The organism is Agrobacterium sp. K11 (genome assembly GCF_059429395.1).
The window spans coordinates 1-56,729 of record NZ_JCAHRB010000008.1 but is presented as its reverse complement, the minus strand read 5'-3'; the positions used below and the strand labels follow the sequence as shown (position 1 = coordinate 56,729).

Genomic DNA, 56,729 nt, shown 5'->3' with positions numbered 1-56,729 from the left:
GGATCGCAGAGCAGCCCCGACGGCCGCGATTCCCTTCGAGGGACGCAGCGCGAGAACCGTCTCGTCAAAAGCGTCGATCTGGCAGCCTGCTGCTTCAAGCGTCAGCGCCGCTATGGCATCGGCCCAATCTAGCAGGTGATTGGCCCGCGCGAGTGCCATGCAGGAAAGACCGGTCGCACAGGCTGTACCATTGACGAGGCTCAGCCCTTCCTTGGCACCCAGCACGATGGGTTGAAGTCCCATTGCCGCCAGGGCATCCCGTCCACTCATAACGCGCCCGCCGAGCCGGGCCTGGCCCTCTCCGATCAGAACAAGCGCAACATGCGCGTTGTGCACCAGATAGCCCGCCGATCCGCGGGACGGCACGTCGGGGATACAATCCTGTTCAAGAAACGTCGACAGATGCGAGACGATCTCGCGTCGGACCCCGGAGTGCCCATGGGCGAAATTGGCGATCTGCGCCGCCATGATTGCCCGAACTTCGCGAGGATCCAACAACGGGCCGACACCGCAGGCATGGCTGAGAATAATGGAGCGCGAAAGCCGACCCTGCGCGGTGCGATCCACCACAGTGTCCGACAGTGCACCGACCCCGGTATTGATGCCATAGGCACGCACACCGCTTTCGACGATGCTGTCAACGATCTGGCTCGCCCGGTCAATCCGCTGATAGGCCGCGTCTGACACACGCAATGCCTCGCCCTTGCCGATATGGGCAACATCGCGCCAACTCAATCCATCATCCAGTAGAACAGTCATGACGTTTTCCTATGATGCAGAAACGGCTGCGAGGAGCGGGAATTTTCCATCTTGAATACTGCCGCGTTGGCCCGTGTCTCAATTACTGCTGTAAAGACGATAGCGGCTGCCGGGATAAAGGAGGCGGACAGAAGACACGATCCCCTTTGTCGACCATGTGCGACGACGCACGAGCAGGCATGGTTCCGTCTTGGAAATCGCCAGCAGCTTGCACTCCCAGGGCTGTGCGCTGACCGCCTCGATATGCTGCTCGGCTTTCACGATCGGTGCCACTCGCGTGAGATAACCGTTGGGTGTTACGAGGTTGAAATCCTGTTTGATGTAATCGGGCGCGCATTCCGAATTGACGAAACGATCCTCGATTTGCATCGGCACGCCGTCTTCCGCATGCACAATGATCGAGTGCGCAGCAAGGCTGCCAGCCGGAACAGCGAGAGCTTCGGCAAGATCTGGATCGCAGGTTTCGATTTGAAGAAGTATGACCCGCGCGCTGTGAACACCGCCGTTGCGTGTTATTTCTTCGGCAATGTTGGGTACGCTCTGGAACTGCGATGTGCGCTTCTTGGACGCAACGAACGAACCTTTGCCGCGTACACGCACCACAAGCCCTTCGTCGGCCAGCTCACGCAAAGCGCGGTTGGCCGTCATACGGCTGACACCGAGAATATCGACCAGTTCGTTTTCCGATGGAACACGTTGACCGATCTTCCACTCACCCGCCTCGACGCGACTGCGGACATAGTCTTTCAGCTTTACATAGAGCGGTGAACTCTGGTCTTCGGTGCCCTGCGCGTCACGAGCGTCCTCAGATATCGGCGGCATCACTTCCCGGAAAATCTTTCTGTCGTGATCCATAGCTATGACGTCACCAATACGCAGGGTTGTCGGCAAAGGGCGGGGCAATGCCACGCCCTTTGCCGATGGATTCAGTTCAATTTGTGTTCGGCCAGCCAGTCGCCCGCCACGACATCGAAACTGTCGTGATTGGCCAGACGACCGTTCATAACGACGAGATCTTTCGTCGTCAGGGCGGCAGAAACAGCATCGAGAGTGCTTGTCACAACGTCGCTAACTTTCGGTGTGGCAATCACTGGTACGATGTTCTGGGCGGGAAAGAGGTTCTTGACGTCTTCAAGCACGATGAGATCGTTTGCAGCGATGGCCGGATCGGTCGAGAACAGGTTTGCAGCATGGACCTGACCGTTGATGAGTGCCGAAAGGGTCAGCGGGCCACCGACGTCAAGCGATTTGAACGACTGGAACTCGAGGCCATAAAGTTCCTTCAGACCGATAATGCCTTCCTTGCGCGTTTTCCATTCCGGTGGACCGCCAAGTACGAGCTGCGAGGCTACGGGTGCGAGATCGGCAATCGTCTTCAGCTTGTATTTGTCAGCGGTCGCGCGCGTCACAGCCACGCTATCGGAATCCTGTGCTGCGGAGGGTGTCAACATAGAGACACCTTTCGGCAGAGCCGCCTTGAGCGCTGCGGCCACATCGCTTGGCGAATGGGCCGTGGCGTTCTTGTCGAGATAGCTCAGCGTCGCACCAGCATACTCCGGCAACAGATCGATTGATCCGTCGAGCAACGCAGGGATATAGACTTCGCGGCTACCGATGCTCAACTTCGTTTCGACGGCAACACCCTTGGCGGCAAGGGCCTTGGCGTAGATCGTCGCCAGAAGCTGGCTTTCGGGGAAGTCGGCGGAACCGACGATGATTGTCGTCGTATCGGTTCGCGGAGTGGCTGGCGCGGCCAGCGGATTGCTTTGCGCCAATGCCGAAGCAGCGGAAAGTGCCATGAGCGCAAATGCGCTGGCGGCAGTGATGATCCTGAATGCCATGCGAGCTTCTCCTTTATGTTGAAACAGTCGTGGAATAGAAAACCGCGTTATTTTAGAACCTCTACCGCTTCGCTCGACGCGTCAGGCCTGGTGATACGGTGACCCTCGATATGACGCCGATGATCAGATCCACGGTCAGGGCCAACGCACCGACGAGAACGGCACCTGCGGCCATCTGATAATAATCGTTCTGCGCCCGCCCATCGATGATCAGGCGACCGAGACCACCAAGAGAAACATAAGCGGCGATGGTTGCAGTCGAGATGATCTGAAGCGTGGCGCTGCGCAGACCGGAAAAGATCAATGGCAGAGCGCAGGGCAGTTCCACATCGAACAGAATATCGAGCGGACGTTTCCCCATGCCTCTTGCAGCGTCCACCGCAGCGGGATCCACCGCCGCGATACCGGCGTAACTGCCAGTCATGATCGGCGGCACGGCCAGAAGCACGAGCACGATAAGGCTGGGTACGATAAAAGCCATATCGGATGCGAAAACGGGGCCAAAAACAATCACAAGAAGTGCGATCAGGCCGAGGCTTGGAAGGGAGCGCAGCGCATTTGCAAGACCCGCGATGAAGACGACACCGCGTCCCGTGTGTCCCACATAAAGCCCAACCGGCAAGCAAATCAGACAGGCGAGAAAAAGGGCCGCAAAGCTATAAGCCAGATGCTGACCGACGAGAACGATGACACCATCACTCCCTGTCCAGTGAGCTGGATCGCTAAACCATTCTATCATCGCGCCGCACTCCCAGGCTGCCACGGCGTCAGGCGGCGTGAAATGAGCAGAACAAGCCCGTCCAGCAAGGCTGCGAGAAGCACGCAGAGTACGATGCCTGCTATGATCGGCGTCAGGAACCGCAGCTGAAGCCCCTGCGTGAAGAGCAGACCAAGTTGCGGCGTTCCAACCAGTGCCGCTACGGAAACGATGCTGACATTGGAAACCACGGCCACACGCAATCCGGCGGCAATCACGGGAACGGCGAGCGGTAGCTCCACCATCACCAGACGCGCAACCTGTCTATAGCCCATGGCATTGGCCGCCTGGAGGACGTCTGGCGAAACCGATTCCAAACCATCGTTCACTGTTCGCACCAGAAGCGCCAACGCGTAGATCGTCAGCGCGACGACGACGTTTAGCGGATCGAGTATACGGGTGCCGAGCACCAGCGGCAGCAGGACGAACAGCGCAAGCGACGGAATTGTGTAAAGAAGTCCGGCAACCCCCAGCAGGGTCGACCGGAATAAACCGGCCCGCTGCGCAATCCAACCGAGCGGCAGGGCAAGAAGCAGGCCGATCACCACCGGGATGACCGAAAGGCCTAGATGCCAGATGAAAAGCTCGAAAATCCGCCCGGATTCCCGGTAGAGCCAATCAAACCTCATGGCTGACCTCCGAAGCGACCGACCCGCGCGGCTTCGATGGCTTTGGCGACATCAGAGAGTGTGACGGTGCCGACAAGCTGGCCCGTTGACCCTACGATGACCCCGCGGCCGGAGGGCGAACTCAACGCTGCATCGAGCACATGGCGCAAACTGCTGCCTTCCGGCGCCAGCGTACCACTGAGATTGAGATCTCCCTCACGCAGTGGTTGCCTGAGACCCTGCGCATCGGCCCATCCAATGGGACGATGTTCGGCGTCAGTCACCAGAACCCAGCGATCCGTTGCAACGCCACGAAGGCTGTCCGGTGTTGCGCCGAGCAAGGCTGTCGGCTCCGCACCGAGAGGGACTGCTCCGTCAAATTCTGCAAAACTCAGGAAGCGATACCCTCTGTCCCGGCCGATAAAGTCCGCCACGAAGGCATCTGCCGGGCGCGCCAGCAATTCCTCTGGAGTGGCGATCTGCGCAAGCGTTCCGCCGGCACGCAAAACAGCAACCTGATCGCCAAGCTTCAACGCTTCGTCAATATCATGGGTCACCATGATGATGGTCTTGCCAATCTCACGCTGCAAGCGAAGAAATTCGTCCTGCAACTGTGTGCGAACGACGGGATCGACAGCACTGAAGGGTTCGTCCATCAGCATGAACTTGGGATCGGAAGCGAGTGCACGTGCAACGCCGACGCGTTGCTGCTGGCCACCCGAAAGCTGCCATGGATAACGATCGGCAAAGGCGGCGGTCAGCCCTACACGCTCAAGCAACTCATGCGCCGTGCGCAGTGCTTTTTCCTTCGGCGCTCCGTTTAGCCGCGCAGTGGTCGCTATGTTCTGAACAACGGTGCGATGGGGGAAAAGCCCGGCATGCTGGATGACATAACCGATACGACGACGCAGCAGTGCCACGTCCATGCCATCTGTCGGTTCGCCGTCAAGAAGGATCGAACCGGACGATTGTACGATCAACCTGTTGATCATCCGCAAGGATGTGGTTTTGCCGCAACCCGAAGGGCCGACGAACACGGTCAGCTTGCCGTTTGGCGCCGTCAGGGACAAACCGTTTACGGCAGTAGCCGCGCCCGCATATTGCTTGGTGACGTTGTCGAAGACGATCATGCAAATCTCTCCTGCGCTCTGTCTGCGCCTTCAGGCTCGGCAACTGTGATGACTGCCTAGGTTGTCTATACAAGCACGCAAATAGCGTATCCGCAAGATAGATCGATGAAAATATCCGCAACCCTGGAAATGACTAAACTTTAAGCATTTTGACCGTTATAGAGACGCTGTATGCACATAGAGCAAGCGATCTCGGCGGCCGCAACTCTCTACGCCTTCAAACTGCGCTGCTTTGCCGATCAAGATCAGGCCCGCTCAACGCGACAAATTTGTTCATAAGCAACTCGTTGCTTCGATTTTTGTGCGCGGGAGCAGAATGGAAATACGAATTAATTCGTGCTGAAATTCAACAGATCGCGTGCTGATCGTGACTGAGACCGCAAAACAGGCGTTTTTGAAAAGCACTCATCCACGGCGACTTGGCTCGAGAAGGCCATAAAGCCTTGTGGCCACCGCCATCGAACAATAGTATTACCGCGTCGTATTCAATTAACGAGGATAACATGGCAACAGGTACCGTCAAATTTTTCGCACAGGACAAGGGCTTCGGCTTCATCACACCGGACAACGGCGGCCCGGACGTCTTCGTCCACATCTCCGCCGTAGGGTTTGGTGGTTCTCTTCAGGATGGCCAGAAGGTCAGCTACGATGTGGGACAGGACCGCAAGACTGGAAAGTCCAAGGCCGAGAACGTCAGCCTCATCTGATCAGCGTCTCTTGGCTCCGCGATTACTCGCGGGGCCAAATCGGTCCTTACTCCCGCTGACCTTAGGCTGTTTCCACCCCGTCGCTCTCAATCCGTGCCAAGCTGGCTGCAAAAACTTCGGCGTCGATGGGACGGCCGAAAAGGTAGCCTTGGCCGACCGGACAGCCCATTTCGCGAAGCATTTTGCGCTGGGCCTCGGTCTCCACGCCTTCTGCAACCACAGTTAACCCAAGGGCGCGTCCAAGATCGATAACGGCCTGGACGATCACCCTTCTGGACGGCCTCGTTGCGAGTTCGCTGATAAAGGTGCGGTCTATCTTGATCTCGGTAACCGGAAAGGTTTCGAGCGAGCGCAGGTTCGAATAGCCTGTGCCGAAGTCATCGACGGAAAGGCCGACGCCGCTCTGTCGCAGCCGCTGAAATGCGTCCATCACGCCGGGTGTATCGCTGAGGAACATGCTTTCGGTGATCTCAAGCGTCAACCATGCCGGGTCGGCCTTGGTCAGGCACAGGACCCGATCCAGCATTTCGGCCATGTCATGCTGCAGGAACTCCCCGGCGGATACATTCACCGCAAAGCGCAAAGCCTTGTCGCGATGCGCGTTAATGCGCCGTGCATAAGCCGCGACGGTCGTCAGACTTCGTTCGGTCAGATCAAGCAGCAGACCTGATCGCTCGGCAGTCTCAACGAAACTTCCGGGGAGCTGGCTGCCAAACAGAGGATGATTCCAGCGTATCAGAGCTTCCGCACCCACCCACTCGCCGGTTGGAAGGTCTACCTGGGGTTGGAAGTGATACACAAATTCGTCATTCGCGACCGCGACCTTCAATTCGCGAGTCATTCGCACGCGTCGGCTTGCCTGTTCGTGATCCGAGTCTCGAAACCGTCGCGGACCACCCAGAGGGGCGGACTTGGCGGCCCACAGGGCGATGCCGGCATTGCGGATCAGCGAAATGGGTCTCGCCCGAGGCTGCCCCACCGCATAGCCGATGGCGAAACGCAGTGAGACACTTGCACCTGGCACGACGAAGTCAGCGGCAAGCGAAGCGGATACCGCTGCCACGATAGTATCCGCACTTGATCCATCCGTGAGCTCAAAAGCCAAAGCGAACTCATTGGCGCCCATGCGTCCCACTTGGGCAGCGCCCACGTCCCGCAGCCGCCGCCCGGTTTCATAAAGCAGGGCATCCCCGACTTCGAAACCGTATCCCGTGTTGAAATCGTGAAAACCGATCACATCCAGCTTCACGACCAAGGGCGTCGCTTTGGCATTGGTTGCGAAACGCTCCTCGGTAGCCAGGATAAATGCTTGACGGTTCAGGCAACCCGTGGTCGCGTCGAGGTTCGCGACACGATCCAGCGCGGTGTGCGCCTGGCGAATCGCCGAGACGTCGCGCAGTATGCCGACGTAGAATAGTTCTTCGCCCACCCAGGCAGGCCGGAGACTGAGACTGTTCCAGAACGCCGACCCGTCCTTTCGATAGTTACGCAGCGTTGAGTCCAGAGGCTCCGCCGCCTCGATCGCAGCGCGAATGTGGACGACCTCTTGTTGGTCGCGCTCGTTGCCCTGCAAATAGCGGCAATCTTTCCCGACGACCTCGTTCCGAGCGTAGCCAGTCAGATGCTCGAAGGCCTTATTGACATAGAGCAAAGGCGAATTGGCGCCCAAACGCTGTGCGATCGCAATCCCATCGGTTAGTTCTTCGACGAGCGTCGCAAGAATTGGCCTGATAGCGTCGGAGCTGAGAAGCGCATTGTCCGACATGACCGGCGCGGGCTGCATGGGGTGCGACTGCATGCGTTTTTCGAATTCTTCCATGACAGGAACCATGGACGGCGAACACGGACGGGGCAACCCGCAGCCGAGGCGGTTCCAGGACAAGCGTCAGCCGTTTTCGGACAAACTGATTCTCGCGCCATCGCCAGACGTCCGAAAGCGATCACGGTAGTCGGACGGCGTCACTCCAGCGTGCGAAACAAAGGCACGGCGCATCGCGCGTGTCGATCCAAAACCACTTCTCGCGGCCACCAAAGCGATTGGCAGGCGGCTCCCTTCCAAAAGGAAGCGCGCAACGTCGATACGGGTCCGGTCGACATAGTCTGATGGCGATATACCGACCTCCTGCGAAAAAACACGCGTAAAGTTCCGCACACTCATGGCCGCGATCTTCGCCAAGGCGCTGACAGAGAGGTCCGCCGCCGGATGGTTCAGAACATATTGCTGGACGTTGTGTAGACGGCTGCGGTCGATAGCCTGTGCCGCCAGATGCACGCTGAACTGTGACTGATCGCCTGGCCGCTTCAGAAACACGACGAGTCGGCGAGCAACGTAGAGCGCAATCTCCCGGCCCAAGTCCTCCTCGACGAGGGAAAGGCCGAGATCTATAGCCGCGCTGGAACCGGCCGACGTGATCATCGCGCCATCACGCACAAAAACCCGGTCGCTTTCCACCCGCGTCTCGGGGAAGCGCTCGGCCAACAGTGACGCGAACTGCCAGTGCGTCGTAACACGCCGGTCTTTTAGTAGACCTGCCTCGCCAAGCACGAATGCCCCTGTGCAGACGGAGCCATAGCGCCGCGCCTGAGCCGCGATTTTAACAATCCAGTCGACAACACGCCCGCCCGGACTTTGCGGAACTCCGACGCTCCCGGCCACAAGCAATGTATCGGGGCTACCAAGGTACGCATCGTAAGCGCAGTCGGTCAGGATTTTTAGCCCCGATGCACAGCGGATCGTGCCCTCGTGCCCTGCCAAGACAGCAACTTCGTAGAATAACTTTTCAACACGGGCATTTGCTTCGGCAAACACGTCCATTAGCCCTGCAAGCTCCAGAGAATGCACGTCCTTTGGAACGAAGATCACGATCCGCATGAGAGTATCTTTCCCAGCACAAAGGACTCAAAGCTCTCGACGAGGATCTACGCGCCGACGCCGGTCTATGTGGCGACGGTTGCACAATGCTGAAGGTCCGTCAAAGTCAAAGGTACTAGCTCGAAGCGACGGAAGAACTCTGCACGCGCTGACTTTGTTCGAACTGCCGACCACTAACGGATGTTTTTATGATTGCTACAGCAACCCCAGCCGCCCGCCATTGGTGAACGAGATATTATCTCATTTTGTTGCCGATTTGAGCCCATCTGTTCGACATTATGAGGGCCGAATAGTCTGGGCTATGAACGCTTTTCGGCGAGGATAGACAGCATGTGTATCTGCGGCGGCTTGGCGAACAGGTCCCCTGCCTCTGCCTTCGCCATCAAGGCTGCAGCGACTTGGCCATTTAAGTGCGCATCCCTACCGTCCTCATCGTCGAACGTATCGAAGATTGCAAACGAACTTGGGCCTCCCTGTATCGCATACCAGGAAATCGTGCCGGGCTCTGCATTGACCAGCGGTAAGGCTGATCGCAGAAACTCGGCGACCTCCTGTTCCTTGCCGGGCATTGCCTCGAGCGGAACGTAAAGCGCGAATTTGGTCATGACCACCTCCATGGGCACATCATTGTGCCGCAACTGAAGGAACGCGTTAAGCACGACAAATGTTCGGTGATGGACAATAAAAAGGGGTGTCGATGTAAAAATGCGATCCACGCCTCTGCACACATGAGGTTTCGATGATCAGTCGATTTCTGGATGGCCGCCTAAAGCAACGAGCTGCTCTGTGTTGTCTATGTCCACCTTGGCGCTTTCGCCGATCTCTATGTCGATGACGTCGAGACCAGATTGGGTGATTATCTTGCGCGCGCCGCTGTCGCCTATAAGCTCCATGAGCTGCGGGAATGCGGCGCGAGGAAAGACAACCGGGTTTCCCGGATTTCCTTCGCACACCGCGCGGATAATCGCCTCTCCGTTTCTCTCCGCAAAAGCGCCGGTGAGTGCGTCAATATCCGCAGGTTCAAGCAGCGGCATATCCGCAAGCATGATCATAATCCCACCGGGATCTTGCGAGGCGGCACGCTGGACGCCGAGCACGATCGAGCTTGCCATTCCGTCACTGAAGTTGGAGTTTCTCGCGATGATCAGGTCGAGCCCTGCAATTTCGGCCTCGACGTCCGAGCTTCGGTATCCGGTCACAACAACCACAGAACGATTGCCGGCCCCAAGCGCTGCCAATGCGGCCCGACGAACGAGGCTGGTTTCCCGAAAACGCGCAAGAAGCTTGTGCCCGGCACCCGCCATCCTGCTCGATCGTCCAGCGGCCAGGACAACAACGGCAACTGAAACTCGTCTATCTCCTGCCGCTTCCACACCGAACCTCACGCATAGAGGGACAAGCGGCTCGCCGCGATGTCGGCAAGGATGGACAGGGCAAGGGAGTTCGCATCGCGGGTTGGCCCGAAAAGTCCGATCGGTGCCCTTATCCGATCAGTATCTGCCCGGGAGAAACCGGAGCTTACAAGGAAATCGACCCGTCTACGGTGTGTACGGGTGCTCCCCAAGGCGCCGATGTAGAATGCGGGTGACCGTAACGCGGCTTGCAGAACGGCCTGCTCCGCATCAAGGTCGTGGTGGAGAAGAACAACAGCGGTGTACTGATCGATATCGGGCACAACTTTTTCGTTCGCTGTGCAGGCCACCACGTCGTAGCCGGAGGATTTGGCTATATCAGCGGCCCTCTCGGCCTCTATACTTTGACCGGAAATCACGACGCGCGTGCGCGGCCGATAGACCGTGAAAAAGCGGTCGTCGGCGTAACCGGCCCGCGATGGCGGCTCGACGATCTCGAGCTGTTGGGTCTGCCTCGTGTAGCACAGGCCCGTGGTCCGGCGCTGATAAAGCTGCTCAAGAACGCCGCTCAACATCTCGGTATTTTGCAGCACGTGGATCGACACTGTAATCCCACCACCGCACGGCAGGGCAATGTCGAAAAAGGGGGAGCCTAATCCGAACTTCACCTCCCTATCTCTGTTCTCGCCCATTGCGTCGAGCGCCTCGGAAGCGACCGCTGCCTCGATGCAGCCCCCAGACGCATAACCACAAAAACGACCATCGGCCGCAACGGCGACATGGGAGCCAAGCGCGCGAGCCGCTCCCCCGCGAATTTCGACAAGGGTGGCAAGTGCCACCCTGCCCTTTGCAAGCTCCCTTATCGCAAAGCCAAATATTTCTTCCGTATCATCGGTGAGCAACGACCTGACTGGCGTCGGCTTTGTCGCAGCTTGGATATCCTCCTGAGGACAGATATCCGTGAGGGCGGCGATGTCGTCATGCAACATCCGGCAGCCCGCCTATGATCTTGTCGAGCGTCACAGGGTAGTGACGCACCCTCACCCCGGTGGCATTGTAGATTGCGTTGGCGACAGCTGCAGAAACCCCGCAGAGACCAAGCTCGCCAACGCCCTTGGCCTTCATCGGCGACGACATGGGGTCTGCTTCGTCCATGAAAATCACCTCCTGATGGGGAATGTCGGCATGCACCGGAACTTCGTAGCCAGCCAGATCGTGGTTGACGAAAAAGCCTTGCTTCGTATCGACCGCCAACTCCTCGGACAGGGCTCCACCCACACCCATTGTCATGGCACCAATAACCTGGCTGCGCGCTGTTATCGGGTTCAGGATTCGTCCGGCCGCACAGACGGCCAGCATGCGTCGAATGCGCGTTTCACCCGTGGCCACGTCAACACCGACTTCCACGAAGTGGGCACCGAACGTTGACTGTTGATGGGCTTCGGAAAGATCGCCCCATTCCATTCCATCTTCGCCAACAAGGCCGTTTGGCGCAGCCGCCTCCGTAAGCGCTACCGAACGGTTTCCTGATCGAACCTGTCCGTTCTCGAACACGACGTCATCAGTGTTAAAGCCGAGTTTCTGCGCCACCGCCTCACGAAGCTTTACGCAGGCCGCGTAGACCCCGGAGGTAGAACAGTTCGCGCCGAACTGCCCGCCCGACCCCGCCGAAACCGGAAAGCGGGAATCGCCCAACTGGACGGCTACTCGATCGACCGGCAGGCCCAGCATCTCAGCTGCTGTTTGTGCGATGATGGTATAGCTGCCGGTCCCGATATCGGTCATATCGGTTTCAACCGTTGCAATGCCGTCAGCGCCGAGCCGAACCCTTGCTGCGGATGGGAGGAGAAGATTGTTTCGCAAAGCGGCTGCAACACCCGATCCGATCAGCCAGTTTCCTTCTCGTCGGGACCCAGGCTTGCCGCGCTGGTTCCAGCCAAACCGTTCCGCCCCGAGCTTGAGACAGCCGACCAGGTTCCTTTGGGTAAAAGCGCGCTCGGGCTTCTCAGGGTCGACCTGAGTGTCGTTGAGTATCCGAAACTCGACCGGATCGACGCCCACCTTTTCGGCTATCTCGTCTATGGCGATCTCGAGGGCCATCAACCCCGGCGCTTCGCCGGGCGCCCGCATCGCATTGCCTTCGGGCAAGTGAAGCGTGGCCAGTCTCATGGCAGTCATCCGGTTCTCACCCGCGTAGAGCAGTCGTGTCTGATTGACAGCCGTTTCCAGCTGGCCCCCAGGCTGGTCACCCGACCAGCTTTCGTGAGCAATCGCGGTGATTTTGCCGTCCTTTGTCGCTCCAATGCGAATACGCTGGATCGTCGCCGGCCGATGCGTCGTGTTGTTGGCTATGAACGGACGGGGAAGCGCGACCTTGACCGGACGTCCAGTAGCCTTTGCTGCAAAGGCAGCAAGCACCGCGTCGGCCCGCAAGAAAAGCTTACCCCCGAACCCCCCGCCTATGAATGGCGACATCAAATGGATATTGTCCTTGTCGATACCAAGTGTAGTCGCCAGATCGGATCGCCACCAATCAATCATCTGGCTGGACGTCCAAACGGTCAGTTTATCGCCATGCCACGCAGCGATGGACGCATGGGGCTCCATCATGGAATGTGACTGATCTGGAGTGGTATAACTTTCGTCGAGAGTGACCGGTGCGCTCTTGAAGGCTCCCTCGAAGTCACCGACTGCCGTGTCGGGCTGCTGCTTCTCGTCGGGCTTGACCGCACTGTCCTTGGCCTTCTTGAGATCGAAGCTCCCGGGCGCAGTTTCATATTCTACTGTCACAAGCGAAGCTGCGGCGCGCGCCTGCTCGAAGGTTTCCGCGACGACCACTGCCAAAGCCTGGTGATAGTGCTGGACTTCATCGCCACCAAAAAGATTGGCTGTGTTGAATTTACCCTTCTCGCGCTTGCCCACGTCCAAGGTGGTGACAACCGTCAAAACGCCGGGGGACCGCTTTGCGGCGTCGGTCGATATCGACCGGATACGGCCCTTCGCAATCGCGGCACCGACCGGATACCCGTAGGCGTAAGGAATATTCGGATCATGCCATTCGTAGGCATACATTGCTCGGCCCGTCGTTTTCTCTTGGCCGTCAATGCGGGGGATAGGCTGACCGACGACTTTCATCCGGTCGATGGGATTGTTGATTGCAGGTGTGTCGAATTTCATGGTCGTTATCCCCTTGCCTCTGCGATCACCGCACCGATCGTTCGTTCCACGAGGGTTATCTTGAAGCGATTTTGCTCCGTCGGGCGAGCGTCGCCGAGAAGTGCCGCACTTGCGGCTTTTGCACTGCTCTTCAGCTCCTGGTCACCTGAGCCTGTTCGCCAGGGCTTGTGAGCTACGCCACCGACAGCCACGCGGCCGGTGCCATCCGGCTGGATCACCGCAGCGACGGATACGAGCGCAAACGCGTAGGAGGCCCGATCGCGCACCTTGCGATAGATATGCTTGCCCCCAATTGGCTTCGGCAGCGTGACCGCAGTTATGAACTCGCCCGGCTCCAGGACCGTCTCGATGTGTGGGGTATCGCCGGGAAGCCTGTGAAAGTCTGCGATCGGGATTGCGCGGCTACGGCCGTCGCCATTGACCGTTTCGACGGTTGCGTCGAGCGCCCTCATCGCAACAGCCATGTCGCTGGGATGGGTGGCGATACAGGATTCGCTGCTTCCGACGACTGCATGCTGTCGCGAAAAACCGCCAAGGGCCGAACATCCGCTTCCCGGCTGCCGCTTGTTGCACGGTTGGTTGGTGTCATAGAAATACGGACAGCGCGTGCGCTGGAGGAGATTGCCCGCGGTGGTGGCCTTGTTTCGCAGTTGACCAGACGCCCCGGCGACCAGGGCGCGGGTAAGCAAACCATAGTCGCGACGGACAGTCTCGTCGCTTGCCAGATCGGTATTGCGGACCAGAGCCCCTATGCGCAGACCGCCATCAGAGGTGGTTTCGATCTTGTCGAGACCAACTCCGTTGATGTCGATGAGATGCGCCGGGTGCTCGATCTCCAGCTTCATCAAGTCCAGGATATTTGTCCCGCCGGCGATGAATTTGGCTTCCGGATTGGCTGCTGCCGCTTTCGCTGCCGCCTGAGCCGTTGTGGCTCGCTCGTATGTGAAGGCTCTCATGCTTCGATCCCCCCGACTTCGGCAATTGCATCGAGAATGTTCGAGTAGGCGCCGCATCGACAGATGTTGCCGCTCATTCGTTCCCGAACTTCTGCCGCGGTGACTTCCACCTTTGCGGAAATGTCTGCAGTGGCGTGGCTTGGGATATTCGACTTGATTTCCTCCAAGACCGCCACGGAGGAACAGATTTGTCCGGGAGTACAGTAACCACACTGAAAACCGTCGTGTTTTATGAATGCGGCTTGCATGGGATGCAGGTTTCCAGGTTGTCCGAGGCCCTCGATGGTGGTGACCTCGTCACCGTCGTGCATCACAGCCAACGTCAGGCACGAATTGATCCGGCGTCCATCCACCATCACGGTACAAGCGCCGCACTGTCCGTGATCGCAGCCTTTCTTTGTGCCGGTTAGATGAAGGTGCTCGCGCAAGGCGTCGAGCAAGCTCGTGCGATTGTCGAGTTCGAGATCATGCATCTCGCCGTTCACTTTGAAGGAAACACTTGTCTTGAAATTCATTTCTTCCCCCGAGGACTGTGCTGCGGCTCCTTTTGCCGCAACTCCCGTGACAGCAATTGCCGCCGCCGAGGAAACAAGTAAGTCCCGCCGCGAAAGTTCCAAATGTGAGTGATCTCTCATCTCCAGCTCCATTCGTTATTGATGGCCTGGCGCATTCGGAGAAACGCCATATCTCAACATAGGGAAGCAAAAGAAGATGATTAGATGCGCCTTTTCGCTAACACTTATTAGCGAGGCTCATAAATCGGCATAAGCGATCCACGGGGCAGCCACAGTAAGCCGCCCACTGTCACCCAGGCTCTCTTTCGAGAGATGGAGTAGACCACGCGCTCATAAAACTAACGCATCTGGCAGAGTTGCGACAATTGCGACCCCGTCCAGCGCCTCGCGAGTTCGCTGGCATCCATCGTGCCGGGCAGGAGGCTTCCCAGCTCACCGCCGATCTGAATTTGAGCATCGGTGATTTTGCATGCTCTTTCGTTGACTGAAACGATCACCGCAATCTCCGACTGCATCGGTGGCATCTCGAAAAGCGCGTCGGGAGGGCTTTCGCAAGTAACTATGGCCGTAGCTCTGAGAGTGGAGTTTTGATCCACGCCACGGCAAAGTTCTGCGGATTGCACGCGGAAACTGCGAGTTTGGTTGGGTCCGGCTGGGAGCTGCTCACAAACCTGTGCTGAGGAAACTGCCCCTGCAATGAGCGGCCATTCAGGCCGCCCAACCAGAGAAAAGCAATTTGCGAAAACGGGGGCGGCTGAGGCGACGAGCGACGCCATACATACAAACAGCGCTGGGATAGGATGTTTCACGGTACCACGCTCCTCCACGTCTTTCAGACAGTTGTAAAGCTGGATTGCGGCTTTTTCGCTTCGAATGCAGCAGGAGCCGGTTAATCGATCCGTATATGCGCCGTTTGGTCAGGCTTTTCTGGCGGGGAGGATGGCCCACATCCATCTGGTACCTTCTCACGACAACGGATGAATGAGAAAAGTTTAGTCGGCTCCAAGTTTCCTGTGTCAAATGGCATAAAAAAAGAGCGGCCAGAGCCGCCCTTTTTATGGAATATTTACGCCGCCCCTGGCCGATTGATCGTCAGGAAGTGACGAACGACGGGTTTGTCCGGACCAACATGGTAGGTCAGAACCTTTCCCTGCACGTCTGCATCGGCGTTGGAAACCCGCTTGTGCTGGCGGAGGTGCTCAGCCCAGGATTCCACCATGAACCACTCGACGATCTTTTCCGGATCGGCGGAATCTTCCGTCACACCCCACCCATAGGCACCATCGCGGCGGCGTTCTTGAGACAGGTGGTCGAGAGCACGCAGGAAGGCTGAACGATGCTGTTTCTCGACCTTGTACTCGATGAGGATCAGGACAGGACCACGGTCATGAGCAACAGGCTCGGCGACCAGCGGTTCCGGCCAGTGGTTGGACGGCACCATGTCGGCGTCACCAGCCGGGAGCTTTACGCGGTGCATAATGAACCCCGCAACGAGCAAGCCAGCTGCACCGATAAGCAATGTCGTCTGAATTCCAACGGCTTCGCCCACAGCACCCCAGCCGAGGCTGCCCGCCGTCATGGCTCCGTTGAATACGGTCAGATAGACAGCAAGGCCACGCCCACGCACCCAGTTGGGCAGAACAGCCTGGGCTGCCCCGTTCAGGGTCGTCAGGGCGGTGATCCAAGCACCACCGAGGAACAGAAGAGCGATAATGGCGACGATCTTCGGCGGGGCTAGCGAAAGGACACCCATGACAACTGCGGTGATCACCGCTGCGCCAAGAAGCAAACCATCCGAGCTCAGGCGTTCGCGTAGCCTCGGCATGACCAATGCTCCACCGATCGCACCGGCGCCGACCGCACCAAGCAGAATACCGTAGAAGCTGGCATCACCACCCAGCAGTTGACGGGCAACCAGCGGAAGAAGTGCCCAGACGGCACTGGCGAATGCGAAGAAGATGGCGGCACGAAGAAGGACGACATGCAGGGGGCGGCTTGAGCGAGTGTAACGTAGGCCAGCCCTGAACGCGCCGAAGAAGTTCTCTTGTAGAGCGTCGTTGGCGTTTTTGGCACGTGGCCACCACACCAGAGCCGCGATAACGAAGATGTAGCTTGCAACGTCTGCGCCGTAGGTGATCCCCGCCCCGAACGCTGCCAGAAGCAAACCGCCAGCAGCTGGGCCGATGGAACGAGCGATATTGATGCCGAGGGAGTTGAGAGCGACAGCGCTCTTCACGTCCTCGCGTTTCACCAGTTCAGGAACAATCGCCTGCCAGGTCGGGCCCATCAATGCGGCACCAATGCCGCCGAGAAAGGTCAGGCCGATCAGTGCGCTCACGGAAAGCATGCCTGTCTGCGAGAGGACCATCAGCGAGATACTTACGGAGGCCAGCAGGAGCTGGACCGCAATCAGGAACTTGCGGCGATCCAGAATGTCGGTGAGAACGCCTGCCGGAATGGCAAGCAGGAAGATCGGCAATGTTCCGGCCGCCTGAACCATGGCGACTGCAGCAGGCGATGCCGAGAGGTCCGTCATCAGCCATGAGCTTGCGACATCGCGCATGAAGCTTCCGGTATTGCCGAGAACCGTTGCAATCCACAGGACCGCGAAGACGGGCTGTGCGAGAGGAGCAAAGGTGCCCCCGGATGTTTTCGTGGCGCTCATTTACCCGCTCCCTTTGCAAGATCGGCCGCTGCAACGAAGATGAATGCACCGGCCAGACCGATGTGTTCGAAGAAGGCGTTCGTTGCCATCATGCGGTCCATGCCGGGCGCCATTTCCCAGAAGCGAAGAGCAATGAACGTTGCGAGAAGCGTAAAGCCTGCAAGTGCGAGTGCGCCTGCCCAGCGCAGGAAGCCCGAGACCACCATCGCGGAGGCCGTAAGCTCGAACACGATGACGACGACGGCAAAGAGAGCGGCAGGGTGCAGACCGAAATGATTCATCTCAGCAAGCGCGCCATTGAAATCGAAAATCTTGGTGAGTGGACCCTGGATGTAGGCAGCGCAGAGAGCAAGCAGCGATACAGTTCTCGTAATGGGAGAGCCGACGACGCGTGCAAGTCCGCTCAAGGCCGAATTCGATATAGGGGATTGGTAGGTCATATCCTGCTCCTTTTTGGTCGCTGACGTGATCGAGCGGCCGCGTTTGATGGAGCGATATTGGCCGGTGATCGCTCTGCCAACAATTGCAGCAATAGTTTCGATTTAATTGCTAATATTGCAATTATGGGGTCGGATCGCTTGGGCGAACAGAAGTCGCCCAAGCGAGGGCACGATCAGACTGCCCAGCAAGAGCAGCCAAGAGCGCCGAAGAAACCCTTGAGGTCGGCGATCGGAAGTTTCGAGGTCCAGGCTCCCGCATGGTCGTGACGATGCACGCCGCAATCACTGGCGCAGCCACAGGTCGAGATAGCCGTGCGCCTTAGAGACCGCGCGCCAGCACCTTCCGGCTCGCCCCATGCCGCATATCCGCCGAACTTGCGGACTGGAGACCAGTCGGGCATTGCAGGCGGCACGTCGTTCTCGTCGAGCGTTTTGAAGTCACCCGCTCCATAGACGATTTTGCCGCCAACCATGGTCAGCTCCGATACCAGGAACGAGATCTCGTCTTCGGCGCAGGAGAAGAAGTCCTTGTCGGGAACGACAAGGTCGGCGAACTGGCCTTTCTCGATACGGCCTTTCTTGCCTTCTTCATTCGAAAACCATGTGACTTTTTCAGTCCACATCCGCAGAGCCGTCTCGCGATCGAGGCAGTTGGCACGCGGATAGAGTTGCATGCCACCAACCGTCTTGCCGGTCACCATCCAGGACAACGAGACCCAGGGGTTGTAGGAGGCGACGCGGGTCGCATCCGTGCCGGCGGAAACGTTGACGCCCTTGTCGAGCATCTTTCGGATCGGTGGGGTCGCTTCGGCAACGCCTTGGCCATATCGCTCGACAAAATATTCGCCCTGATAGGCCATGCGATGCTGGGTTGCGATGCCGCCACCAAGGGCCGCAATGCGGTCGATGGACCGGTCCGAGATGGTTTCGGCATGGTCGAAGAACCAGTTCAGACCTTCAAGCGGAATGTCCTTGTTGACCTTCTCGAAGACATCAAGCGAACGGGAAATTGTCTCGTCATACGTGGCGTGCATGCGCCATGGCCAACGGTTCTCGGCCAGAACGCGCACCACTTCTTCGAGTTCGCCTTCCATTTCCGGCGCCATTTCCGGACGTGGCTGGCGAAAGTCCTCGAAGTCCGCCGCGGAGAAGACCAGCATTTCGCCGGCACCGTTATGACGGAAATAGTCGTTGCCCTGCTTGTATTTGACTGAAGACGTCCAGTTGAGAAAGTCTTGCTTTTCTTCCTTGGGCTTCTGGGTGAAGAGATTGTAGGCCAGACGCACCGTCATCTGGTTCTCGTCAGAGAGTTTTTGAATGACCTCGTAGTCATCAGGGTAGTTCTGGAAGCCACCGCCTGCATCAATCACACCCGTTACGCCAAGACGATTGAGCTCACGCATGAAATGGCGGGTGGAGTTGACCTGATAGTCGAGAGGCAGTTTGGGTCCCTTGGCAAGGGTGGAGTAGAGAATGCCGGCATTAGGCTTGGCCAGCAACAGGCCAGTCGGATTGCCGTTGGCATCACGGGTGATTTCGCCACCGGGTGGATTGGGCGTATCGCGGGTGTAACCGACGGCGCGCAGTGCAGCGCCGTTCAAGAGCGCGCGGTCATAAAGGTGCAGAAGAAATACTGGGGTATCTGGCGCGACCGCGTTGATCTCCTCGATCGTCGGCAGACGCTTCTCCGCAAACTGGTGTTCGGTGAACCCGCCGACAACACGCACCCATTGCGGGGCTGGCGTTATCGCCACCTGGCGCTTGAGCATGTCCATTGCATCTGCCAGCGAGCGCACGCCGTCCCAGCGCAATTCCATATTGTAGTTTAGCCCGCCACGCACAACGTGGGTGTGGTTATCGATGAGGCCGGGCAGAACGCGCTTGCCCTTGAGATCGACGATCCTGGTGTTGGAACCAGCAAGGGACATGACCTCGCTGTCTGAACCGACTTCAAGAAACAGTCCATCCTTGATGGCGACCGCGGTCGCGTTTGGATTGGTGCGGTCAAGGGTCGTGAAACGACCGTTATGGAGGATCAAGTCTGGGTGCATGGTATCTATTCCGGTCTGGTTGGGATCGGCGGCATTGGCCTTTGAGAAGAGGTTCGAAAACGCCAGGCTCGAGGCCGCTCCAAGGAAGGTTCGGCGCGTCGTCATCAGCTCCGCTCCTCCAAATTGGTTTGCGAACGATGGGCAATCTCCGGAGAATTTCCGCCCTTCGGCATGTGACCGAACATGTGCGGCTTCACCTGCTGGAGCCAGGAAACCGCTGCCGGCTCCTTGCTCCAGAGCGATTTGGCAAGCGGGATGATCTGCTCACCGACGAGAATGCCGAGCAGGCCGACAAGCGCGATAACCGGCGGAGCAGGCGAACGCACGTTGAGCAGGCTGTAGACGATGCCGACCAGCAGACCCGCGCCAAGAGACAGAAGATAGATTTTCATGAGAGTCATCCTCGTTAAAACGGACAACCGCTCCGATGCGTCACCGGAGCGGTTGATCTGGCTTACTTCGCGGGGTTCGGCCCGATGCGCTTGCCATGGCTGACCCGTTCGGCACCGCCGTGGACGTGGGTGACTGCGTAATCGATGCCCATGCCGTAAGCGCCGGAATGCTCCTTCACCAGTGTGGTGACCGCATCGTAGGTTTCCTTGCGAGCCCAGTCGCGCTGCCATTCGAGCAAGACCTGCTGCCAGGTGACGGGTATGACGCCAGCCTGCACCATGCGGTCCATTGCATATTTGTGCGCATCGGAAGAGGTGCCGCCGGAAGCATCGGCGACCATGTAGATTTCGTACTCCGGAACGTCATGCAAAGCAGAGAGTGCAAAGGTCGTGTTGCAGACTTCGGTCCACAGACCGGAGACGACAATCTTCTTGCGGCCGTTGGCAGCATTCTTTGCCAGCGCATCGCGTACGTTCTGATCATCCCAGGAGTTCATCGAGGTGCGTTCAAGGATGTCATTCTGCGGATAGACGGCCAAAAGTTCGGGGAAGGTGTTGCCGGAGAAGCTCTCGGTCTCAACCGTGGTAATCGTGGTTGGCACGTTGAAAATCTTGGCAGCCTTGGCCAAGCCAACAACGTTGTTCTTCAGGGTCTGGCGGTCGATAGACTGAACGCCGAATGCCATCTGCGGCTGCTGATCGATGAAAATGAGCTGGCTGTTGGCGGGGGTAAGAACTTCAAGCTTGGACATGTCAATTCCTCTTCGGTTGTTTTGGACCGCGAATGCGGCCGGTTATGAAATGAGCAGGACCTTTCGGTCGGATGCCGTGCCCAGGGCCACAGCTTCCAAGACCGTCGGGAGGTTGAAACCGATGCTTTCTTTCGCTTGCTGCCTCGGCTGCTGAAAGAAAAGGTAGCGCGACTTGCGACTCCGTAGAATTGCAATATTAATTGCGAATGAATTGCTTTTATCGCAATAATAATCTCTCGATCCGGCTGAGCTGCGGACTTCGCACGGGGCTGCGATACGCGGCCACTCTTTCCGAAAACTTCTGAAGGAAATTTGATGCGCAGAGTCGGCCTTGAAGACCTCTGCAGCGTCCTTGGTTTCGCTGTTCGGTGGGAAGCGATTTGGCTGAATTTGCTCTGCGCGGCACTGCCAGTGAACAACGGTTGCGCGGTGTGTGAGCCGCGTAATCCTTGGCAGTCTGCCGTTGAGTATTGACGCGACAAGATGGCGGGTCACCGTTGGCATTGACGCCCCATATCGCGATCACGTCGCCTTATACTTGATCTGAACAACCGTTATTCCAAATTGCAGGTGGGTTCGTGCGACCAAGGAGCCAAGCCTGTCAAAGCATACTCCCATTCGGGATAGAGCCACGGGCTCACATCAGCCGTGGGATATCGTCAAAGGAGAACGTGGAGAAGCCCGCCGTTGTGGAGTAACTATCCATGGATATGGATAAAGCTATCAGGACGTGGCGGTACCCTCGTCGTAGGCAGAAAACACGCCCGCAACCCAGTCTGCAAATACCCGATACTTCACGCTCGGAAACCGGCCCGCTGGCCTAACTATGTGAACAGGATAACGTGGTGGCGCCCAATCTTGCAGGATGGGGACCAGTGCGCCGCGAGCGATATGGGCGCGTGCCAAGAATTCAAATGTCTGTCCAATACCCAGCCCCGCCAATATTCCATGCAAATGCGCAGTCGCATCACTGGTGGAGAGCTTGATGGGGCTATAGATTTCTATTTTCTCGTCACCATTCATCAATCGCACTGGTGCGGCCTTCAGGCTGCGCGCGAAAAAGTACTGAACGAAAACATGATCACGCTGCAGATCCGATGGCGAAGCTGGCACGCCGTATTTTTCGAGGTACGCCGGGGTGGCGCAGGTTACTATCTCGACGCTGCATAGTTTCTTCGCAACAAGAGATGCGCTGGGCAGATCTCCGGCACGAATGACGCAATCTATTCCCTCTTCAACGATGTCGGCCTGACGTTCTGTCACACCAAGGTGCAACTCGATCTCTGGATAGAGCGCGTAAAACTCTGGCAACCGAGGGATCAGAATCGTATTGGCGAAGGTCCCTCCAACGTCAACACGAAGTTTTCCCCTGGTGGCAAGGCGCCCGCGGGTCGCCTCGTTGTTCATTTCATCGAAATCGGCGATCAGCCGGAGGGCGCGCTCGTAATAAGCAACGCCCTCGGGTGTCACCGTGAGTGAACGTGTCGTTCGTTCCAGCAATTTGAGGCTCAAGCTGGCCTCAAGATCCTGAACAAGCTTGCTCACGGTGGACCGTGGCGCACCCATCGTGCTGGCAGCCTTTGCAAAGGATCCGGCCTCGACGACGCGAACAAAGGCTCTGATTGCTCCCAATTGATCCATTGGCATTTCTCCATAGAAGCCCGATCAGTTGCCACAGACACCAGTGAGCGGGGGTTGTTAGGCAGTCAGCGGCTCGAGATTTGCCTGGATCTGGTCACGGAACGCTTCATACCGGCTCGGCAACTTAAGCGCCTCGCCCAGATGTGCCGTGTCCTCGTCCCGGTCAAACCCCGGCTCGTTCGTGGCAATCTCGAACAACACGCCGCCTGGTGTGCGGAAGTAGATTGCCCAGAAATAATCGCGGTCAATGACGGGCGTAACCTGATAACCGGTGTCCATCAGTGCCTTGCGAACTTCGAGTTGCTTTTCGCGGTTTTCGACGGCAAAGGCGATATGGTGAACCGAACCGGCGCCCTGACGGGCAAACGACGTTTTCGGCAGTGCTGCGACATCAATCGTATCGGCGCCGTTTCCATTGGGAATGATAAAGCGGGTCACGTCACCTTCCTTCTCGGCGCGTTGATACCCCATGAAACCCAGAAGCTCTTCTGTCGCGGCAGTATCGTGCAGGCTGAACCGGGCGCCGGCAAAACCGCGGATAGCTGCATCGCCCGGAATGCCGTCCGCCAGCCACGGAGCGCGGTTGTCATCGGCAGATTCTATCAGCGCCAGACTGTCACCGTCCGGACCCATGAATTGAAGTCTATTGGCGCCAAAGACGGTGTCAGTTTTCAAGCCATCGACACCGTGCGCGGTAAACCGATCCTGCCAGAATTTCAATGCGCCCTTTGGCACAGAGAACTGGGTTTCCCCGACCTCACCAACACCGGGACGACCCAGCATCATGTTCGGGAACGGGAAGTAGGTCATGACGGTGCCTGCGGAGCCGTTCTCGTCACCATAATAAAGGTGGTAGACGTTCGGGTCGTCGAAGTTAACGGTCTGCTTGACGCGACGCAGGCCCAGTGTGTCGGTGAAGAAGCGATTGTTCTGACGCGCATCCGAAGCCATTGAGGTTACGTGATGCAGTCCCTTGATATCCTTGATCATGTCCTTGCCTTTCAATGTCGCCGTTAGTGTTTGGCTGTTGACGAATATCTAGGCCGATTGATCACGCCAGAGAATTGCAATATTCATTTCGACTGCGTTGCTCTTTTTGAAACAATCCCAATGAACGATTACAAAGCTCTGCGAACCTTCCTCCTTGCGGCCGAAAAGCGAAATTTCGCCCAGGTTGCCCGCGAACTCGACATGACGCCGGCTGCAGTCACAAGGGCTATTGCGGCACTTGAAGCCGAACTCGGCGTTCAGCTGTTTGTCCGTACGACCCGGCAAGTGTCGCTGACAACAGACGGTGCGATCTTCGCCGCCCAGATTCAGCCGGCGGTGAAGACGCTTGAAGAAGCGCGCCGCGACGTGATGAACGCTCACAAAGCCGACGAAGGGCGTCTCAGGATCAGTGCGCCGACGTGGTTTGGCAAGGCGGTGCTCCCACCGATCCTCTCCGGCTTCAAAGAGCGGTACCCGAAGATGGGCTTCGAGATATCACTGTCCGACGGACTGGTGAATATCGTTGATGATGACTACGATCTGGCGATCCGCATCTCGTCTCAGCCATCGGACAAGTTCACGATATGGAGGAAAATCCGCGTCGTGCCGCGCATTCTGGTTGCGGCACCGGGAAGCCGGTTTGTCGAGATGCAGCATCCGAACGAGCTGACGCCAGACGATTGCCTCGCCTATAGCGGCGAAAGCCGGCGAGAGAACTGGGTGCTCTCGGACGGCGGCTCGAGCATGACGATATCGGCAGGGCGCGCCTTCAGCGCCAATAATGGTGAGGTTCTGGCCGACATGGCCGCAGATGGAGCAGGCGTTGCCATGCTGCCGAACTTTCATGTCTCGGAACACCTCAAGAGTGGGCGCCTCGTGCACGTCTTCAAGGGCTGGGCTCCACCCGATCTGTGGTTGACCCTCTACTACCCGCCCTATCAGGCTCTGCCTCCCCGCATTGCATCCTTCTCCAAATTCTTCGAGGAGCAGGTTGCGGCGCAGATGGTCATGCTTGATTGATATCCCGGACTGTCCCGCCACAGCGTCCTTGCTGTGCGGAGATCTCGGCCGCGACCCGCGCCTGTAACTGCCAGAGGTTTCGATCGCGAATGCCCTCTGCCTGAAGATCGACGATCGTGTTGTGCAGATACTGGGCGCAGGAACCGCCCTCTCCGCAGGCGCTGGCGATCAGTTTTGCGGTCGTTTCCACCGGTAGCGGCGCCGTGAGACCCGCGCGCTTTGTGCTCGCCCAGAATGTCAGAGCCTTCTGGATGCCGTCAGGCGTTTTGACCTTTACCCAGCGCACCATGTCGATGACTTCCCGATACCTGATTTCGCGGGCGACGAGAGCTCGAAGGTCGTCACGCCGCCGCTCGGACGAGAGTTGCAGGATGACGCCGTCGCACTGTCCACCACGCTCAAGCGCCATCATCAGACCTGGCTGCGCGCTCGTTGCCCGCCAGCGCTCGATTTTCAGGGAAAACGAACGATGCCAGCCATGGGCGGTGGCACGTCGCCTGCCGGCTGGCTTGAACTCAGGATTCCAGATGAGGGAACCGTATGCAAACACCCAGATCGGATCGCTATCGGCTTCACGCTCGATAGCGGCAACCAGAGCGTCAAGTTCTGTTTCAGATAACGGCGTCCAGCCCGGCTCCGGGCCGTCGTCACGGACGTCTCTGATGGTCAGGGCTACAAGCTCGGGCGTCAACTGCATCGTCGTCTCGATCGGTAGTACGGCAAGGATTGCATCAGTGGCCGTGGCAGGTTCCGCCACGGCCACCTCTTATCGTCAGGATCGAATGAATGCCAGAAGATCGGCGTTCAGCACATCGGCATTCACGGTCAGCATGCCATGCGAGAAGCCGGGATAGGTCTTCAGCGAACCATTCTTCAGCAGCTTGGCGGACTTCAGTGCAGAATCCGCGATTGGAACGATCTGATCGTCTTCGCCGTGGAGAACGAGCGTCGGCACCGTGATTGCCTTCAGATCTTCCGTCTGGTCGGTTTCGGAGAAGGCCTTGATGCCATCATAGTGCGCCTTTGCACCGCCCATCATGCCCTGGCGCCACCAATTCTGGATTACGCCTTCCTGAACCTTGGCGCCATCGCGGTTAAAACCGTAGAACGGGCCGGCCGGGACATCGCGGAAGAATTGCGCCCGATTGGCCGCCAGCGCCGAACGGAAGCCGTCGAACACTTCGATCGGCAGGCCTTCGGGATTGGCTGAGGTCTTCAGCATCAGCGGTGGGACTGCCGATACCAGAACGGCCTTGGCTACACGACCGGCCGGCTGACCAAACTTCGCCACATAGCGCGCCACTTCGCCACCGCCGGTGGAATGGCCGATATGCACGGCATTTTTCAGATCCAGCGCTTCGACGACAGCGAAAGCGTCGGCGGCATAGTGGTCCATATCATGCCCTTCGGAAACCTGGGCAGAGCGTCCGTGGCCACGGCGATCATGGGCAACGACCCGGTAACCGTTGGCGAGGAAGAACAGCATCTGGGCATCCCAGTCGTCAGACGATAACGGCCAGCCGTGATGAAATACGATGGGCTGAGCATCCTTGGAGCCCCAATCCTTGTAGAATATTTCGACGCCGTCCTTAGTGGTGATAGTACCCATGGTCTTGTTTCCTTCGATTGATGTGTTGGTGGGGGCAGCGTTTGCTGCGAAGGTGAATACGGGTGAAATGGCCATCGCCGCTGCGGCTGCACCAACTGAAAGCAGTGCGCCACGGCGCGTTATGGAAAAGTCGTTCTGGGTCATTTCACGTCCTGCAAGTGTATGGTTTCGTGTTTCAGGCGACGCCGTTGCTCGTCTGATGCGTGGATATTGCTACCAAGTCGCGGGCACAACAATTGAACTAATAATTCATAGTTTGTTGTGAAATTCGAAATAATACGTTCCGGTCGTTATCGGGACAGTGCGGATTGTCCCGATAACGCGGAATCTATCATTTCTGCTTTGCCGAGACGGCCTTGGCGGCAGCATCGATGGTATCAGCGACGACCGTCGGCTGCGTCATGAACAGGGCGTGGCTTGCTGAGACCTTGGTGATCTTGGCTTTGATGCGTTCGGCCATATGGATCAGCATTGCCTGGTCGAATGCCTTGTCCTCGGTAGCGATCACAGCCCAGCTGGGCTTGGTGCGCCAGGCAGCATGTTCGAGCTTCGTGCCGAACGCCGACATGTTGATCGGGACCTGAGCGTCCCTCATGAACGCAACATCGGCATCGCTAACGTCATGAGCAAAACCAGCCTTGAACTTTGCCGGGCTTACATATCCAAAACCATCCTTCGTGGTTTCGATGACGAATTCCGATGCGGGAGCAAACCCCTGATATTGCTGGGCTGTCGTTTCACCGGCATCTGGTGAGAGCGCAGAGACATAGACAAGGCCAGCAACCTTTTCATCAACGCCCGCTTCTGTAATGACCGTGCCGCCCCAGGAATGTCCGACCAGAATGACCGGACCATCCTGCCGCTCGAGAGCACGCTTTGTGGCGGCAACGTCGTCTCCGAGAGAAGTCAGGGGATTCTGGACGATGGTCACGCGGTAACCACGCTTTGTGAGATTGTCGTAGACACCCTTCCAGCCAGAGCCGTCAGCAAAAGCGCCATGGACGAGCACGACGTTTTTTACGGACTGGTTCTGGGAAATGGTGTCGGCAGCGTTTGCCGGCAGTGCGGCAGACAATGCGGCGGCGGCAATTGCAGAAAGGGCGGTTGCGGAGTTGCGTGTCATGGCTTCTTCCTTTTTTGTTTTGCGATAACTGTTATCGCGATATACATAAGCTGACAGATGCCGATGCTTCCGTCAAGATAATTCTTATCGCGATATTTATTTTTGCCGTATGATTGGCTATATGTGTGTGTGAAGGAGCCTAGAATGACCATACGTCACAACAATCCACCGCCCTTGCACGACCAGCTGTGCTACGCAATTTATACTGCCGGCATTGCCATCCAGCGCGCTTACAAGCCCCTTCTGGATGAGCTGGGGCTGACGTACCCGCAATATCTCGTGCTAAACGTGCTTTGGAGCGGAGATGAGCAAACCGTTGGCGCCATTGCAAACGCCCTCGCATTGGAATCGAGCACACTGACGCCGCTCTTGAAGCGCCTTGAGACAGCCGGCTTGTTGCGCAGGACCAGAAACCTCAGCAATGAGCGGCAGGTGGTGATCGCGTTGACCGAGGAAGGCCGCGCATTGCAGCACAGGGCGGGCTGCCTCAGCGACACCTTGCTTGCAGCTTCAATGCAAACTCCAAAGGAGCTGGCCGATCTGAACCACGACGTCCGCCATCTCCGCGACGCGATCTATTCACAGATCGGCGGGTGGGACGCGCCCGCCTGATCTGCAGGCGCATCTCGGAACCTACGCTGTCGGCACCGTCCCCCCATCAATTGTGTATTCGGTACCAGTAATCGAAGCCGCGCGGTCGGAAGCGAGGAAGGCGATCAGGTTTGCGACCTCTTCCGGTTTTGCCGGGCGGCCGAGCGGAATGCCGCCCAGTCCATCCATGATGATCTTCTTGCCACCCTCAAGGTCAGTTCCGGCCTGCTTCGCCAGGCGCTCTGCAAGGTGGACGGAGGCTTCCGTTTCGATCCAGCCCGGCGAAACCCGAACGACGCGCACGCCTTTGGGCGACACTTCCTTCGACATCGCCTTGCTATAGGTCGAAAGTGCCGCTTTCGCTGCGGCATAGGCTGTTGTCGATTCCGGAAGCGGCAGGACTCTCTGGATGGATGTCACATGCACGACGACGCCGCTTCCCCGGGCGACCATATCCGGGACCAGTTGCCGATCCAGTCGGACAGCCGGATAAAGGTTTAGCGACATTTCCTTGTGCCAGTCATCCTCCGACAGGGCAGAAAAGCCGCCCCCCGATGCTGAGGAGCCACCCAGCATATGGACGATGACATCGACGCCGCCAAGGCGCCGCCGCGTGGCCTCTGCGACGATTTCACATCCCTCTTCGGTGCTCAGGTCCGCATCGACGAACAATTCTTCCGGCATGTTTTCCGGACGGGCACGCGCTGTCGTCAGCACCTTTGCGCCGAGTTCGCGAAACAGGCTGACGGTCGCAGCGCCAGCACCCTTGGTTCCAGCCGTAATGAGTGCGCGTTTGCCTTTCAGATTGAGAAAGTCGGTCATGACCGGATCTCCAGCCTGACGATCCTGTCGTCCTTGATCGTGAAGGCATGGATTAGCATCACCGGACTACCGGGAAACTTGCCCCTCACCCTCGCCCGCACGAGTACCTTGTCACCGTCAACCGTGGTTTCCACAGGTTCGGCAACGTATTGAGCCGACCTCTTGGCGGCCATCCACCATTGACGGATGGCGGCAGTGCCCTGATAGCGGGCATTCTCGTCCTCGACCACCGCATCGACATCAAGCGTTTGCAACAGCCCGTCGGCATCGTTGCGGGTGTCGGCGTCAAAATACATATTCACAACTTGGGGCATATCCATCTTATTTCTCCTTGTGAGGTGCCCCTAAGTTAGTGCTCTACCATTGCATGGATAAGTGGGATAAATAAGCACGTGATGTTGAACAGATCGGGATAATGGAACAGTTAAACATTAGGGAACTCGAAGCAGTCATCGCGATCGCCAGGCGCGGGACGTTTCGCGCAGCGGCTATCGATCTCGGTATGTCCACAACTGCGCTCAGCCACACCATCGGCAGGCTTGAGGCGGGGCTCGGCGTACGATTGTTCAATCGCACCACGCGCAGCGTCTCGCTGACAGATGCCGGCAGGCTCTTTGTACAGCAGGTTGCGCCTTCGCTTCAGGACCTTCATGCCGCTCTGGAAACGGTGCGCTCTCAACGCGAGACACCGTCTGGAACGATACGCATCAATGCGGCACCGTTTGCAGCACGCGCCATCATCTCACCGCTCGTGCTTGAGTTCCTGCGTCGCTATCCCGAGATGAATGTCGATCTGGTCACGGAAGGAAAAATGGTTGATATCGTCAATGACGGTTTTGATCTGGGCGTCAGGGTGGCAGGTCTCGTTCCCAGCGACATGATTGCCGTTTCGCTCGGCCGGCCACAGCGACACGCTGTTGTCGGTTCTCCGGACTATTTCGCACAACATCCCAAACCCGTGGTTCCTCCGGATCTTCTCAATCACAGATGCATTCGCGTTCGCTTGCCGGACGGCTCACTGTTTCGATGGCGGTTTGAAAAAGACGACGAGCCGGTGCAAATCGATGTGCGAGGCCCGATCACACTCGATGAAGCGGGCCTTGTGAGGACTTCGGTGCTGGAAGGTACCGGCCTGGGCTATACCATGGAAGAGGAAGTGCTTCCCGACATCAAAGCGGGGCGCCTTGTCCGGGTGCTGGAGGACTGGACACCACCGTATCCGGGGCTCTGCCTGTATTATCCCGGGCGCCGCAATCTGTCGGCTGGAGTGAAAGCGTTTCTTGATCTGGCCCGCGAGCTTTCGCGACGAGCGGCTGACTAACCCGCTGACCTCGCATTTGTAGTGGCGGCCCTTTGGGGAGCCGCCACAAACGTCTTGGGATAGGGAAACAATCAAGCCTTGATGAAGGCCAACAGGTCTGGATTGATCACGTCGGCATGCGTGGTCAGCATCCCGTGCGGGAAGCCCTTGTAGATCTTCATCGTGCTGTTCTTGATCAGCTTGGCCTGAAGCTCTACGGCGGCCTTGTAGGGAACGACCTGGTCGTCATCACCCTGGGTCACCAGCGTGGGAACGGTAATCGCCTTCAAGTCTTCGGTCTGATCTGTCTCCGAAAACGCCTTGATACCTTCATAGTGCGCCACGGCGCTGCCCATCATCCCCTGGCGCCACCAATTGTCGATCACACCCTGCGAAACTTTCGCATCCGGCCGGTTGAAACCATAAAATGGGCCCGACGCAACATCGAGGAAGAACTGCGCGCGATTGGCTGCCAGGGCGCTACGGAACCCATCGAAGACTTCCATCGGCGTGCCATCAGGATTGGCTGCGGTTTTCAGCATCAGCGGCGGAACGGCGCTGACGAGGATAGCCTTTGCCACGCGGCCCTGTGGCTGACCATGCCGTGCGACGTACCGAGCGACTTCGCCGCCGCCTGTGGAGTGACCGATATGAACGGCATTGCGCAGGTCAAGATATTCGGCGACGGCGGAGGCATCGGCAGCGTAATGATCCATGTCGTGACCATTGCTCACCTGGCTGGAGCGTCCATGGCCGCGGCGGTCGTGGGCCACAACACGATATCCCTTGCTGAGTAAGAACAGCATCTGGGCATCCCAGTCGTCTGACGACAGCGGCCACCCATGGTGGAAGACGATCGGCTGTGCATCCTTCGGACCCCAGTCCTTGAAGAATATCTCTACGCCGTCTTTGGTGGTGACGAAATTCGTGGTCATCGATGCAATTCCTTCTGGGTTACGGGAAATTTTCTTTTCGGAAGCCATCGCCGGCATGGCCAAGGCCAGAGAAACCGTGGTGCCGGCCAACAGGACCTGCCGACGGGACAGTGAAAGTTCGTTGATCATGGGCCTCTCCGAAATTTCGCGCGCTCATTCGGCGCCGCGGGTGCTTTCGAACAGGAACCAGGCACGGCGCTCTGCCTCATCCACCCAGTTTTCGATCAGGCTGGCGGTTGCGATGTCGCCATGGTCTTCACAAAGATTGTGTGTCGCCTTCATCAGCGAGACGAGTGTGAGGTTATCGTCGCGAAGCTCGGCCAGCATATCCGCCGGGGTCACGAAATCGGCGTCGTTGTCGAGAAGCCGCTGCAACCTGGAAATATGGCTGATCGAACGAAGTGTGGTGCCGCCGATCTTGCGGGCTCGCTCGGCAATGTCGTCCGTCATGGCGAAGATCTGCTCGCCCTGCTCGTCCAGCATCAGGTGGTAGTCGCGAAAATGCGGACCGCTCATATGCCAGTGAAAATTCTTCGTCTTGAGATAAAGCGCGAAGACATCGGCCAGCAGCGCCGTCAACGCGCCGGAAATATCGGCGGTTGCGTTCGTGCCAAGGGCAGTCGGTGTTGCAAGAGGCGACTTGCGATGTTTTTCAGCGAGGGTGCGGTTCATGGTAATCTCCATTGGGTTTGGGTTTCAGGGTTTCAGGGATTCAGAGCCGTGCAACGATCAGCGGATCGTCGATATCGACAGGAAGAGGCAGGAGGGCTTGCTCGGAAAGGCCCAACTGGCTAGCGATCACATTGGGTGAATAACCGGCCGCCGCTGCTCGGTAACCGATATCTTGTGGCGCGCTGCGACTGAAGAAAATCAGGATATGCAGCGTGCCACTGCCGGTGTTTTCGATGTGATGCGGGTAAGCCGGCGGCACGAAATAGGCGTCACCCGGATGGATCGAATAAGTGTCAGCGCTTCCATCGGGATCAAGGACTGTCATCTGACCGGTCCCTTCGAGCACATAGCCCATTTCGGCGGTCTCGGGGTGCCAGTGCGGTTCGCGCAGGCCAATCTCGCTGATGCGGACAGAAAACATCGAAAGACCATCGAGAACAGACCAAGCCGGAGCCTGCGCGGTCCTTGCAGAGCCCGCCGGCGACGATACGTGCGGCGCTGACTCCTCGACACGGAATTTGAGCCTGTTTGGATGAAGCGCCTGCTTTTCAACGGCTGGCTGGGCCTGCAGGTCGAATATCTCTGTGTTCGCGTTCAGCCTGCCAAAACTCGGCGGCTTTTGCGGTTGCCACTCGAATGTGCTCAGCAGCACGGCGTCGGACATCACGTCGAAGGCGCCAGACAGGCTGAAATCTTCCGGATTCTCGTTCGAAAAGGCAAGGATGAACTCCGCCTCCGTCTCACCGGTATTTTCAATTGCGTGAACCGTGCCTGACGGAACGAAGAACATTTCGCCAATGCCGATAAGAAATACGTCGCGGCTGCCATGATTGCCGACGACAGTCACCAGTGCCTGGCCGCGGACACAGTAGCCCAGTTCATTGGCATTCGCATGCCAGTGAGGCTCCCTGATCGCGTGTGCCGTGAGCACCAGCCTGCGTATTGAAAGGCCTTTGAGGATTGGCAGTTGATTGCGACCAAGGCGCATGATCGATCCCGCCGGGCCTTCGAAGGCTGCAGGCCGGTCCTTGAGAGAAAGAACATGTTTTGAAATCTGCATCTTCAGCTCCTGCCCACATCGTTTGTTTGACGAGACGGTTGTAGGCGAGGATCTGGTTGCGCGGTATCCAATGCTTGGTTAGTCGGACTGACACCTAAGTATAGTGGCTCGCCTGCCGAACCGAGGCTACAAATTCAGGCCCTCCACTGAAGAGACGCTGGATGCCAATGCACCCTGAATGTTCAAGCGCGCCCTTTCACATGGATGTCGCGATCCATCTGAGGCCATCCCAGTCCTGGAATGGCCTTTCTTTTTTGCGCGGTTATGAGATTGAGTTTGCATAGGAATATTGGAATTGCCATTTGCGTTTTGGCAGCAGGGATGGCTTGATAATGCGGTCGATCTCAACGTGGGAAATCTCCTTGCATTCGCTGGTCCTGGTAAACCCGGAAAGACGGCTGCCGGCGCGCTTTGAACTTGGCGTGCTCGTCTGCGCATTTTTGCTCGCAGCGCTGATCTTCTATCTCGATACCTATACCGACATTCACAGCGCGCTTGCCACGCTCTATGTCATCACCTTGCTTCTGTCGGCAGAAACCCTGACAGAAAAAGGAACGATGCTGGTGACCGGTATCTGTATCAGTCTGGCGGCAGTCTCGTATCTTGCAGCTCATGGGCTGCAAACCGACCTCGCCGCAACCCTACGCCTGGCGGTTGCGGTTGCTGCAATGTTGATCACCTGCGCCTTGATCATCCGCAATCAGCGCGCGCGCCTCAATCTTGTGAAATTCAATGCCGCCCTGCAGAGCAGCGAAGAGCGCTACCGGACGATTTTTGAGCAAAGCCGCGTTGCACTTTGGGAGCGCGACTATTCGCAGGTCCGCGCAATGCTGATGGCGTTGAAAGCAGATGGTGTCAAAGACCTTGGTGCTCACGCTCGGGAGAACCCGGATTTTCTGGAGCGATGCATCGTCAGCGTCCCTACCGTTGCCGCCAACGCGGCGGCACTTGAATTGCTGGGCCATGTGGGCAACAACAATCCCGGCTCCATGCGCCGCTATATTGCCCAGGACGACGCCACCTTTCTCGATCTCATCGCGGCAATTTTCAACAACGAGACGCATTTCGAAGGCAAGGGCAGCATCATCACCAGCGATGGCACCAGCAAATTTGTGCTGCTGACCGTTGGCTTTCCTGAAGATCCTGCCAATTTCAACCGTGTCATTGTCGGTATGTTCGACATTACGGAACGGGAACTCGCCCAGAAAGCACTGTTCGAGGCCCAGGCGGAATTGGCATTGGCGTCGCGCGCGGCAACCGTCGGGGCGTTATCTGCCTCGCTCGCGCACGAACTCAATCAGCCGCTCGGCGCCTTGGTGGTCAACGCCCAGACCCTGCAACGCTGGCTGGATCGCGACCCGCCGGATCTGGCAGCCGTTTCCCGCTCAGCTGAGCGCATCGCTCGTGACAGCCAGCGTGCCAGCGACATCATTCAGAGCGCACGATCAATGCTTGGTAACCGCCCGCCCGATATCGAGCCGGTTTCGCTGGCCGATCTCGTCACGGAGACACGCGCGCTGATGGAGAGCGAGCTGGTCAGAAACGGGGTCATTGTTGAAATAGCTGAAGCAAGCGATGTGCCCACCGTCAACGCTGTGCGGATAGAGCTGCAGCAAGTCTTGATCAACCTGATCACCAATTCGCTTCACGCCATGGCCGAAACCCCGGAAGCGATGCGGCGGATATCGGTAACGATCGAGCCTGGGGATGATCAAAGCGTGATCATCAAGGTTCTCGACACAGGTCCCGGGCTCAGTCCGGACGTTCTCAAAAACCTGTTCAAACCATTCTGCACGACCAAACCAACCGGGCTTGGCATGGGCCTTGCCATCTGCCGCAGCATGCTCGAAGCCCGCGGCGGCACGCTGTCTGCCGGCAATCACACCGATGGTGGCGCATTGTTCGAAATGATCGTCCCGATGGAAGCAACCCATGAATGATGCGAGAAAGTCCGCCAAACCGCCGAACGGCGATACGCCGGTTGTCTACGTCGTCGATGACGATACTGCGATACGCGAGGCTTTGGTCGATCTGTTCCTGTCAATTCGAACAGAAGCAAAATCCTTTGAAAGCGCCCAGGACCTGCTCGAAAATGCCGATCTGGACCGACCTGGCTGCATTCTTCTCGACGTTCGCCTGCCCGGTGCGAACGGCCTTGATTTTCAGCTCCACCTGGAAAAACTCGGCAACCGAATGCCGATCATCTTCATGACCGGTCACGGTGATATACCAATGACAGTCCGTGCCATGAAAGCAGGTGCCATCGACTTCCTGACCAAACCTTTTCGGGACCAGGACATCCTCGACGCCGTCTCGGTTGCTTTTCAGAAAGATCGGGAAATGCGCCAGCAATCTGCTGCAAATGGCGCCGTCGTGGAGCTGGCCAAGACATTGACCCGCCGCGAGCATGAGGTCATGACGGCTGTCGTGCAAGGCCTGATGAACAAGCAGATTGCGTTCAACCTCGGGATCAGTGAGATCACGGTCAAGCTGCATCGCGGCAATGTCATGCGCAAAATGGAGGCGCGCTCCGTAGCCGAACTGGTGCGCAAGGCGGAACTGCTGGGCCTTTGAGGCCAAAACCTAGACCCTTGTATGGTGCAATGTTGTGTCTCGATGGCGCATATAGAAGCCAGTTGATTTTAAGAGGCAAGGCCCAATCAAATTGTCCAGAACACCTGTCATAGCCATCGTTGACGACGATCGGTCGATCCGCGAAGCCCTTGACGATCTCGTTTTGTCCTGCGGTTACGAGAGCCGGCTGTTTTCGTCTGCGGAAGACTTTCTGGCCTGCGGTGATCGCGTCGCGATCGACTGCATGCTGGTCGACGTTAAAATGCCAGGCTTGAGCGGCATCCAGATGCAGGACGTGTTAAACTCGCGTGGTGATCAAAAGCCGCCGATGATTTTCATGACATCCTATTGCGACGAGCGAACGAGAGCAGCGGCAATGGATGGCGGTGCATTCGCATTCCTTGGGAAACCAGTCGATTTCAACCAGCTTATACTGTGTCTTGAAGAAGCACTGAAGCACTGAAATTTCCAACACGTTCAGGAGTGGAACCATGTCTGATCAATGCTCGCACCTGCCGACGATCCGATCGGTCAAGCCCATGACGCTTGGCTGCGAGGAATGTCTCGAAACTGGCCAGATATGGCTTCATTTGAGGCTCTGCCGCGAATGTGGTCATGTCGGCTGCTGCGATCAGTCCCCCGGCCGCCACGCGACCGCGCATTTCCACACCACCCGCCACCCCATCATCGAGGGCTATGACCCGCCGGAAGGCTGGGGCTGGTGTTATGTGGACGAAACCATGGTGGACCTGCCTGATCAGACACCGCAACGCGGGCCGATACCGCGATATTACTGAACTTCGCCGAAAGATCGGCGGTGACCTGCGGACGACATTTCCAGCTGGAGGTAACAGATGGCAGATCTCAGCGCGCGCCTGGACCAGATGTTTCCGGTGCTCACCCCCCATCAGGTCGAGACGGCCAAGCGTTTTGCCAGCGGCGAGCCAAAAGATTTCGCCCGTGGTGACTTCGTCTACAAGGTAGGAGACCACGCAGCGCCCGCCTGGCTGGTGCTGAAGGGATCGATGGACGTGTTTCGCCACGAAGGTCTTTCCGGCGAGGCGCCGATCACGACGCATGGAGCAGGCCAGTTGTCTGGCGAAGTCAACCAGCTGTCGGGTCGACCGACACTTGCCGGGGCCCGCGCCGGGTCCGAGGGCTGCACGGCCATTCCCTTTGATGCCGCCCATTTGCGGGCCTTGGTGATCGGATCGGCCGATGTCGGCGAAATCATCATGCGCGCCTTCATCCTGCGCCGCGTCGGTCTGATCGATGCAGGCGCAGGTTCTGTTCTGATTGGAACCGCTGGCAATGCCGCGCTCTCGCGCCTGCAAGGATTTCTAGCCCGCAATGCCTTTCCCCACATCGTGCTTGATGCTGCCATGGAGGGTGAAGGTAAGGCGCTGATCGAACGTCTGGGTATTCTCGCCTCCGACCTTCCGCTAATGGTCTGCCCCAACGGCACCGTGCTCAAGAAACCGACCGATGCGGAGGCCGCAGCATGTCTCGGCATGACGCCGGACCTCAAGCCCGGAAAGCTCTATGACGTCGCTGTTGTCGGCGCTGGACCGGCGGGCCTTGCCACCGCCGTCTATGCCGCTTCGGAAGGGCTCGACGTCCTTGTCATCGATGAACACTCGATTGGGGGGCAGGCCGGCGCTTCGTCCCGGATCGAAAACTATCTCGGCTTCCCGACGGGCATATCCGGACAGGCGCTGGCGGGACGTGCCTACAATCAGGCTCTCAAGTTCGGGGCGGAAATGGTTCTTCCCGTCGCTGTCAAAAATCTGATCCCTCCGAAAGATGACGCCGGTGTGCTGGCGCTCGAACTCGACGGTGGAAAATCGGTGACGGCCCGCAGTGTCGTCATCGCATCCGGCGCTCGCTACAGGCGGCCGGACATCACCAACATTGACGGTTTCGAGGGCAACGGCGTTTCCTATTGGGCCTCGCCGATCGAGGCAAAACTTTGCGCCGGCGAAGAGATCGTCCTGGTTGGCGGCGGCAATTCGGCAGGCCAGGCCATCGTTTTTCTGGCGCCTCAGGTCAAGACACTTCATCTGGTCGTGCGGCGCGCACTCGAAGATACGATGTCGCAATATCTGATCGACCGTATCAAGGCCCTGCCGAACGTCCAACTGCACATGCATTGCGAAGTGGACGCGATCAATGGCGATAACGCCACTGGCATCTCCTCCGCAAGACTGCGCAACCGCCTGGATGGAAGCGTGAACACCTTGCCGCTTCATCATCTCTTCCTTTTTATCGGCGCGGATCCGAACGCTGGCTGGATCAGCAGCCGGGTGCAAACCGATGACAAGGGCTTCATCGTCACTGGGCAATCCTTCGATGAGCATTGTCGTTTTTCCCGCAAGCCATTGCCTCTCGAAACCAGCCTGCCGAATGTCTTTGCCATCGGGGATGTCCGTGCCGGATCGACCAAGCGGGTCGCGGCAGCAGTTGGGGAAGGTGCCGCCGTCGTCTCGCAAATCCACGCCGCACTAAGCCTTATAAAGCCCCCAAACTGAAGCATCCGACCTTTCTCAAAATCAAAAACCCGCTGGCAGAAGCCAGCGGGTTAAAAATATCGTTCTTGAGTACCGTGACAGACAGCCGGTCGATACTCAGATAGCCGACGCACCGAGTTGCCGGCCATAAGCAACGATTTCCCGGCCAACCGCGATGCGATCATCCTCGAACCGCTGCAAGGCACTGGGAAGGTCAACCTCGGACTCCAGGCAGTTGCTCAACGCCATGACATCGCCCGCTGCTTTCGACACGCCCATCGCGGTGTGCGGACGCGCGACAAAGGCGGCGTCGCCGATGAGGACGACCGAACGGCCCGTCATGCGGGGCGACTCGTAGTCGAAAATGCCCTGGATAGAGGGGCTTGGCTCCGCCTCGACCGCCTGGGCGAATTGCGGCGGAAGCATCTGCAGCGCATCGACGCGCAACGCCTCCAGACGGTCGCTCGACAAGCCACCACGCGGCAGCGAAAATGCATGCGTTCGCCCATCCAGATCGGTGAACGTGTGGGCAAGTTCGCTTGCTGGCACTTTGCGATACCAGACCCAGTTATATCGGCGATTGCCGATGTCCATTTCGCCCTTTGAGCCCGGGACAAGATAACCGAGCGCATGTACGCCCGGCCTGACATGAAAGGCAAACCGGTCGAGAAGCAGATTAGCTGCCGTTGGAAGCCTCGTTTCCGGTATCAATCCACGCCATGCGACATAGCCGGAATAGCGGTTTTGAGTGTCTCCGGGATTGACCGCTGCGCGCACCACCGAACCAAGGCCATCGGCACCGATAACCAGATCGGCATTCACCCGCGTGCCGTCACCAAAAATCAGCTCCGCGCCACTCTCGCCATCCAGCACTTTGACGACATCCCGACCCAACACATAGCTTCCTGAAGCGATGCGGGAAGCGACAGTTTCGAATAGGTAATCCCAGGAGATCTGGGTCTGGGGCGCCTTAACGGTCTGGGCGATACGGCCGTCCTGATCGAGATAGATGCGTTCCTTAGCCACCACGCCGATACGGGCGACATGCTCGCAGCCAATCAGCCGGAGAATGTGCAGCAGGTCCCTCTGACCGACGAGGCCAGCTCCCCGACCTGCAAGACCGCTCTTCGATCGCTCGTAAATGCGAACATCGTGGCCAGCCTGTTGTAACATGATGCCAGCGAAGAGGCCGGCAAGCGAACCGCCGACGATTCCTATACGTAGCTTTTCCATCGTTCCGCCCTCAGTTTCCGACAACCGTCGGCGAATGCCGGCGATGATGAAATATTTTCACCGCGAAGGCTGCGAGGCCAAACGCCGCGCCGAGAAGGCTGACGACGAGCCAGCCGCCCTGCCCCCAGGCCAGTGTCGCCATCGCCGAACCTGTGGCACCCCCCAGAAACATGCCAGTCATGAAGACCGTGTTGAGACGGCTACGCGCATCGGCATCCAGGGCATAAATGATGTGCTGGTTAGAAATCAGCGCGCTCTGTATGCCGAAATCAAGTACGATGACGCCTACAACCAAGGAAGCGATCGATGCCCAGAGGCCGAAGATAAGCCAGGCGGCGATCGTCAATCCGGCGCCCATCCAGACCACGAAATGCGGTCCCCGTCTGTCGGCAACAACTCCTGCCAGAGGCGCTGCAAATATGCCGACCGCACCGACGATCCCAAACAGACCCGCGACATCCGCACCGAGCTGAAATTCTGGCCCCGCCAGATAGAGAGCGAGGATGGTCCAGAAGGCCGTGAACGACGCGAACAGAAACGCCTGGATGATGGTCGCTGCCCTCAAGGCCGGGTGGCGTTTCCATAGCTGGCCAAGCGACCGGAGCGCCTGATGATATCGCAAAGTCGAGGTTGGCCGATGATGCGGCAGGACCGCAAACATGAGGCCCGCGGCGAGCAGGGCGAGCGGTACGCCGATCCAGAACATTTCCCGCCAGCCAGCGTGTTCGCCCACAAAGCCCGACAGGGTGCGGCTGAACAATATGCCCGACAATACGCCTGCCATGACGGTGCCGATTGTGGCGCCGCGCTTTTCCGGCGCGGCCAGCGATGCCGCAAATGGCACGATTTGCTGGGCGACTGTCGAGCATGCTCCAACCATGACCGATGCTGCAACCAGCATCCAGGCCGTCGGCGCCAGTGCAGCCAGCGCGAGCGCGGCGGCAAGCACCACGAATTGCCCGATGATCATCCGGCGGCGATTAACGAGGTCGCCGAGCGGCAGTAAAAGGAACAACCCCAGTGCGTAACCGAGTTGCGTTGCGGTGGGCACCATGCCGGTAACTGGCTGCCGACTGAAATCCGCCTCGATAAGCCCGAGCATCGGCTGATTGTAGTAGATGTTTGCGACGGCAATACCGCCCGCGACGGCCATGGCCAGAAGCGCAACTTGTCCGATCGCATCATTGTGGGTGGCGCTTGCCGCCCCGGCTTGCATCTGTCCTGTCTTTTCCATGATACTGTTCCACCGCCAATCTTGATCTGGGCAAAATATGCTCAATCTCGTTGGCCGCACATTCGATAGACGTCTACCTGGACCTATACATCGGTCTAGGTTCGTACTGATGCGTTCGATGCTAGATTTATTCAAACACGCTGAAGGGAGACTGTGATGAGCGAGAAGCGGCCGGATGGGATAGAGCATTACAAAGCGCCAGCAGGTGGCTGGGGCGCACTAAAAGCCGTTGCCAAAACCCTTGCTCACCAGCAGATCATCGCCGAGGGCGCGGCGACATTGTTAAAGGCAAACCAGCCCGAAGGCTTCGATTGTCCCGGCTGCGCCTGGCCCGATCCGAAGCACACAAGTTCGTTTGAGTTCTGCGAGAACGGAGCAAAAGCGATCACCTGGGAATCGACGGCTAAGCGGGTTGGCCCCGATTTCTTTGCCGCTCATTCGGTGACGGATCTCTGGCAATGGACCGACCACAAGCTTGAAGATCAGGGGCGCCTGACGCATCCGCTGATCTATGATCATGCCAGTGACCGCTACGTGCCGATCGAATGGGATGCCGCATTCGCGCGTATTGCCTCGGAGTTGAACGCCCTTCCCAGCCCTCACATGGCCGAGTTCTACACGTCCGGTCGTGCCTCCAACGAAGCGGCGTTTCTCTTTCAGCTCTTCGTTCGCGCCTATGGCACCAACAATTTCCCCGACTGTTCCAACATGTGCCACGAAGCGACCAGCGTCGGTCTACCCCTGTCGATCGGTGTCGGCAAGGGCACTGTAACGCTGGAGGATTTCGATCATGCCGACGCGATCTTTTCGTTCGGGCACAATCCCGGCACCAACCATCCGCGCATGATGACGACATTACATGAGGCCTCCCGCAGGGGTGTGCCGATCGTCGTCTTCAATCCACTCAAGGAGCGGGCGCTGGAGCGGTTTGCAGCCCCGCAGGATCCGATCGAAATGGCGACGATGTCATCCACGCCGATCGCGTCTGCCTATCATCAGGTTCGTACCGGCGGCGATCTTGCCGCACTCAAGGGCATGATGAAGCGCATCTTCGAGCGGGACGCGGCCGATATCGAAGCTGGCGGACCCGGCGTCATCGACCGTGATTTCATCGCGGCGCATACGATTGGCCTCGAAGCCCTGCAAGCCGATATCGACCAGACGCAATGGCCGGAGATTATCGAGAAATCCGGCCTGTCACTGGAAGCGCTCGATAGCGCCGTGGATGTCTACCTCAAGGCGAAAAACGTCATTCTCTGTTATGGCATGGGCATCACACAGCATGCCCACGGCACGGCCAATGTGCAGCAACTCGCCAATTTCCTGATGCTGCGCGGCAATATAGGCCGGCCGGGCGCCGGTATCTGTCCCCTGCGCGGCCATTCCAACGTTCAGGGTGACCGGACCGTCGGCATCACTGAAATTCCCAATGAGGCTCTTCTTGCTGGCATGGAAAAAGCCTTCGGTTTCCGCCCGTCTGGTGAAAAGGGCCATAATGCCGTGGAGGCAATCGAGGCCATCATTGAGGGCAGGTCGAAAGCGTTGGTGTGTCTTGGTGGCAATCTTGCTGTCGCCATGTCCGATCCTGAAGCGACGTTCGCGGGCATGCGGAAACTCGATCTGGCCGTTCATCTTGCGACAAAGCTCAATCGCTCGCATCTGCTGCTGGCAAAGACATCGATCCTCCTGCCGGTTCTGGGCCGAACGGATCTGGATATTCAGGCGACAGGGCGCCAATCCGTCACGGTAGAGGATTCCATGTCGATGGTGCACGCGTCGCGCGGTTTCCTCAAACCGCCAAGCGATGAGTTGCGCTCGGAACCCTGGATCGTTGCCGGCATGGCCAAGGCGACGCTTGGTAATCGACACGACATCGACTGGGACGGCATGGCCGGCGACTATGAGCAGATCCGCGACAAGATCGAAATCGTCTTTCCCGATTTTCATGATTTCAATACGCGCGTGAAAACGCCCGGAGGCTTCCGGCTCACGGTCGCAGCTTCTGATCGTGTGTGGAATACGCCGTCCGGCAAGGCCGAATTTCTCGTCGCACCGGGCCTTGATGAGGACACACGCTTGCACGACCCCGAAGCCCTTGTGCTGACCACCTTGCGCAGTCATGACCAGTACAACACCACCATATACAGCCTCGACGACCGCTACCGTGGTGTCTACGGCCGCCGCGACGTCATCTTCATGAACCAGCGGGACCTTGAGACGCGGGGACTAAGAGACGGAGACCTCATCGATGTCGAAGCAATTTGCGGGAGTGGCGCCAAAACCGCTACCGGATTTACCGCCGTTGCCTACAATATTCCGCCCGGCTCGGTAGCAGGTTATTACCCCGAAATGAACCAGGTCATTGCGCTCGCAGACTACGACAGGAAATCCGGGACCCCAGCATATAAGGGCGTTCCAGTGAGGATACGCCGATCCACGTAGCCGAGTTTGATTTTACCAAACAATCCGGGCCAGCTTCCCAGAAACAGAAGCTTCGTTGCAGCCAGCGACAAGATATCGGCGGCGAAGGACGGAAAATTAGGTAGCCGATACGACGTGTTCCTTGTGTTGAGCGCATTATTAATGATAAGCGTCAGCAATACTCTCAATCCATGATGATATCCAACATCATGGAGACGGCGCCGTCGAAAGGGTTCGGACATGCGGATCACCAAGGAAAAGAAGCAGGAAAATCATGACCGGATTGTTGCGATTGCATCCGGGATGTTTCGCGAACGAGGGTTCGATGGCGTTGGCGTGGCTGACCTGATGGAGGGTGCGGGCCTGACCCATGGTGGATTTTACAACCACTTCGTCTCGAAGGAGGCGCTCATAGCAGAAGCCTCCGCCAAAGGACTTTCCGAAACGTTGGCACGCTATGCCGGGTATGATTTGGGCGAGATGATCGACGCCTACATCTCGCGCACGCATCGTGATGCGCGTGGCCAAGGCTGCACGGCCGCCGCACTGAGCGGGGAAGCAGCGCGGCTGCCAAACGAAACCAGAGCTGTTTTCGGCGAAGGCATCGAGCGCCTTGTTGACGCACTGGAGAGCAATCTTGCGGCGAACCAGCCCGCCGGCTCAAATGCCCGCACGCAAGCCATCAGCATTATGGCGCAAGCTGTCGGGGCCATCGTGCTATCGCGGGCCTGCCCGGACGCATCGGCCCTGGCGGATGAAATTCTTGATATTTGCCGCGCCGATTGCCGGGCCTCTGTCGAAAATGGCGGGCGGGAGCAATAGGGCCGCAGCCATGCGACCCCATCTCCTGCAAAATACGAACTCAGTCTGCGACCTTCACAACGACCTTGCCCCTGGCGCGCCCGGTCTCGACATGGGCCAAGGCCTCCGCCGTCTGAGCAAAGGGAAATACCTTGTCCACGACCGGACGGATCACGCCGGCGTCGATCAGCTTGGCGATCTGGGCAAGTTGTTGCCCTTCCGCGCGCATAAACAGGAAGGAATACAAGACGCCCCGGCTTTTCGCCTTCTTCAGTACGCCCCGGCTCAGCATCCGTACCACCAAGCGCAGGAACATGTTCAGCCCCAGAGATCTGGCAAAGGGAACATCCGGCGGCCCCGAGATCGATATCAACCGACCACCCGGTTTCAGAACATTCAGCGACTTGGCCAGCGTCTTGGCATCCTGACTGTTCAGCACCAGATCATAACCGGATAGCACCTGTTCGAAATCCTGCGTCCTGTAGTCGATCACCACATCGGCGCCGAGGCTTTTGACCAGGTCAATATTCGCGGCACTGGTCGTGGTGGCCACCGTGGCGCCGAGATGCTTGGCAAGCTGGATGGCAAAGGTCCCAACCCCACCGGAACCAGCCTGAATGAACACTTTCTGGCCGGGCTTGACCTTGCCGACCTCCACCAGCGCCTGCCAGGCGGTCAGTCCAACCAGCGGTATGGATGCAGCCTGCTCCATCGAAAGGCTCGCGGGCTTCAGCGCTACATCGGCGGCGTCAATTGCGATGAACTCTGCAAAGGTACCGGCCCGGTGATCCCTCGGGCGGGCGTAAACCTCGTCCCCAGCCTTGAATTGCCGCACATTCGCGCCCACGCTTACAACCGTTCCGGCTAGATCGTGACCCAGAATAAAGGGCGGGCGATAGGGCAGGAACAGCTTGAACTCGCCGTCCCTCACCTTGGAATCCAGAAGGTTGATCGCCGTGGCCTGAATGCGAACCAGAACATCAATCGCGCCCATCTGGGGCTCGGGCATGTCTGCCTGACGCAAGGCGCCCTTCTTTTTGTATTTGTCGACGACGAAGGCTTTCACGGACGTTCTCCAGTGTAAAAATATTATCGGCTCAGATGGCTAAAAAAGCCAAGGCTTTCAGCGCGAACTGAGCATGTTGTTGGAAGGCCCTGCCGTGGCCGTCATTCTCGCTCACGCGATGTTGAATTGCTTGCGCAAGGTTCGATCAAACAGCGCGCGCGGCAGGAAACGCCGGGCAAACGAGGTCTGCCGGGCCGCCTTGCCGGAGGGGTAGCGCAACCGCGGCGCCTTGTCCTGTGCCGCCATCAGGATGGTGGCCGCAACATCATCCGCCGTGTCGCCGGTCGCCATGGCCAAGTCAAACGCCGTGCGGTATCTGGCCAGTGTCTGGCCATAGGCTGCAACCGGACGGTCGCCTTGCGGAGAATTGGCCTCGATCGAGGTTTTCGTTGCCCAAGGCTCGATCACGGCGACACGGATGCCGAACTGGCGAACCTCATGGTCCAGCGATTCCGAATAGCCCTCAATGGCGTGCTTGCTGGCCGAGTAATAGGCTCCAAAAGGACCGGGTATTAAGCCCAGGACAGAGCCGATGTTCAATATCCTGCCATAGCCCTGTTGGCGCATCATCGGCAACACGGCATTGGTCACCCGAACGACACCCAGAAAATTGGTTTCGAACAGCGAACGAACCTGATCCACCGAGCTTTCTTCGGCCGCCCCGGACAGGGCATAACCGGCATTGTTGACCAGAAGGTCGATACGGCCAAGTTCCTGATGTGCCAGCGCCACGGCATCCGAGACAGACAAATCGGAAGTCACGTCACAAGCAATCATCCGAATGCCATCACGTATCTCGCCAGGTGCGGCCTTACGACTCGTGCCAATCACCCGGTAGCCTGCCCGGGCCAGAGCCGTGGCGGCCGCCTTGCCAATCCCACTGGAAGCCCCGGTCACAAAGGCGGTCTTCTGTCTCTTAGTAGCAAACGTCGCCATAGCGTCTTTCTCTCTTTTCGGTATCACCATGGATTGCCGCCAAGGCATATGGTTTTACGACACTAATTTTATGATGATTATCATCATCATCATTGATGATTTTTAATGATATATATCATCATTAAAGTCAAGCGTGACTTTCATGTGGTGAGGGAAAGGGTAACCCTTCAGTGTCGGGACCCGGCACCAATCCGCAAAGGATCAGGCACAGCACACTAATTTGATGGGGCCGCACCAGCGAGCGACCCCAAAAGTAGTCAACGCCCGGCAGCTGCCGCCAAAGAGGGGTAATCGATATAACCCGCGGCACCGCCACCGTAGAGCGTAGCCGGGTTTATCTCTGCCAACGGCGCATCGCTTTTCAATCGCTCAACCAAATCGGGATTGGCAATGAACGGCCGGCCGAAGGCGATCAGATCCGCCCGACCCTCGGCAAGATGCGAAGTCGCCAGCTCGAAGTCATAGCCGTTGTTAGCGATATAGGTCTTGCTGAAGCGACGGCGCAATGATCCGAAGTCGAATGGCGCGACATCGCGCGGCCCACCTGTGGCACCCTCGACGACATGAATGTACACGATGCCAAGGGTTTCGAGCTGATCGACGATGTAATCGAACTGCGCCTGCGGATCAGTACTCGAAATGCCATTGGCGGGCGAGACCGGCGAGATGCGGATGCCGGTGCGTGCAGCGCCGATTTCCTCGACAACCGCGGCCGTGACTTCCAGCATGAGGCGTGCACGGTTTTCGACAGAGCCGCCATAGGCGTCTGTGCGAACATTGGCACCGTCCTTGGCGAACTGATCAAGCAGATAGCCGTTGGCCCCGTGGATCTCGACACCATCGAAACCAGCCTCGATGGCGTTGGCTGCTGCCTGACGGAAATCGTTGACGATCCCAGGAAGCTCTTCCAGTTCAAGGGCACGGGGTTGCGAAACATCCACGAAGGCATTGTTGACGAACGTCTTTGTCTCGGCGCGGATGGCTGAAGGGGCAACCGGCGCTGCGCCGTTCGGCTGGAGATCAACATGGCTGATGCGACCGACGTGCCAGAGCTGGAGGAATATATGGCCACCCTTCTCGTGCACCGCACTGGTGACCTTGCGCCAGCCTTCGATCTGCGCCTGGGTATAGATACCGGGCGTGTCCTGGTATCCCTGCCCCTGCTGTGATATTTGCGTGGCTTCGGAAATGATGAGCCCGGCCGAAGCACGCTGGCCGTAATATTCAGCCGTCAGGTCACCTGCGACAAAGCCCGAACCGGCACGATTGCGCGTCAGGGGCGCCATGACGATCCGGTTGGAAAGCGTCAAGGAGCCGAGCGTATAGGGTTCGAAAAGCGTCTTTTTAGTCATGATTTACCTATGTGTTGCCGCCGCAGCGGTATGGGTTGCGCGGTCTGCTCAAGCGACGGTGCGGTACCGTTCGGCTGGCAGCGCATTGCCGAAGTTGGCCAGCATGGTCTTGCGCGCAGCTTCAAAGGCTTCCCACTGACCGGCATCGGGAAGCGGCGGGATGGTCACCGGCTCGCGACGGTCGAAGCCGACCAGAGCCGCATCCACAAGATCGCCCACCTCCATGACGTTGTTCAGTGCGTTGACGTCGGCGCCGACATGGTCCCAGATTTCGGTTCGTGTCGTGGCGGGAAGAACAGCCTGAACGTAGACGCCCTTCGGTCCAAGCTCGAGGCTAAGCCCCTGAGACAGGAAGAGGACAAAGGCCTTGGTTGCGCCGTAGACCGTCATGCCGAACTCCGGCGCCAGACCAACCACGGAGCCGATGTTGACGATTGCGCCCTCACCTTTCTTGACGAGTCGAGGGGCAATTGCGCTGGCAAGGCGAACGAGTGCAGTCGAGTTGAGTGCAACAAGCCGGGCCATGTCGTCGGTGCTCTGATCGATGAACGTTCCACCGATGGCCGTTCCGGCATTGTTGACGAGGATGCCGATGCTGTCATCGTCGCGCAGTCTCGTCTCTACTTTTGCAAGATCGGCGAGTTGCGTGAGATCCGCCTGGACGATGTCTATGGCCACGCCGGTTTCCTGTCGCAGACGGCTTGCAACGGCCTCCATTCGCGCAACGTCACGGGCGACCAGCACGAGATCGTGGCCGCGCCGCGCAAACCGATCGGCATAGGTTGCACCAATACCGGTGGAGGCGCCGGTGATGAGGACTGCAGGATTTGTGCTCATAGGATTGCTCTTTTCTGTGATGGAACCTATATTCATGACAATCATCATGATTGGATTTAAATATGATAGCCATCATGTAAATGTCAACGACCATGTTGGGAGAATTGTGAAAATGAAGGTCAGCCGAGAACAGATGGCGGAAAACCGTCGCCGGATTCTGGATGTCGCCAGCCGGCTGTTTCGCGACAAGGGGTTCGATGCCGTCAGCGTTGCGGAGGTGATGAAGGCAGCCGGTCTTACTCACGGCGGCTTTTATGGACATTTCAGTTCAAAAGACGATCTGGTCGCGGAGACCCTTGCCCATGCCCTTGCTTCGGATAGCGTCGGAGGAGGCAACTTCAGCGATTTCGTCAAATCCTATCTTGCGCCTCGCCATCGCGACAACGCTGCCGGTGGCTGCCCAACCGCCGGTCTCGCTGCAGCAATTCGCCACCAGACGCCGCCGGCGCGCTCCGCCATGACAGAAGGCCTTCGTGCGCAGATCAGCCGGATCGAAAAGGCACTCCCGCAACTGGACCCGGCAGATCGCCGGCGCACAGCGATAGGAAGCTGGGCGGCCATGGTTGGGGCGGTCATACTCGCCCGGGCAATCGACGATCCGGAACTATCGGACGAGATTCTGGAACAGACGCACGCATGGATCGACAACAGCATCAGTTAGTCCGCAAAAAACGACGACGCGTACCGGCATGACCTCCCACGGAACCTTCATCCAAATGCGATTGGAGGTTCTGCGTTTTTCAACATTCCATTTGGCGCGGTGTGGCAAATCGGTGGCAAAGCGAAGCTTTGATCTCCCGCAGCATTGGAGCCGGGCGCAGTGATGATCCCGGCATAGGCTGCCGGGGTCTGGTATCCGCGTGATGAGTCCGGCCGGAAGATCGGTCCGGATGTGGATGAGATGGAAAACCCCAACCTTTCGACCGTGCTCGGCCAGATGGTGTGCGGCCACGCATTGTTCAGCTCCTGCTGCCCTTAAATGCCGCCGTCAAACCACTCTTCAGGTTTGAGCCGGCACGCATGGACGCCCCTACTCTGCCGCGAGCGCCAGTGGCTGCCCTACGTGCTCGACCGTCTCTTTTTCGGCACCTGCCTTGGGTGGCTTGATCCGGAACCAGACAGCATAGAGGGCCGGAAGGAAGAGCAGGATCATTACCGTGCCTGCTGCCGTTCCACCGATCAGGGTATAGGCCATCGACCCCCAAAATACTGAGTGGGTCAGAGGTATGAACGCCAGGATCGCCGCGAGAGCCGTCAGGATCACGGGTCGTGTCCGCTGCACTGTCGCTTCTATAACGGCATGATAATCATCGAGCCCTGCCGCCTTGTTCTCCTTGATTTGCTCTGTCAGGATAAGCGTGTTGCGCATCAGGATGCCCGCCAGTCCGATCAAGCCGAGAATGGCGTTGAAGCCGAAAGGCTGATTGAACAGGAGCAGGGTCGGAACCACCCCGGCAAGACCAAGCGGCGCTGTCAGCATCACCAGTGTCATTGTCGAGAGACTGCGAACCTGCAGAATGATGACGATCAGCATGGCAGCAATCATCACCGGGAAAACCTGAGCGAGTGCCGTATTGGCCTTGAGAGACTCCTCAATGTTGCCGCCCATCTCGATACGATATCCAACGGGAAGCGACGCGATGAGTGGCTGCAGAGCTTTCATAACCTGCTGGGAAACCTCCGGAGGCTGCGTCGCCTCGTTAATATCAGACCTGATCGTGATGACAGGAGTGCGGTCACGACGCTTCAGGATAGGTTCTTCAAACCGGATTTCGGAGTGCCCGAGTTGATCCAGCGGAACCTGACGGCCATCCCTGCTCATCAGAGAGAAATCGGCAAGACGTGACGGATCGAGGCGGTTTTCGCCAGCACTGCGAGCGACGACGGGCACGTTGCGGATATTGTCGCGCACCTGCGTAACGGGGATGCCGGAGAGCAGCATCTGCAATTGCTGGGCTGCCTCCGATGGAGAAAGACCAATCAGATTGAGCCGCTCCTGGTCGGGCACAAATCGCAGAACGGGTGTTCGGTTGCCCCAGTCACGGTTGGCTTGGCGAACATCGGGGATAGTCTTCATGATCACCAGAGCCTGCTCAGAAATCCTGTAGAGTTCATCCTGATCGGGACCCATGATCCGGAACTCGACCGGGAACGGCGTGTAAGGACCAAACACAAGCTGGGTGACGCGGACGGACGCTTCAGGAACAAGACCCTCCGAAATAGCTGCACGAAGGCGATGCTTCAGTTCTTCACGTGCGTGGGCATCGGGTGTGAGCACGACGACCTTGGCGAAGGCAGGGTCAGGTAGTTCCGGTGCCATGGCAAAGAAGAACCGGGGTGCGCCCTGCCCTACGTAGGACGTGACGATATTGGTCTCAGGCTGAGTTTGCAGCCAGTCCTCGACTTTCTTCACCGCAGATGTCGTCGCCTCAATGCTCGTGCCCTCGGGCATGCGCACCTCGACCAGCACCTCAGGCCGATCCGACGTCGGGAAAAACTGTTGTTTCACGCCGCCCATTCCAACGACCGAAACGGCCATGGAAATGCCGACCACGGCGCAGACCATGAACTTATGGCGGACAGCGAACTCGATGACGGAGCGCAGACGGCGGTAATTCGGCGTGTCATAGATGGCGTGATGACCGCCCTCGACCGGCTTGATGTTGGGCAACATCTTGACGCCGAGATAGGGCGTGAAGGTGACGGCGACGATCCAGGATACTATGAGCGCAAAGCCCACCACCCAAAAGATGTTGCCGGCATATTCACCTGCGGTCGACTTGGCAAAACCCACGGGCATCAGGCCGATGATCGTGACCAGCGTGCCGGACAGCATCGGCGCTGCCGTATGGCTCCAGGCATAGGCGGCCGCCTTGATGCGGTCCATGCCCTCCTCCATCTTCACCACCATCACTTCGATGGCAATGATGGCATCGTCAACTAGAAGGCCAAGCGCGAGGATCAAAGCGCCAAGCGTGATGCGGTCGAAGAAGCGCCCGGTCTCCAGCATGATGAGAAAGACCACCGCAAGGGTGAGTGGCACAGCAAGTGCGACAACAATACCAACGCGCCAGCCAAGTGCCACCAGACTGACAAACAGAACCACGCCAAGCGCCATCGCGAACTTGAGCATGAACTCGCCGACGGCTTCATCGATGTTGACGGCCTGGTCGCTGACTTTGGTAAGCGTCATCCCCAGCGGCAATGTTTGCGCAATGGCGGCAGAGCGAGCCTCAAGCGCCTTGCCGAGATCAAGACCGTTCCATCCCGCCTGCATCACCGCACCCAGCATGATTGTCGGTTCACCCTCGTGGCGGATGATATACGTGGCGGGATCCTGATAACCGCGTCGCACCTCTGCAAGATCGGAGAGCTTCAGGGTTCGTCCAGCAGCAACGATCGGCGTGTCGGCAATCGCCTGCACACTGTTGTAAGCTCCGTCGAAGCGGATAAAGACCTGTGGACCTCGTGTGTCGATGGAACCCGCAGGCGTGACCGTGTTCTGTCGCTGCAACGCAGAAGCGATATCCTGCGCGGATATGCCGAGCGTCGCGAGCTTCGCATAGGAGAACTCGACGAAAATCTGCTCGGGGCGCTCACCGACGATGTTGATTTTCTTGACGCCAGGCACGTGCAGGAGGTCCTGGCGGATGACTTCCGCTTGCCGAACGAGATCGCGCATCGGCATTCCCTTTGCCTTCAGGGCATAGAGGCCGAAACTCACGTCAGAATATTCGTCGTTGACGAATGGGCCCATGACGCCCGGGGGAAGATTGCGGGCTTCGTCGCCAAGCTTCTTGCGCGCCTGATAGAACTCTTCAGCAACCGCACTCGCCGGCGTGTTATCCTTGAGGGTGACGGTCAGGAAAGCGTAACCTGGCCTCGTTGTGGTCTCGACGCGGTCGTACCAGGTCAGTTCCTGAATACGTTTCTCAAGCGGCTCGGCGACGAGGTCCTGCATTTCTCGCGCTGTTGCACCCGGCCAGACTGACGTGACCGTCAATGTCTTGATGGTGAAGGACGGATCCTCGGCGCGCCCCAGCTTGACGAAAGCGTAGACGCCGGCTGCGGCCAGCAGCACGATAAAGAACAGGGTGATAGCGCGTTCGCGAACCGCGATGGCTGACAGGTTGAAGCGCATTAGTTTTTCACCTCTTGGCTCGAGGCAATCCTGACGGTCGCACCATCGTCGAGAAGATGGGCGCCGAGGGCAACGACCTGCTCCCCGGTGCCGATCCCCGTGACAAATGCCGTCTCCTCGCCAATCTGCTGAACTTTAATCGGGGTGAACTTCACCTTTGACGTGGCGCCGTCGACGACCCACACACCTGTGCGATTACCGTCGTCCAGAATGGCGCCGACGGGCACGGCGACCTCCGACTGGCGTTCGGCATCCGGTGTTCTGATTGTTACAGTGGCGCCAAGCGGTGCTGAGGCCGCATCACCCTCAAGAATGTAACGCGCTTCATAGGTTCTCGTTTGAGGATCAGCCGAATCGGAGATTTGTCGCAGTCTGGCGTTTCCACTAAGCCCGTCGCTTCCATAAACACTGGCCTGTGCTTCCGATCCCACCTTAGGTCGCAGTGTCTCAGGCAGCCAGACGACCGCCTCGCGAGGGCCCGCCTTTGCGAGTTGAACAACCGTCTGGCCGGCGGCCACCACTTGTCCCGGATCGCCGAGAGTTTCAACGACCGTTCCATCCGAGTCAGCAACAAGAGTGGTGTAGGTTGCCGCGTTCTCGGCCACCTCCGCTTCCGCCTCGGCCGCCGCAAGCTGTGCTGTCGCTGTATCGAGAGCCGCCTTTGCCTGTTCATAACGCTGGGGCGTGGCCGCCAGGCCATTCTTGACCAGTGCCGCATAGCGCTTCTCATCGGCTTGCGCCTGAAGCAGAATAGCACGCGCTGATATGACCGAGTTCCGCTTTGCTGTCAGTGCAAGCTGAAGATCGGTCTCATCAATGCGCATCAGCGGTTGGCCCTGTTTGACCTGCTGACCGACATCGACCAGCCGCTCCACGATTTTACCGGGAACGCGAAATCCGAGATTGCTTTGAACGCGCGATGCGACCGTCCCGGTGAATGACCGGTCGGCCCTGCCGGTCCTTTTCGCCTCCGCAATCCTTACCAGTAGTGAAGCCGTCCTTGGGTCTGCGGCCTCGGCTTCCCGTTTTGGGGTTTCAGAAACGAGGAAAAAGGCGGCGGCCCCAGCCGCTGCGACAAGACCCACGACAGTCAGGACATGTTTGCGTTTCATTGTAAGTTCTCTTCTTGACCAGCGGTGCAAATGATTTAGATTGCGATCTAAATCTATGTGCGCTATAAATGTCAAACGAAATCTAACCGGAGGTCGATATGAGAGTGAGCCGGGCACAAGCCGAGGAAAATCGGGAGACGGTGATCAACGTTGCCAGCCGTCTGTTTCGCGAGCACGGATTCGATGGCATTGGCCTGAAAGATTTGATGAAGGGTGCAGGACTCACTCAAGGCGGGTTCTACAAGCAGTTTGCATCGAAGGACGATCTTGCAGCCCAGGCTTCGAGGCGCGCAATGGAAAGCGCTACACGCAGATGGTCTGAAGCGGCTGCGGACAGTTCCGATCCTCTCGAAGCAGTGATGGCGTTCTATCTGTCCAAGGACCACCGTGGAGAAAAGGCAGAAGGTTGCCCCCTGGTGGCACTGGGGTCGGACGCTACTCGGCAGAGTGAAGAAGTCAGGCGTCCATTCGAGGATGGGATACGCGCTCACTTCGAGGTGCTCAATGAACTGCTTGATGACACCAGAAGCTCCAATCCCAGCGGCAAAGCGATGGCGATCCTGTCTCTCATGGTCGGCGCCGTTACCCTGTCGCGGATCATGGAAGACGAGAATACGTCTCAAGGAATCCTCGACGCAGCGGCGGAGGAGATCAGGCGCATCGCAGGCGCTGATCATGCGGTCTGAGGATCGCGCTCGGTAGCTAGGGAAAACAAAAATCAAACGCAGTCGCCGCGTCGGGTTCGGGCGGATGCGATTTAGGCACTGAAGAAACTGCATATCCGGAGAACAGGCCCTGACCGCACCGTCGGTCGGGATGCCGAAGGCATGCCAATTTAAACGAAGAACAGGTGTAAAACATGCGTCGTATCGTTGTCACAGGAATGGGAGCTGTCAGTCCCCTTGGAGCGAATGTCGGTATCTCCTGGTCGCGCCTGCTTGCGGGTCGAAGTGGCATTCGACGGCTGGGTGACGACGTGGTGGCGGACCTGCCATCGAAAATCGGGGGCGTTGTCCCCTCATTGATGGAAGATCCCGAGGGCGGCTTCGATCCCGACACCATTGTGGCTCCGAAGGACCAACGCAAGGTCGACCGTTTTATCATATTTGCACTGGCAGCCGCGGAAGAAGCGCTTGCACAAGCAAACTGGAAGCCGACCTCGAATGAGGAACGGCTGAGGACCGCGACGATTATCGCGTCCGGTATCGGCGGCTTTCCTGCGATAACCGAAGCGGTCCGCACCGTCGATCAACGCGGTGTCCGTCGCCTTTCGCCCTTCACCATACCGTCGTTTCTGGTCAATCTCGCAGCAGGGCATGTCTCAATCCGTCATGGCTTCAAAGGCCCTCTCGGTGCACCGGTAACCGCGTGCGCCGCCGGCGTTCAGGCAATTGGCGATGCTGCGAGGCTTATTCGGTCAAATGAAGCCGAAATTGCGATATGCGGCGGAACAGAAGCCTGCATGAACGTCGTCAGCCTCGGAGGTTTTGCAGCCGCCAGATCTCTGTCGACTGCTTTCAACGAAACGCCGGACAAGGCATCGCGCCCCTTCGACACATCACGCGATGGCTTCGTCATGGGCGAAGGAGCGGGCATGCTTGTCATTGAATCCCTGAGCCATGCACTTGCTCGCGGCGCTACACCAATTGCCGAACTCGTCGGCTACGGCACGACAGCCGACGCTCATCACATCACGTCAGGACCAGAAGACGGGAACGGTGCCAAAAGAGCCATGGAGATCGCCATTGCGCAGGCAGGCATTTCCCCCCGCGAAATAGGTCATCTGAATGCCCACGCCACCTCGACCCCGGTCGGAGACCTCGGCGAAATCAGGGCCATCAAAAGTATCTTTGGTTCCGAGAAGACTGTCGCTGTCAGCGGGACGAAGTCAGCGACAGGACACCTACTTGGCGCGGCTGGAGGATTGGAAGCAATCTTCACCATTCTGGCACTCCAGCACCAGATTGCGCCGCCAACTCTCAACCTGAATGCTCCGGATCCGGAAGCCGAAGGCATCGATTTTGTGGCGAACCACGCGCGCCAATTAGACGCTGAATTCGCAATATCCAATGGTTTCGGTTTTGGCGGTGTCAATGCGAGCGCAGTGTTCCGGCGGTGGCCGAATGCAAACGGTGCTGGCTGACAATCACCGTCGCGCCACCACACGCTGAAACTGTTTTCGCTTGGGACTTGAACGTCAATGAACCAAACCTTGGGCACGACACCGGACATACTGCACCTCAAACCGAGGATTGCCGTTATAGGCGTCGGCGGCGGTGGTGGTAATGCGGTCAACAACATGATGGCGCAGAAGCTGCAAGGGGTAGAATTCGTTGCAGCAAACACCGATGCACAAGCTCTCTCCATGTCCAAAGCCCCACGAGTTGTGCAACTCGGCCTGATCGCGACTGGCGGGCTTGGGGCCGGATCACTCGCCGAGGTCGGACAAGCGGCGGCCGAAGAAACGATCGACGAAATCATGGACCATCTGACCGGGATGCATATGTGTTTCGTGACCGCGGGCATGGGGGCGGCACTGGAACGGGCGCCGCGCCTGTTATAGCTCGAGCTGCGCGGAAGGCCGGAATACTGACGGTCGGCGTGGTAACCATGCCATTCGCATTTGAGGGCATACATCGAATGCGAATGGCCCGACACGGGGTAGAGTGTCTAGCCGAAAGCGCGGATACCGTGATCGTGATCCCAAATCAGAACCTCTTCCGGGTGGCAGATGCCGCAACGACGTTTGCTGAGGCTTTCGAAATGGCGGATCGGGTTCTTTATGCAGGCGTCAGCTCCGTCGTCGATTTGATTGTCAGGGAAGGGCTTATCAATCTCGATTTCGCCGACCTAAGGTCAGTGATGCGCGGTATGGGCCGAGCTGTGATGGGCACGGGAGAAGCGGCAGGCGAAGGACGTGCAAGAGCTGCCGCCGAAGCAGCGATTGCTAATCCGCTTTTTGACGACACATCGGTCAAAGGTGCCAAAGGGCTCCTCGTCTCGATTTCCGGTGGACCGGACATGACGCTGTTCGATGTGGACGAAGCAGCCACGCGCGTGCGCGAAGAGGTCGACGCTAACGCCGATGTCGTGATCGGCGCGACGTTCGACGATGCGCTTGCGGGTCGACTGAAAGTCTCCGTTGTCGCGAGCGGATTGCGACAACCGGCAGAGGTGATCTTTCTTGCGGAGCGCACGGGGTGAGCCAGCTCCTTTGCACCCTCGAGCGAACATGTCCTTGCAGACTTGAGAGTGCCTGCGTGTCCGCTACCGCCCGGCCCAAGATAGGGCGACATAGAAAATTCCAGTGAAATCGATCGAGAGGAAACAGCACATGCTGAAGCACTTCTTAGAGAAATGGCGTCTATGGGAAGAAGCATTCCTCGGTATCGATGATTTGCAGGGGGACTACCTCTTCTCCTTGGAAAAGCGCGTGGCTCGGCTCGAGGCAGCTACGGAGGCGCTAGATAGAAAACGCCTGCCTGCGACCTTGCCCGAATCTGCCGAAACAACGCCACGTCGGTGACGCGGAAACCCTGATCACAAAGTGAATGCCGCTCTGAGCGCTTGAAGTGCTTGTTCCGGCTCGTGTTTTACAAAGGCCTAGGTGCACGCTATCAGAGCCCCACGGGCTATACCGCCAGCAATTCATTTGCGGTATCCAAGGCCCTAAACGCAAAGTGCCCTCCGGGATGGGAGGGCTTTGTTGTTGATAGTCTTGAAGATATTGGTTGCGGGGGCAGGATTTGAACCTGCGGCCTTCAGGTTATGAGCCTGA

At 58.1% G+C, this 56,729-nt stretch carries 53 protein-coding genes and 2 pseudogenes (1 of these 55 running past the window's edge); 16 read left to right on the top strand and 39 right to left on the bottom strand.

What is annotated here, in order from left to right:
* The 6 genes from AC5SEO_RS15185 to AC5SEO_RS15160 all read right to left on the bottom strand — a co-directional run.
* Window positions 1-759 carry the 5' portion of an HAL/PAL/TAL family ammonia-lyase gene (locus tag AC5SEO_RS15185; protein ID WP_174069057.1) on the bottom strand. 732 nt of this gene lie to the left of the window's left edge, so 759 of the gene's 1,491 nt are visible here — the first part of the coding sequence; it begins with the start codon at window positions 757-759; the stop codon falls past the left edge of the window.
* A gap of 78 nt (window positions 760-837) precedes the next feature.
* The gene (gene hutC / locus AC5SEO_RS15180; RefSeq protein WP_174043428.1) at window positions 838-1,581 is read right to left on the bottom strand and encodes a histidine utilization transcriptional repressor HutC; all 744 of its coding nucleotides are present in this window, start codon (window positions 1,579-1,581) and stop codon (window positions 838-840) included.
* Between the two features lie 104 nt (window positions 1,582-1,685).
* A complete protein-coding gene (locus AC5SEO_RS15175) occupies window positions 1,686-2,600 on the bottom strand; it encodes an ABC transporter substrate-binding protein (protein WP_003518329.1) in 915 nt (304 codons plus the stop codon).
* Window positions 2,601-2,661: 61 nt separating this feature from the next.
* Window positions 2,662-3,339, bottom strand: a complete 678-nt coding sequence (locus AC5SEO_RS15170; protein WP_495363891.1) for an ABC transporter permease — start codon at window positions 3,337-3,339, stop codon at window positions 2,662-2,664.
* Complete coding sequence (locus tag AC5SEO_RS15165) at window positions 3,336-3,986, bottom strand: ABC transporter permease (RefSeq protein ID WP_111800153.1); 651 nt, start codon at window positions 3,984-3,986, stop codon at window positions 3,336-3,338. The genes AC5SEO_RS15170 and AC5SEO_RS15165 overlap by 4 nt, the downstream gene beginning before the upstream one ends.
* Window positions 3,983-5,095: an ABC transporter ATP-binding protein gene (locus AC5SEO_RS15160; protein WP_019566835.1), complete on the bottom strand. Its 1,113-nt coding sequence runs from the start codon at window positions 5,093-5,095 to the stop codon at window positions 3,983-3,985. Before AC5SEO_RS15160 ends, AC5SEO_RS15165 begins: the two co-directional genes overlap by 4 nt.
* 503 nt (window positions 5,096-5,598) lie before the next feature.
* Between AC5SEO_RS15160 and AC5SEO_RS15155 the strand changes: the two genes are divergently transcribed.
* Entirely contained in the window at window positions 5,599-5,802 is a 204-nt protein-coding gene (locus AC5SEO_RS15155) for a cold-shock protein (RefSeq protein ID WP_003518333.1), read from the top strand.
* Window positions 5,803-5,863: 61 nt separating this feature from the next.
* On the opposite strand, the gene AC5SEO_RS15150 is transcribed toward AC5SEO_RS15155, so the two are convergent.
* From AC5SEO_RS15150 to AC5SEO_RS15075, 16 genes are all read right to left on the bottom strand, one after another.
* Complete coding sequence (locus AC5SEO_RS15150) at window positions 5,864-7,621, bottom strand: putative bifunctional diguanylate cyclase/phosphodiesterase (protein ID WP_236771404.1); 1,758 nt, start codon at window positions 7,619-7,621, stop codon at window positions 5,864-5,866.
* 66 nt (window positions 7,622-7,687) lie between these two features.
* Window positions 7,688-8,674 carry a GlxA family transcriptional regulator gene (locus tag AC5SEO_RS15145; protein WP_112401708.1) on the bottom strand — a complete coding sequence of 329 codons (987 nt, stop codon included), beginning with the start codon at window positions 8,672-8,674 and terminating at the stop codon, window positions 7,688-7,690.
* Between the two features lie 299 nt (window positions 8,675-8,973).
* Window positions 8,974-9,279: a putative quinol monooxygenase gene (locus AC5SEO_RS15140; protein ID WP_026331023.1), complete on the bottom strand. Its 306-nt coding sequence runs from the start codon at window positions 9,277-9,279 to the stop codon at window positions 8,974-8,976.
* 138 nt (window positions 9,280-9,417) lie between these two features.
* Window positions 9,418-10,047: an NTP transferase domain-containing protein gene (locus AC5SEO_RS15135; protein ID WP_174069054.1), complete on the bottom strand. Its 630-nt coding sequence runs from the start codon at window positions 10,045-10,047 to the stop codon at window positions 9,418-9,420.
* 8 nt (window positions 10,048-10,055) lie between these two features.
* Window positions 10,056-11,015, bottom strand: coding sequence for an XdhC family protein (locus AC5SEO_RS15130; RefSeq protein WP_174069053.1), 960 nt, complete (start codon window positions 11,013-11,015; stop codon window positions 10,056-10,058).
* A complete protein-coding gene (paoC, locus tag AC5SEO_RS15125) occupies window positions 11,005-13,203 on the bottom strand; it encodes an aldehyde oxidoreductase molybdenum-binding subunit PaoC (protein WP_174069052.1) in 2,199 nt (732 codons plus the stop codon). The genes AC5SEO_RS15130 and paoC overlap by 11 nt, the downstream gene beginning before the upstream one ends.
* 5 nt (window positions 13,204-13,208) lie before the next feature.
* Window positions 13,209-14,159 (bottom strand): FAD binding domain-containing protein, encoded by a 951-nt coding sequence (locus tag AC5SEO_RS15120; RefSeq protein ID WP_174069051.1) that lies wholly within the window; start codon window positions 14,157-14,159, stop codon window positions 13,209-13,211.
* Window positions 14,156-14,794 (bottom strand): aldehyde dehydrogenase iron-sulfur subunit PaoA, encoded by a 639-nt coding sequence (gene paoA, locus AC5SEO_RS15115; protein WP_003518348.1) that lies wholly within the window; start codon window positions 14,792-14,794, stop codon window positions 14,156-14,158. The genes AC5SEO_RS15120 and paoA overlap by 4 nt, the downstream gene beginning before the upstream one ends.
* A gap of 218 nt (window positions 14,795-15,012) precedes the next feature.
* On the bottom strand, window positions 15,013-15,450 hold the full coding sequence (locus AC5SEO_RS15110; RefSeq protein ID WP_495363898.1) for a hypothetical protein: 438 nt from the start codon (window positions 15,448-15,450) through the stop codon (window positions 15,013-15,015).
* Between the two features lie 290 nt (window positions 15,451-15,740).
* A complete protein-coding gene (locus AC5SEO_RS15105; protein WP_174069048.1) occupies window positions 15,741-17,339 on the bottom strand; it encodes an MFS transporter in 1,599 nt (532 codons plus the stop codon).
* On the bottom strand, window positions 17,336-17,779 hold the full coding sequence (locus AC5SEO_RS15100; protein ID WP_019566826.1) for a DoxX family protein: 444 nt from the start codon (window positions 17,777-17,779) through the stop codon (window positions 17,336-17,338). The genes AC5SEO_RS15105 and AC5SEO_RS15100 overlap by 4 nt, the downstream gene beginning before the upstream one ends.
* 173 nt (window positions 17,780-17,952) lie before the next feature.
* Window positions 17,953-19,935, bottom strand: coding sequence for an amidohydrolase (locus AC5SEO_RS15095; RefSeq protein ID WP_174069047.1), 1,983 nt, complete (start codon window positions 19,933-19,935; stop codon window positions 17,953-17,955).
* Window positions 19,935-20,222 carry a XapX domain-containing protein gene (locus tag AC5SEO_RS15090; protein WP_003519470.1) on the bottom strand — a complete coding sequence of 96 codons (288 nt, stop codon included), beginning with the start codon at window positions 20,220-20,222 and terminating at the stop codon, window positions 19,935-19,937. Before AC5SEO_RS15090 ends, AC5SEO_RS15095 begins: the two co-directional genes overlap by 1 nt.
* A 62-nt stretch (window positions 20,223-20,284) precedes the next feature.
* On the bottom strand, window positions 20,285-20,974 hold the full coding sequence (locus AC5SEO_RS15085; RefSeq protein ID WP_013762171.1) for a hydrolase: 690 nt from the start codon (window positions 20,972-20,974) through the stop codon (window positions 20,285-20,287).
* 723 nt (window positions 20,975-21,697) lie between these two features.
* The gene (locus tag AC5SEO_RS15080; RefSeq protein ID WP_013762169.1) at window positions 21,698-22,615 is read right to left on the bottom strand and encodes a LysR family transcriptional regulator; all 918 of its coding nucleotides are present in this window, start codon (window positions 22,613-22,615) and stop codon (window positions 21,698-21,700) included.
* 57 nt (window positions 22,616-22,672) lie between these two features.
* Window positions 22,673-23,605: a VOC family protein gene (locus tag AC5SEO_RS15075; protein WP_003519234.1), complete on the bottom strand. Its 933-nt coding sequence runs from the start codon at window positions 23,603-23,605 to the stop codon at window positions 22,673-22,675.
* 120 nt (window positions 23,606-23,725) lie between these two features.
* On the opposite strand from AC5SEO_RS15075, the gene AC5SEO_RS15070 reads away from it, so the two are divergent.
* Window positions 23,726-24,625: a LysR family transcriptional regulator gene (locus tag AC5SEO_RS15070; protein WP_003519235.1), complete on the top strand. Its 900-nt coding sequence runs from the start codon at window positions 23,726-23,728 to the stop codon at window positions 24,623-24,625.
* Here AC5SEO_RS15070 and AC5SEO_RS15065 read toward each other — a convergent pair.
* The 3 genes from AC5SEO_RS15065 to AC5SEO_RS15055 form a co-directional block, all read right to left on the bottom strand.
* Window positions 24,612-25,322 (bottom strand): gamma-glutamylcyclotransferase, encoded by a 711-nt coding sequence (locus AC5SEO_RS15065; RefSeq protein ID WP_025595163.1) that lies wholly within the window; start codon window positions 25,320-25,322, stop codon window positions 24,612-24,614. The genes AC5SEO_RS15070 and AC5SEO_RS15065 overlap by 14 nt on opposite strands.
* A 75-nt stretch (window positions 25,323-25,397) precedes the next feature.
* Window positions 25,398-26,378 (bottom strand): alpha/beta fold hydrolase, encoded by a 981-nt coding sequence (locus AC5SEO_RS15060; protein WP_174069045.1) that lies wholly within the window; start codon window positions 26,376-26,378, stop codon window positions 25,398-25,400.
* A gap of 187 nt (window positions 26,379-26,565) precedes the next feature.
* On the bottom strand, window positions 26,566-27,357 hold the full coding sequence (locus AC5SEO_RS15055; RefSeq protein ID WP_174069043.1) for an alpha/beta fold hydrolase: 792 nt from the start codon (window positions 27,355-27,357) through the stop codon (window positions 26,566-26,568).
* A 144-nt stretch (window positions 27,358-27,501) separates the two neighbouring features.
* On the opposite strand from AC5SEO_RS15055, the gene AC5SEO_RS15050 reads away from it, so the two are divergent.
* Window positions 27,502-27,969, top strand: a complete 468-nt coding sequence (locus AC5SEO_RS15050) for a MarR family winged helix-turn-helix transcriptional regulator (RefSeq protein ID WP_003519242.1) — start codon at window positions 27,502-27,504, stop codon at window positions 27,967-27,969.
* Window positions 27,970-27,990: 21 nt separating this feature from the next.
* On the opposite strand, the gene AC5SEO_RS15045 is transcribed toward AC5SEO_RS15050, so the two are convergent.
* Together AC5SEO_RS15045 and AC5SEO_RS15040 are read right to left on the bottom strand one after the other, a co-directional pair.
* The gene (locus AC5SEO_RS15045; protein WP_019566821.1) at window positions 27,991-28,770 is read right to left on the bottom strand and encodes an SDR family oxidoreductase; all 780 of its coding nucleotides are present in this window, start codon (window positions 28,768-28,770) and stop codon (window positions 27,991-27,993) included.
* Entirely contained in the window at window positions 28,767-29,090 is a 324-nt protein-coding gene (locus AC5SEO_RS15040; RefSeq protein WP_174069042.1) for a nuclear transport factor 2 family protein, read from the bottom strand. Before AC5SEO_RS15040 ends, AC5SEO_RS15045 begins: the two co-directional genes overlap by 4 nt.
* Before the next feature lie 95 nt (window positions 29,091-29,185).
* On the opposite strand from AC5SEO_RS15040, the gene AC5SEO_RS15035 reads away from it, so the two are divergent.
* Entirely contained in the window at window positions 29,186-30,091 is a 906-nt protein-coding gene (locus AC5SEO_RS15035; RefSeq protein ID WP_174069040.1) for a LysR family transcriptional regulator, read from the top strand.
* A gap of 71 nt (window positions 30,092-30,162) precedes the next feature.
* Here the strand turns inward: AC5SEO_RS15035 and AC5SEO_RS15030 are convergent, their stop codons facing one another.
* From AC5SEO_RS15030 to AC5SEO_RS15020, 3 genes are read right to left on the bottom strand one after another with little or no spacing between them, the layout of a single operon-like run.
* Window positions 30,163-31,134 (bottom strand): alpha/beta fold hydrolase, encoded by a 972-nt coding sequence (locus AC5SEO_RS15030; RefSeq protein ID WP_174069038.1) that lies wholly within the window; start codon window positions 31,132-31,134, stop codon window positions 30,163-30,165.
* A 24-nt stretch (window positions 31,135-31,158) separates the two neighbouring features.
* Window positions 31,159-31,677 (bottom strand): Dps family protein, encoded by a 519-nt coding sequence (locus AC5SEO_RS15025; protein ID WP_003519251.1) that lies wholly within the window; start codon window positions 31,675-31,677, stop codon window positions 31,159-31,161.
* A 40-nt stretch (window positions 31,678-31,717) separates the two neighbouring features.
* Entirely contained in the window at window positions 31,718-32,737 is a 1,020-nt protein-coding gene (locus AC5SEO_RS15020) for a cupin domain-containing protein (RefSeq protein WP_174069036.1), read from the bottom strand.
* A 362-nt stretch (window positions 32,738-33,099) separates the two neighbouring features.
* On the opposite strand from AC5SEO_RS15020, the gene AC5SEO_RS15015 reads away from it, so the two are divergent.
* The 5 genes from AC5SEO_RS15015 to AC5SEO_RS14995 all read left to right on the top strand — a co-directional run bounded on the left by AC5SEO_RS15015 (window position 33,100) and on the right by AC5SEO_RS14995 (window position 37,839).
* Window positions 33,100-34,677 carry an ATP-binding protein gene (locus tag AC5SEO_RS15015; protein ID WP_174069034.1) on the top strand — a complete coding sequence of 526 codons (1,578 nt, stop codon included), beginning with the start codon at window positions 33,100-33,102 and terminating at the stop codon, window positions 34,675-34,677.
* Window positions 34,670-35,311 (top strand): response regulator transcription factor, encoded by a 642-nt coding sequence (locus tag AC5SEO_RS15010; RefSeq protein WP_013762159.1) that lies wholly within the window; start codon window positions 34,670-34,672, stop codon window positions 35,309-35,311. Before AC5SEO_RS15015 ends, AC5SEO_RS15010 begins: the two co-directional genes overlap by 8 nt.
* Window positions 35,312-35,402: 91 nt before the next feature.
* The gene (locus AC5SEO_RS15005) at window positions 35,403-35,774 is read left to right on the top strand and encodes a response regulator transcription factor (RefSeq protein WP_065663393.1); all 372 of its coding nucleotides are present in this window, start codon (window positions 35,403-35,405) and stop codon (window positions 35,772-35,774) included.
* A gap of 28 nt (window positions 35,775-35,802) precedes the next feature.
* Window positions 35,803-36,108 carry a UBP-type zinc finger domain-containing protein gene (locus AC5SEO_RS15000; protein ID WP_003519260.1) on the top strand — a complete coding sequence of 102 codons (306 nt, stop codon included), beginning with the start codon at window positions 35,803-35,805 and terminating at the stop codon, window positions 36,106-36,108.
* Between the two features lie 57 nt (window positions 36,109-36,165).
* Window positions 36,166-37,839 (top strand): FAD-dependent oxidoreductase, encoded by a 1,674-nt coding sequence (locus AC5SEO_RS14995; RefSeq protein WP_174069033.1) that lies wholly within the window; start codon window positions 36,166-36,168, stop codon window positions 37,837-37,839.
* Between the two features lie 96 nt (window positions 37,840-37,935).
* Here the strand turns inward: AC5SEO_RS14995 and AC5SEO_RS14990 are convergent, their stop codons facing one another.
* Window positions 37,936-39,051, bottom strand: a complete 1,116-nt coding sequence (locus AC5SEO_RS14990; RefSeq protein WP_065658408.1) for an FAD binding domain-containing protein — start codon at window positions 39,049-39,051, stop codon at window positions 37,936-37,938.
* Between the two features lie 10 nt (window positions 39,052-39,061).
* The gene (locus AC5SEO_RS14985) at window positions 39,062-40,285 is read right to left on the bottom strand and encodes an MFS transporter (protein WP_013762156.1); all 1,224 of its coding nucleotides are present in this window, start codon (window positions 40,283-40,285) and stop codon (window positions 39,062-39,064) included.
* 156 nt (window positions 40,286-40,441) lie between these two features.
* On the opposite strand from AC5SEO_RS14985, the gene AC5SEO_RS14980 reads away from it, so the two are divergent.
* Window positions 40,442-42,727, top strand: a complete 2,286-nt coding sequence (locus tag AC5SEO_RS14980) for an FdhF/YdeP family oxidoreductase (protein ID WP_174069031.1) — start codon at window positions 40,442-40,444, stop codon at window positions 42,725-42,727.
* Between the two features lie 219 nt (window positions 42,728-42,946).
* Window positions 42,947-43,528 (top strand): TetR/AcrR family transcriptional regulator, encoded by a 582-nt coding sequence (locus AC5SEO_RS14975; protein ID WP_025595177.1) that lies wholly within the window; start codon window positions 42,947-42,949, stop codon window positions 43,526-43,528.
* Window positions 43,529-43,568: 40 nt separating this feature from the next.
* Here the strand turns inward: AC5SEO_RS14975 and AC5SEO_RS14970 are convergent, their stop codons facing one another.
* The 4 genes from AC5SEO_RS14970 to AC5SEO_RS14955 form a co-directional block, all read right to left on the bottom strand.
* Complete coding sequence (locus tag AC5SEO_RS14970) at window positions 43,569-44,573, bottom strand: zinc-binding dehydrogenase (protein WP_174069029.1); 1,005 nt, start codon at window positions 44,571-44,573, stop codon at window positions 43,569-43,571.
* Window positions 44,574-44,684: 111 nt separating this feature from the next.
* A complete protein-coding gene (locus AC5SEO_RS14965; RefSeq protein WP_003519271.1) occupies window positions 44,685-45,509 on the bottom strand; it encodes an oxidoreductase in 825 nt (274 codons plus the stop codon).
* A gap of 257 nt (window positions 45,510-45,766) precedes the next feature.
* Window positions 45,767-46,861, bottom strand: coding sequence for an alkene reductase (locus AC5SEO_RS14960; protein WP_174069028.1), 1,095 nt, complete (start codon window positions 46,859-46,861; stop codon window positions 45,767-45,769).
* A gap of 48 nt (window positions 46,862-46,909) precedes the next feature.
* Window positions 46,910-47,698 (bottom strand): SDR family NAD(P)-dependent oxidoreductase, encoded by a 789-nt coding sequence (locus AC5SEO_RS14955; RefSeq protein ID WP_025595179.1) that lies wholly within the window; start codon window positions 47,696-47,698, stop codon window positions 46,910-46,912.
* 112 nt (window positions 47,699-47,810) lie between these two features.
* Between AC5SEO_RS14955 and AC5SEO_RS14950 the strand changes: the two genes are divergently transcribed.
* On the top strand, window positions 47,811-48,359 hold the full coding sequence (locus AC5SEO_RS14950; protein ID WP_035199997.1) for a TetR/AcrR family transcriptional regulator: 549 nt from the start codon (window positions 47,811-47,813) through the stop codon (window positions 48,357-48,359).
* A gap of 47 nt (window positions 48,360-48,406) precedes the next feature.
* Here the strand turns inward: AC5SEO_RS14950 and AC5SEO_RS14945 are convergent.
* The 3 genes and pseudogenes from AC5SEO_RS14945 to AC5SEO_RS14935 all read right to left on the bottom strand — a co-directional run.
* Window positions 48,407-48,577: pseudogene (locus tag AC5SEO_RS14945) on the bottom strand (IS3 family transposase); the annotation flags it as partial.
* 151 nt (window positions 48,578-48,728) lie between these two features.
* A complete protein-coding gene (locus AC5SEO_RS14940; RefSeq protein ID WP_495363890.1) occupies window positions 48,729-51,839 on the bottom strand; it encodes an efflux RND transporter permease subunit in 3,111 nt (1,036 codons plus the stop codon).
* A complete protein-coding gene (locus tag AC5SEO_RS14935; RefSeq protein WP_174069026.1) occupies window positions 51,839-52,951 on the bottom strand; it encodes an efflux RND transporter periplasmic adaptor subunit in 1,113 nt (370 codons plus the stop codon). Before AC5SEO_RS14935 ends, AC5SEO_RS14940 begins: the two co-directional genes overlap by 1 nt.
* A gap of 98 nt (window positions 52,952-53,049) precedes the next feature.
* On the opposite strand from AC5SEO_RS14935, the gene AC5SEO_RS14930 reads away from it, so the two are divergent.
* The 4 genes and pseudogenes from AC5SEO_RS14930 (at window position 53,050) to AC5SEO_RS14915 (ending at window position 56,477) form a co-directional block, all read left to right on the top strand.
* Complete coding sequence (locus AC5SEO_RS14930; RefSeq protein WP_080849832.1) at window positions 53,050-53,637, top strand: TetR/AcrR family transcriptional regulator; 588 nt, start codon at window positions 53,050-53,052, stop codon at window positions 53,635-53,637.
* Between the two features lie 173 nt (window positions 53,638-53,810).
* On the top strand, window positions 53,811-55,094 hold the full coding sequence (fabF, locus tag AC5SEO_RS14925) for a beta-ketoacyl-ACP synthase II (RefSeq protein WP_174069025.1): 1,284 nt from the start codon (window positions 53,811-53,813) through the stop codon (window positions 55,092-55,094).
* Window positions 55,095-55,151: 57 nt separating this feature from the next.
* Window positions 55,152-56,155: pseudogene (ftsZ, locus tag AC5SEO_RS14920) on the top strand (cell division protein FtsZ).
* Window positions 56,156-56,285: 130 nt separating this feature from the next.
* The gene (locus AC5SEO_RS14915; RefSeq protein ID WP_019566799.1) at window positions 56,286-56,477 is read left to right on the top strand and encodes a hypothetical protein; all 192 of its coding nucleotides are present in this window, start codon (window positions 56,286-56,288) and stop codon (window positions 56,475-56,477) included.
* Window positions 56,478-56,729: the final 252 nt, after the last annotated feature.

Excerpts from the sequence above, each read along its gene's own strand:
- hutC (WP_174043428.1), bottom strand. The coding sequence starts at position 1,581 with ATGCCGCCGATATCTGAGGACGCTCGTGACGCGCAGGGCACCGAAGAC.
- AC5SEO_RS15175 (WP_003518329.1), bottom strand. The coding sequence starts at position 2,600 with ATGGCATTCAGGATCATCACTGCCGCCAGCGCATTTGCGCTCATGGCA.
- AC5SEO_RS15170 (WP_495363891.1), bottom strand. The coding sequence starts at position 3,339 with ATGATAGAATGGTTTAGCGATCCAGCTCACTGGACAGGGAGTGATGGT.
- AC5SEO_RS15165 (WP_111800153.1), bottom strand. The coding sequence starts at position 3,986 with ATGAGGTTTGATTGGCTCTACCGGGAATCCGGGCGGATTTTCGAGCTT.
- AC5SEO_RS15160 (WP_019566835.1), bottom strand. The coding sequence starts at position 5,095 with ATGATCGTCTTCGACAACGTCACCAAGCAATATGCGGGCGCGGCTACT.
- AC5SEO_RS15155 (WP_003518333.1), top strand. The coding sequence starts at position 5,599 with ATGGCAACAGGTACCGTCAAATTTTTCGCACAGGACAAGGGCTTCGGC.
- AC5SEO_RS15150 (WP_236771404.1), bottom strand. The coding sequence starts at position 7,621 with ATGGAAGAATTCGAAAAACGCATGCAGTCGCACCCCATGCAGCCCGCG.
- AC5SEO_RS15145 (WP_112401708.1), bottom strand. The coding sequence starts at position 8,674 with ATGCGGATCGTGATCTTCGTTCCAAAGGACGTGCATTCTCTGGAGCTT.
- AC5SEO_RS15140 (WP_026331023.1), bottom strand. The coding sequence starts at position 9,279 with ATGACCAAATTCGCGCTTTACGTTCCGCTCGAGGCAATGCCCGGCAAG.
- AC5SEO_RS15130 (WP_174069053.1), bottom strand. The coding sequence starts at position 11,015 with ATGTTGCATGACGACATCGCCGCCCTCACGGATATCTGTCCTCAGGAG.
- paoC (WP_174069052.1), bottom strand. The coding sequence starts at position 13,203 with ATGAAATTCGACACACCTGCAATCAACAATCCCATCGACCGGATGAAA.
- AC5SEO_RS15120 (WP_174069051.1), bottom strand. The coding sequence starts at position 14,159 with ATGAGAGCCTTCACATACGAGCGAGCCACAACGGCTCAGGCGGCAGCG.
- paoA (WP_003518348.1), bottom strand. The coding sequence starts at position 14,794 with ATGAGAGATCACTCACATTTGGAACTTTCGCGGCGGGACTTACTTGTT.
- AC5SEO_RS15110 (WP_495363898.1), bottom strand. The coding sequence starts at position 15,450 with ATGGCGTCGCTCGTCGCCTCAGCCGCCCCCGTTTTCGCAAATTGCTTT.
- AC5SEO_RS15105 (WP_174069048.1), bottom strand. The coding sequence starts at position 17,339 with ATGAGCGCCACGAAAACATCCGGGGGCACCTTTGCTCCTCTCGCACAG.
- AC5SEO_RS15100 (WP_019566826.1), bottom strand. The coding sequence starts at position 17,779 with ATGACCTACCAATCCCCTATATCGAATTCGGCCTTGAGCGGACTTGCA.
- AC5SEO_RS15095 (WP_174069047.1), bottom strand. The coding sequence starts at position 19,935 with ATGACGACGCGCCGAACCTTCCTTGGAGCGGCCTCGAGCCTGGCGTTT.
- AC5SEO_RS15090 (WP_003519470.1), bottom strand. The coding sequence starts at position 20,222 with ATGAAAATCTATCTTCTGTCTCTTGGCGCGGGTCTGCTGGTCGGCATC.
- AC5SEO_RS15085 (WP_013762171.1), bottom strand. The coding sequence starts at position 20,974 with ATGTCCAAGCTTGAAGTTCTTACCCCCGCCAACAGCCAGCTCATTTTC.
- AC5SEO_RS15080 (WP_013762169.1), bottom strand. The coding sequence starts at position 22,615 with ATGGATCAATTGGGAGCAATCAGAGCCTTTGTTCGCGTCGTCGAGGCC.
- AC5SEO_RS15075 (WP_003519234.1), bottom strand. The coding sequence starts at position 23,605 with ATGATCAAGGATATCAAGGGACTGCATCACGTAACCTCAATGGCTTCG.
- AC5SEO_RS15070 (WP_003519235.1), top strand. The coding sequence starts at position 23,726 with ATGAACGATTACAAAGCTCTGCGAACCTTCCTCCTTGCGGCCGAAAAG.
- AC5SEO_RS15065 (WP_025595163.1), bottom strand. The coding sequence starts at position 25,322 with ATGCAGTTGACGCCCGAGCTTGTAGCCCTGACCATCAGAGACGTCCGT.
- AC5SEO_RS15060 (WP_174069045.1), bottom strand. The coding sequence starts at position 26,378 with ATGACCCAGAACGACTTTTCCATAACGCGCCGTGGCGCACTGCTTTCA.
- AC5SEO_RS15055 (WP_174069043.1), bottom strand. The coding sequence starts at position 27,357 with ATGACACGCAACTCCGCAACCGCCCTTTCTGCAATTGCCGCCGCCGCA.
- AC5SEO_RS15050 (WP_003519242.1), top strand. The coding sequence starts at position 27,502 with ATGACCATACGTCACAACAATCCACCGCCCTTGCACGACCAGCTGTGC.
- AC5SEO_RS15045 (WP_019566821.1), bottom strand. The coding sequence starts at position 28,770 with ATGACCGACTTTCTCAATCTGAAAGGCAAACGCGCACTCATTACGGCT.
- AC5SEO_RS15040 (WP_174069042.1), bottom strand. The coding sequence starts at position 29,090 with ATGGATATGCCCCAAGTTGTGAATATGTATTTTGACGCCGACACCCGC.
- AC5SEO_RS15035 (WP_174069040.1), top strand. The coding sequence starts at position 29,186 with ATGGAACAGTTAAACATTAGGGAACTCGAAGCAGTCATCGCGATCGCC.
- AC5SEO_RS15030 (WP_174069038.1), bottom strand. The coding sequence starts at position 31,134 with ATGATCAACGAACTTTCACTGTCCCGTCGGCAGGTCCTGTTGGCCGGC.
- AC5SEO_RS15025 (WP_003519251.1), bottom strand. The coding sequence starts at position 31,677 with ATGAACCGCACCCTCGCTGAAAAACATCGCAAGTCGCCTCTTGCAACA.
- AC5SEO_RS15020 (WP_174069036.1), bottom strand. The coding sequence starts at position 32,737 with ATGCAGATTTCAAAACATGTTCTTTCTCTCAAGGACCGGCCTGCAGCC.
- AC5SEO_RS15010 (WP_013762159.1), top strand. The coding sequence starts at position 34,670 with ATGAATGATGCGAGAAAGTCCGCCAAACCGCCGAACGGCGATACGCCG.
- AC5SEO_RS15000 (WP_003519260.1), top strand. The coding sequence starts at position 35,803 with ATGTCTGATCAATGCTCGCACCTGCCGACGATCCGATCGGTCAAGCCC.
- AC5SEO_RS14995 (WP_174069033.1), top strand. The coding sequence starts at position 36,166 with ATGGCAGATCTCAGCGCGCGCCTGGACCAGATGTTTCCGGTGCTCACC.
- AC5SEO_RS14990 (WP_065658408.1), bottom strand. The coding sequence starts at position 39,051 with ATGGAAAAGCTACGTATAGGAATCGTCGGCGGTTCGCTTGCCGGCCTC.
- AC5SEO_RS14985 (WP_013762156.1), bottom strand. The coding sequence starts at position 40,285 with ATGGAAAAGACAGGACAGATGCAAGCCGGGGCGGCAAGCGCCACCCAC.
- AC5SEO_RS14980 (WP_174069031.1), top strand. The coding sequence starts at position 40,442 with ATGAGCGAGAAGCGGCCGGATGGGATAGAGCATTACAAAGCGCCAGCA.
- AC5SEO_RS14975 (WP_025595177.1), top strand. The coding sequence starts at position 42,947 with ATGCGGATCACCAAGGAAAAGAAGCAGGAAAATCATGACCGGATTGTT.
- AC5SEO_RS14965 (WP_003519271.1), bottom strand. The coding sequence starts at position 45,509 with ATGGCGACGTTTGCTACTAAGAGACAGAAGACCGCCTTTGTGACCGGG.
- AC5SEO_RS14960 (WP_174069028.1), bottom strand. The coding sequence starts at position 46,861 with ATGACTAAAAAGACGCTTTTCGAACCCTATACGCTCGGCTCCTTGACG.
- AC5SEO_RS14955 (WP_025595179.1), bottom strand. The coding sequence starts at position 47,698 with ATGAGCACAAATCCTGCAGTCCTCATCACCGGCGCCTCCACCGGTATT.
- AC5SEO_RS14950 (WP_035199997.1), top strand. The coding sequence starts at position 47,811 with ATGAAGGTCAGCCGAGAACAGATGGCGGAAAACCGTCGCCGGATTCTG.
- AC5SEO_RS14940 (WP_495363890.1), bottom strand. The coding sequence starts at position 51,839 with ATGCGCTTCAACCTGTCAGCCATCGCGGTTCGCGAACGCGCTATCACC.
- AC5SEO_RS14935 (WP_174069026.1), bottom strand. The coding sequence starts at position 52,951 with ATGAAACGCAAACATGTCCTGACTGTCGTGGGTCTTGTCGCAGCGGCT.
- AC5SEO_RS14930 (WP_080849832.1), top strand. The coding sequence starts at position 53,050 with ATGAGAGTGAGCCGGGCACAAGCCGAGGAAAATCGGGAGACGGTGATC.
- fabF (WP_174069025.1), top strand. The coding sequence starts at position 53,811 with ATGCGTCGTATCGTTGTCACAGGAATGGGAGCTGTCAGTCCCCTTGGA.
- AC5SEO_RS14915 (WP_019566799.1), top strand. The coding sequence starts at position 56,286 with ATGCTGAAGCACTTCTTAGAGAAATGGCGTCTATGGGAAGAAGCATTC.